This is a genomic window from Streptomyces sp. SP18BB07, assembly GCF_036322545.1.
GTDB classification, from domain to species: Bacteria; Actinomycetota; Actinomycetes; order Streptomycetales; family Streptomycetaceae; genus Streptomyces; species Streptomyces deccanensis.
The window spans coordinates 54,914-111,969 of sequence record NZ_JAQYWT010000244.1 but is presented as its reverse complement, the minus strand read 5'-3'; the positions used below and the strand labels follow the sequence as shown (position 1 = coordinate 111,969).

The 57,056-nt window shown below is 72.2% G+C and carries 53 protein-coding genes and 1 tRNA gene (2 of these 54 running past the window's edge); 27 read left to right on the top strand and 27 right to left on the bottom strand.

What is annotated here, in order from left to right:
• Positions 1-846, bottom strand: the 5' portion of a protein-coding gene (fahA, locus tag PUR53_RS08785; RefSeq protein ID WP_329907912.1) for a fumarylacetoacetase. 417 nt of this gene lie to the left of the window's left edge; only the first 846 of its 1,263 coding nucleotides appear in the window; the start codon lies at positions 844-846; the stop codon falls past the left edge of the window.
• Between the two features lie 211 nt (positions 847-1,057).
• On the opposite strand from fahA, the gene PUR53_RS08780 reads away from it, so the two are divergent.
• The 3 genes from PUR53_RS08780 to PUR53_RS08770 all read left to right on the top strand — a co-directional run bounded on the left by PUR53_RS08780 (position 1,058) and on the right by PUR53_RS08770 (position 4,666).
• A complete protein-coding gene (locus PUR53_RS08780) occupies positions 1,058-2,317 on the top strand; it encodes a carboxylate--amine ligase (protein ID WP_329907911.1) in 1,260 nt (419 codons plus the stop codon).
• Positions 2,318-2,380: 63 nt separating this feature from the next.
• Positions 2,381-3,583, top strand: coding sequence for an NAD(P)-binding domain-containing protein (locus tag PUR53_RS08775; RefSeq protein ID WP_329907910.1), 1,203 nt, complete (start codon positions 2,381-2,383; stop codon positions 3,581-3,583).
• A gap of 276 nt (positions 3,584-3,859) precedes the next feature.
• Positions 3,860-4,666 (top strand): HAD family hydrolase, encoded by an 807-nt coding sequence (locus PUR53_RS08770; RefSeq protein ID WP_329895680.1) that lies wholly within the window; start codon positions 3,860-3,862, stop codon positions 4,664-4,666.
• Between the two features lie 56 nt (positions 4,667-4,722).
• Here the strand turns inward: PUR53_RS08770 and PUR53_RS08765 are convergent, their stop codons facing one another.
• The gene (locus PUR53_RS08765; protein ID WP_329907909.1) at positions 4,723-5,469 is read right to left on the bottom strand and encodes a transglycosylase SLT domain-containing protein; all 747 of its coding nucleotides are present in this window, start codon (positions 5,467-5,469) and stop codon (positions 4,723-4,725) included.
• 731 nt (positions 5,470-6,200) lie between these two features.
• Here PUR53_RS08765 and PUR53_RS08760 point away from each other — a divergent pair.
• From PUR53_RS08760 to PUR53_RS08745, 4 genes are all read left to right on the top strand, one after another.
• The gene (locus PUR53_RS08760; protein WP_329895682.1) at positions 6,201-7,211 is read left to right on the top strand and encodes a polyprenyl synthetase family protein; all 1,011 of its coding nucleotides are present in this window, start codon (positions 6,201-6,203) and stop codon (positions 7,209-7,211) included.
• Between the two features lie 247 nt (positions 7,212-7,458).
• Positions 7,459-8,805 (top strand): LolA family protein, encoded by a 1,347-nt coding sequence (locus PUR53_RS08755; RefSeq protein ID WP_329907908.1) that lies wholly within the window; start codon positions 7,459-7,461, stop codon positions 8,803-8,805.
• Positions 8,806-9,039: 234 nt separating this feature from the next.
• Complete coding sequence (locus PUR53_RS08750) at positions 9,040-9,987, top strand: ABC transporter ATP-binding protein (protein WP_329895684.1); 948 nt, start codon at positions 9,040-9,042, stop codon at positions 9,985-9,987.
• The gene (locus PUR53_RS08745) at positions 9,974-10,951 is read left to right on the top strand and encodes an ABC transporter permease (protein WP_329907907.1); all 978 of its coding nucleotides are present in this window, start codon (positions 9,974-9,976) and stop codon (positions 10,949-10,951) included. Before PUR53_RS08750 ends, PUR53_RS08745 begins: the two co-directional genes overlap by 14 nt.
• 9 nt (positions 10,952-10,960) lie before the next feature.
• Here the strand turns inward: PUR53_RS08745 and PUR53_RS08740 are convergent, their stop codons facing one another.
• From PUR53_RS08740 to PUR53_RS08675, 14 genes are all read right to left on the bottom strand, one after another.
• Positions 10,961-11,557: a flavodoxin family protein gene (locus PUR53_RS08740; protein ID WP_329895686.1), complete on the bottom strand. Its 597-nt coding sequence runs from the start codon at positions 11,555-11,557 to the stop codon at positions 10,961-10,963.
• A gap of 105 nt (positions 11,558-11,662) precedes the next feature.
• Positions 11,663-12,232: an NUDIX domain-containing protein gene (locus PUR53_RS08735; RefSeq protein WP_329907906.1), complete on the bottom strand. Its 570-nt coding sequence runs from the start codon at positions 12,230-12,232 to the stop codon at positions 11,663-11,665.
• Positions 12,229-13,467: an amidase family protein gene (locus tag PUR53_RS08730; protein ID WP_329907905.1), complete on the bottom strand. Its 1,239-nt coding sequence runs from the start codon at positions 13,465-13,467 to the stop codon at positions 12,229-12,231. Before PUR53_RS08730 ends, PUR53_RS08735 begins: the two co-directional genes overlap by 4 nt.
• 198 nt (positions 13,468-13,665) lie before the next feature.
• On the bottom strand, positions 13,666-14,970 hold the full coding sequence (locus PUR53_RS08725) for a tetrahydrofolate dehydrogenase/cyclohydrolase catalytic domain-containing protein (RefSeq protein WP_329907904.1): 1,305 nt from the start codon (positions 14,968-14,970) through the stop codon (positions 13,666-13,668).
• Positions 14,971-14,977: 7 nt separating this feature from the next.
• Positions 14,978-15,436: a hypothetical protein gene (locus PUR53_RS08720; RefSeq protein ID WP_329895690.1), complete on the bottom strand. Its 459-nt coding sequence runs from the start codon at positions 15,434-15,436 to the stop codon at positions 14,978-14,980.
• Between the two features lie 155 nt (positions 15,437-15,591).
• Complete coding sequence (locus tag PUR53_RS08715; RefSeq protein ID WP_329895691.1) at positions 15,592-15,987, bottom strand: DUF4913 domain-containing protein; 396 nt, start codon at positions 15,985-15,987, stop codon at positions 15,592-15,594.
• Positions 15,984-17,735 (bottom strand): type IV secretory system conjugative DNA transfer family protein, encoded by a 1,752-nt coding sequence (locus PUR53_RS08710; protein WP_329907903.1) that lies wholly within the window; start codon positions 17,733-17,735, stop codon positions 15,984-15,986. The genes PUR53_RS08715 and PUR53_RS08710 overlap by 4 nt, the downstream gene beginning before the upstream one ends.
• A gap of 470 nt (positions 17,736-18,205) precedes the next feature.
• Complete coding sequence (locus tag PUR53_RS08705; protein ID WP_329895693.1) at positions 18,206-19,687, bottom strand: ATP/GTP-binding protein; 1,482 nt, start codon at positions 19,685-19,687, stop codon at positions 18,206-18,208.
• Positions 19,684-21,177, bottom strand: coding sequence for an SCO6880 family protein (locus PUR53_RS08700; RefSeq protein ID WP_329907902.1), 1,494 nt, complete (start codon positions 21,175-21,177; stop codon positions 19,684-19,686). The genes PUR53_RS08705 and PUR53_RS08700 overlap by 4 nt, the downstream gene beginning before the upstream one ends.
• A 168-nt stretch (positions 21,178-21,345) precedes the next feature.
• Entirely contained in the window at positions 21,346-22,527 is a 1,182-nt protein-coding gene (locus PUR53_RS08695) for a hypothetical protein (protein WP_329895695.1), read from the bottom strand.
• Position 22,528: 1 nt separating this feature from the next.
• Entirely contained in the window at positions 22,529-23,329 is an 801-nt protein-coding gene (locus tag PUR53_RS08690; protein ID WP_329907901.1) for a hypothetical protein, read from the bottom strand.
• Between the two features lie 31 nt (positions 23,330-23,360).
• Positions 23,361-23,657, bottom strand: coding sequence for a hypothetical protein (locus PUR53_RS08685; RefSeq protein WP_045559387.1), 297 nt, complete (start codon positions 23,655-23,657; stop codon positions 23,361-23,363).
• A gap of 470 nt (positions 23,658-24,127) precedes the next feature.
• Positions 24,128-24,388: a hypothetical protein gene (locus tag PUR53_RS08680; protein WP_329895697.1), complete on the bottom strand. Its 261-nt coding sequence runs from the start codon at positions 24,386-24,388 to the stop codon at positions 24,128-24,130.
• Positions 24,385-24,933, bottom strand: coding sequence for a DUF6668 family protein (locus tag PUR53_RS08675; RefSeq protein ID WP_329907925.1), 549 nt, complete (start codon positions 24,931-24,933; stop codon positions 24,385-24,387). Before PUR53_RS08675 ends, PUR53_RS08680 begins: the two co-directional genes overlap by 4 nt.
• Before the next feature lie 370 nt (positions 24,934-25,303).
• Between PUR53_RS08675 and PUR53_RS08670 the strand changes: the two genes are divergently transcribed.
• The 4 genes from PUR53_RS08670 (at position 25,304) to PUR53_RS08655 (ending at position 30,644) form a co-directional block, all read left to right on the top strand.
• Positions 25,304-26,338, top strand: coding sequence for a peptidoglycan DD-metalloendopeptidase family protein (locus PUR53_RS08670; RefSeq protein WP_329895698.1), 1,035 nt, complete (start codon positions 25,304-25,306; stop codon positions 26,336-26,338).
• Between the two features lie 104 nt (positions 26,339-26,442).
• Positions 26,443-27,336: a hypothetical protein gene (locus tag PUR53_RS08665; protein WP_329907900.1), complete on the top strand. Its 894-nt coding sequence runs from the start codon at positions 26,443-26,445 to the stop codon at positions 27,334-27,336.
• Between the two features lie 7 nt (positions 27,337-27,343).
• Positions 27,344-29,950: a hypothetical protein gene (locus PUR53_RS08660; protein WP_329907899.1), complete on the top strand. Its 2,607-nt coding sequence runs from the start codon at positions 27,344-27,346 to the stop codon at positions 29,948-29,950.
• A 109-nt stretch (positions 29,951-30,059) separates the two neighbouring features.
• Positions 30,060-30,644 (top strand): hypothetical protein, encoded by a 585-nt coding sequence (locus PUR53_RS08655; protein WP_329907898.1) that lies wholly within the window; start codon positions 30,060-30,062, stop codon positions 30,642-30,644.
• Between the two features lie 121 nt (positions 30,645-30,765).
• Here PUR53_RS08655 and PUR53_RS08650 read toward each other — a convergent pair whose 3' ends face one another.
• The 3 genes from PUR53_RS08650 to PUR53_RS08640 form a co-directional block, all read right to left on the bottom strand.
• Entirely contained in the window at positions 30,766-31,743 is a 978-nt protein-coding gene (locus PUR53_RS08650) for a M28 family metallopeptidase (RefSeq protein ID WP_329895702.1), read from the bottom strand.
• 119 nt (positions 31,744-31,862) lie between these two features.
• Positions 31,863-32,915 (bottom strand): EamA family transporter RarD, encoded by a 1,053-nt coding sequence (rarD, locus tag PUR53_RS08645; protein ID WP_329907897.1) that lies wholly within the window; start codon positions 32,913-32,915, stop codon positions 31,863-31,865.
• A gap of 226 nt (positions 32,916-33,141) precedes the next feature.
• Positions 33,142-33,996 (bottom strand): NAD(P)H-binding protein, encoded by an 855-nt coding sequence (locus tag PUR53_RS08640; protein ID WP_329907896.1) that lies wholly within the window; start codon positions 33,994-33,996, stop codon positions 33,142-33,144.
• A gap of 90 nt (positions 33,997-34,086) precedes the next feature.
• Here PUR53_RS08640 and PUR53_RS08635 point away from each other — a divergent pair, with 90 nt between their 5' ends.
• Complete coding sequence (locus tag PUR53_RS08635) at positions 34,087-34,482, top strand: winged helix-turn-helix transcriptional regulator (RefSeq protein WP_329895705.1); 396 nt, start codon at positions 34,087-34,089, stop codon at positions 34,480-34,482.
• An 88-nt stretch (positions 34,483-34,570) separates the two neighbouring features.
• Here the strand turns inward: PUR53_RS08635 and PUR53_RS08630 are convergent, their stop codons facing one another.
• From PUR53_RS08630 to PUR53_RS08610, 5 genes are all read right to left on the bottom strand, one after another.
• The gene (locus tag PUR53_RS08630; RefSeq protein ID WP_329895706.1) at positions 34,571-35,659 is read right to left on the bottom strand and encodes a 2-oxoacid:ferredoxin oxidoreductase subunit beta; all 1,089 of its coding nucleotides are present in this window, start codon (positions 35,657-35,659) and stop codon (positions 34,571-34,573) included.
• Positions 35,652-37,589: a 2-oxoacid:acceptor oxidoreductase subunit alpha gene (locus PUR53_RS08625; protein ID WP_329895707.1), complete on the bottom strand. Its 1,938-nt coding sequence runs from the start codon at positions 37,587-37,589 to the stop codon at positions 35,652-35,654. Before PUR53_RS08625 ends, PUR53_RS08630 begins: the two co-directional genes overlap by 8 nt.
• A gap of 172 nt (positions 37,590-37,761) precedes the next feature.
• Positions 37,762-38,421, bottom strand: coding sequence for a response regulator transcription factor (locus PUR53_RS08620; RefSeq protein ID WP_329895753.1), 660 nt, complete (start codon positions 38,419-38,421; stop codon positions 37,762-37,764).
• A 451-nt stretch (positions 38,422-38,872) separates the two neighbouring features.
• On the bottom strand, positions 38,873-40,201 hold the full coding sequence (locus PUR53_RS08615; RefSeq protein ID WP_329907895.1) for a sensor histidine kinase: 1,329 nt from the start codon (positions 40,199-40,201) through the stop codon (positions 38,873-38,875).
• A 273-nt stretch (positions 40,202-40,474) separates the two neighbouring features.
• Positions 40,475-41,701, bottom strand: a complete 1,227-nt coding sequence (locus PUR53_RS08610) for a sensor histidine kinase (protein WP_329907894.1) — start codon at positions 41,699-41,701, stop codon at positions 40,475-40,477.
• A 265-nt stretch (positions 41,702-41,966) separates the two neighbouring features.
• On the opposite strand from PUR53_RS08610, the gene PUR53_RS08605 reads away from it, so the two are divergent.
• From PUR53_RS08605 to PUR53_RS08550, 12 genes are all read left to right on the top strand, one after another.
• Positions 41,967-42,386: an NADH-quinone oxidoreductase subunit A gene (locus PUR53_RS08605; RefSeq protein ID WP_045559401.1), complete on the top strand. Its 420-nt coding sequence runs from the start codon at positions 41,967-41,969 to the stop codon at positions 42,384-42,386.
• Positions 42,377-43,009, top strand: a complete 633-nt coding sequence (locus PUR53_RS08600; RefSeq protein ID WP_329895710.1) for an NADH-quinone oxidoreductase subunit B — start codon at positions 42,377-42,379, stop codon at positions 43,007-43,009. Before PUR53_RS08605 ends, PUR53_RS08600 begins: the two co-directional genes overlap by 10 nt.
• Complete coding sequence (locus PUR53_RS08595; RefSeq protein WP_329907893.1) at positions 43,006-44,622, top strand: NADH-quinone oxidoreductase subunit C; 1,617 nt, start codon at positions 43,006-43,008, stop codon at positions 44,620-44,622. The genes PUR53_RS08600 and PUR53_RS08595 overlap by 4 nt, the downstream gene beginning before the upstream one ends.
• Positions 44,619-45,587, top strand: coding sequence for a complex I subunit 1/NuoH family protein (locus PUR53_RS08590; RefSeq protein ID WP_329895712.1), 969 nt, complete (start codon positions 44,619-44,621; stop codon positions 45,585-45,587). Before PUR53_RS08595 ends, PUR53_RS08590 begins: the two co-directional genes overlap by 4 nt.
• Before the next feature lie 2 nt (positions 45,588-45,589).
• Positions 45,590-46,156 (top strand): NuoI/complex I 23 kDa subunit family protein, encoded by a 567-nt coding sequence (locus PUR53_RS08585; RefSeq protein ID WP_329907892.1) that lies wholly within the window; start codon positions 45,590-45,592, stop codon positions 46,154-46,156.
• Positions 46,153-46,833: an NADH-quinone oxidoreductase subunit J family protein gene (locus PUR53_RS08580; protein ID WP_329895714.1), complete on the top strand. Its 681-nt coding sequence runs from the start codon at positions 46,153-46,155 to the stop codon at positions 46,831-46,833. Before PUR53_RS08585 ends, PUR53_RS08580 begins: the two co-directional genes overlap by 4 nt.
• Complete coding sequence (gene nuoK / locus PUR53_RS08575) at positions 46,833-47,255, top strand: NADH-quinone oxidoreductase subunit NuoK (RefSeq protein WP_329895715.1); 423 nt, start codon at positions 46,833-46,835, stop codon at positions 47,253-47,255. Before PUR53_RS08580 ends, nuoK begins: the two co-directional genes overlap by 1 nt.
• On the top strand, positions 47,252-49,261 hold the full coding sequence (locus PUR53_RS08570) for an NADH-quinone oxidoreductase subunit 5 family protein (protein ID WP_329907890.1): 2,010 nt from the start codon (positions 47,252-47,254) through the stop codon (positions 49,259-49,261). Before nuoK ends, PUR53_RS08570 begins: the two co-directional genes overlap by 4 nt.
• 6 nt (positions 49,262-49,267) lie before the next feature.
• Complete coding sequence (locus PUR53_RS08565; RefSeq protein ID WP_329895717.1) at positions 49,268-50,875, top strand: complex I subunit 4 family protein; 1,608 nt, start codon at positions 49,268-49,270, stop codon at positions 50,873-50,875.
• The gene (locus PUR53_RS08560; RefSeq protein ID WP_329907889.1) at positions 50,872-52,434 is read left to right on the top strand and encodes an NADH-quinone oxidoreductase subunit N; all 1,563 of its coding nucleotides are present in this window, start codon (positions 50,872-50,874) and stop codon (positions 52,432-52,434) included. The genes PUR53_RS08565 and PUR53_RS08560 overlap by 4 nt, the downstream gene beginning before the upstream one ends.
• A 213-nt stretch (positions 52,435-52,647) precedes the next feature.
• The gene (htpX, locus tag PUR53_RS08555; RefSeq protein ID WP_329895719.1) at positions 52,648-53,511 is read left to right on the top strand and encodes a zinc metalloprotease HtpX; all 864 of its coding nucleotides are present in this window, start codon (positions 52,648-52,650) and stop codon (positions 53,509-53,511) included.
• The gene (locus PUR53_RS08550) at positions 53,508-53,906 is read left to right on the top strand and encodes a YccF domain-containing protein (protein WP_329895720.1); all 399 of its coding nucleotides are present in this window, start codon (positions 53,508-53,510) and stop codon (positions 53,904-53,906) included. Before htpX ends, PUR53_RS08550 begins: the two co-directional genes overlap by 4 nt.
• Before the next feature lie 25 nt (positions 53,907-53,931).
• Here the strand turns inward: PUR53_RS08550 and PUR53_RS08545 are convergent, their stop codons facing one another.
• Entirely contained in the window at positions 53,932-55,173 is a 1,242-nt protein-coding gene (locus tag PUR53_RS08545; protein WP_329907888.1) for an APC family permease, read from the bottom strand.
• 185 nt (positions 55,174-55,358) lie between these two features.
• Between PUR53_RS08545 and PUR53_RS08540 the strand changes: the two genes are divergently transcribed.
• Positions 55,359-55,625 (top strand): GlsB/YeaQ/YmgE family stress response membrane protein, encoded by a 267-nt coding sequence (locus tag PUR53_RS08540; RefSeq protein ID WP_329895722.1) that lies wholly within the window; start codon positions 55,359-55,361, stop codon positions 55,623-55,625.
• 91 nt (positions 55,626-55,716) lie between these two features.
• On the opposite strand, the gene PUR53_RS08535 is transcribed toward PUR53_RS08540, so the two are convergent.
• Positions 55,717-56,205: a YajQ family cyclic di-GMP-binding protein gene (locus PUR53_RS08535; RefSeq protein WP_239756701.1), complete on the bottom strand. Its 489-nt coding sequence runs from the start codon at positions 56,203-56,205 to the stop codon at positions 55,717-55,719.
• 166 nt (positions 56,206-56,371) lie between these two features.
• Here PUR53_RS08535 and PUR53_RS08530 point away from each other — a divergent pair.
• Positions 56,372-56,453 (top strand) — tRNA-Tyr (locus PUR53_RS08530).
• A gap of 100 nt (positions 56,454-56,553) precedes the next feature.
• The gene (locus tag PUR53_RS08525; protein ID WP_329895723.1) at positions 56,554-56,760 is read left to right on the top strand and encodes a hypothetical protein; all 207 of its coding nucleotides are present in this window, start codon (positions 56,554-56,556) and stop codon (positions 56,758-56,760) included.
• A 16-nt stretch (positions 56,761-56,776) separates the two neighbouring features.
• Here PUR53_RS08525 and PUR53_RS08520 read toward each other — a convergent pair whose 3' ends face one another.
• On the bottom strand, positions 56,777-57,056 hold the 3' portion of the coding sequence (locus tag PUR53_RS08520; protein ID WP_329895724.1) for an SDR family oxidoreductase. It continues 377 nt past the right edge of the window; the window shows 280 of its 657 coding nt (coding positions 378-657); the start codon falls outside the window, past its right edge; its stop codon occupies positions 56,777-56,779.

Genomic DNA, 57,056 nt, shown 5'->3' with positions numbered 1-57,056 from the left:
CGGCGGTGCCACCCGCGCCTCCTCCAGCGCCTCCAACGGTGTGACCCAGGCCGAGACCGACGTCGCGAACGACTTCCCGAGGAACGGCCCGAGCGGAACGTACTCCCAGGCCTGCAGATCACGCGCCGACCAGTCGTTGAGGAGGCACACCCCGAAGACGTGGTCGCGGAAGTCCGCGAGCCCCACGGGCCGCCCCCGCTCGGACGGCACGCCGACCACGAAGCCGACCTCCGCCTCGATGTCCAGCCGCACGGACGGCCCGAACACGGGCACGGGATCGGTCGGCGCCTTGCGCTGCCCGGCCGGGCGTACCACCTCCGCGCCGGACACGACGACCGTGCCGGACCGTCCGTGGTAACCGATCGGCAGATGCTTCCAGTTGGGCGTCAGTGGATCCGGCGCGTCGGGACGGAAGATGCGGCCCACGTTCCGGGCGTGGTTCTCGGAGGCGTAGAAGTCGACGTAGTCGGCCACCTCGAAGGGCAGGTGCGGGGTCACCGAGGACAGCGGGTGGAAGTACGGCGCGATCGTCTCCCGGTGCGAGGGCACCGTCAGCCACGCCGTCAGGGCCCGCCGCAGGTCGGACCAGGCCGTGCGGCCCGCCGCCAGCAGGGGGTTCAGCGTGGGGTGCGCCAGCAGCGCGGCGTAGGGGGAGCCGAGGGCGTGCGCCGCCGCGGCGGCGTCGAGGACGTGATCGCCGAGACGGACCCCGACGGTGCGAGGGGCTCCGGACGCGCCGAGGGAGAAGACGCCGTAGGGGAGGTTGTGCGGACCGAAGGGGTGGCCCTCGGGGACGTCGAAGGGGTGACCCTCGGGGACATCATCGGGGACATCGAAGGGGGGCATCGGGTGGTGCCTCGCTCTCGTGCGTTCCGTCGTACCTCTGGTCGCGGCTCACGTTACGGGGCGGTGCGAAGATCGGGGAGTGTCTAAAGAGTTCGCAATGTCCTGATAGGGGAGGGTCGGAAGGAAAGGTTCCGGCTTAGCGTCCTCTGGGGGACTACGGACGGGGTCGGTCCGGGTCCGGTAGGGGGGACACGTGGGGGGACCCGTGGCCATGGGTACTTGGGGTGCGCCGGTACAGGCGGACCGAGGCGTTCCGGGGCTCGTCGTGAAGCTCGGCGACTATCCGCTGCACCACGGCGGCGTCGGAGCCGTCCGCAGCCTGGGCCGGCTGGGCGTGCCGATGTACGCGATCACGGAGGACCGGTACACACCGGCCGCCGCCTCGCGCTATCTGCGGCGCGCGTTCGTGTGGCCGACCACCGGGACGGAGGAGCCCGAGTGGCTGGTGGACGGACTGCTGCGCATCGGCCGGCGGATAGGACGGCCCACCGTGCTCATCCCCACCGACGAGGAGGCCGCGGTGCTCATCGCCGAGCACCAGGAGGAGCTCGCGACCCGCTTCCTCTTCCCCCGCGTCGACGCGAAGCTCCCCCGCCGCCTCGCCAGCAAACAGGGGCTGCACGAACTCTGCGTGGAGCACGGCATCGAGAGCCCCGCCAGCGCGTTCCCGCAGTCGTACGCGGACGTGGAACGGTTCGCGGAGACCGCCCGCTTCCCCGTCGTGGCCAAGAACCGGGAGGCGTTCGAGCGGCGCAGGCAGCCCGCGGTGAACGGGACGACCCGCATCGCCGACCGGCACTGCCTGCTGCGGCTGGCCCGCGGCTGGGGCGAACGGCCCGGGGTGATCCTCCAGGAGTACCTGCCCCGCGAGGACGCCGAGGACTGGATCGTGCACGCCTGCTTCGACGCGGACTCGACCCCGCTCGCGATGTTCACCGGCGTGAAGGTGCGGTCGTGGCCGCCGCACGCGGGGATGACGGCGAACGCGTACGTCGTCGACAACCCCGAACTCGCCGACATCGCCGCCCGGTTCATCAAGCAGATCGGGTTCACGGGGGTCATCGACCTCGATCTGCGGTTCGACCGGCGGGACGGCCGGTACAAGCTGCTGGACTTCAACCCACGGATGGGCGCGCAGTTCCGGCTCTTCGAGAACGAGGCCGGGATCGACGTCGTACGCGCCATGCACCTCGATCTGACCGGACGCCCGGTGCCGGAGGGGGAACAACTTGCCGGGCGGCGGTACATCGTGGAGAACATCGATCTGCCGGCGCTGCTCGCCTACCGGCGCAGCGGCTACACCACCCCGCACGCGCCGCCGCGCGCGAGCGGTACGGAGCTGGCGTGGCTCGCGGGTGACGACCCGCTGCCGTTCCTCACGATGCTCGCACGCTTCGTACGGCCGGGTGCGAAGCATCTCTACCAGCTGTGGCGGGACAACCGCCTCGGCAACGCCCATGTGCGCCCCTAGCCCCTAGGGCCGCCGGCGCACGACCACACGAAGTAGGCATGAAGCGTCCTGGGGAGGGACTTCGTGATTCAACCGGTAGCAGTCATCGGTGCCGGGCCGTTCGGTCTGTCCACCGCCGCGCATCTGCGCGCGCACGGCATCCCGGTCCGTGTCTTCGGCGAACCCATGGTGAGCTGGCGGGACAACATGCCCGCCGGGATGCTGCTGAAGTCGACGCCGGTGGCGTCGAACATCGACGCGCCGCAGCACGGCCACACCCTCGCCGACTACTGCGACGCGGCGGGCATCCGACCGCTGGTGACGGACGAGGACATCATCCCCGTCGAGACCTTCATCTCCTACGGCGAGTGGTTCCAGCAGCGGCTCGTGCCCGACCTGGAACGGGTGCGCGTGGTCTCGGTGGACCGCGGCAAGGGCGGCGGCTTCGAACTGAAGCTGGACTCGGGCGAGTTGTTCACGGCACGGGCGGTCGTCGTGGCGAGCGGGCTGTTCGGGCTGGCGCACCTGCCGGCCGAGCTGGCGGGCGCGGCCGTGGACGGCCCCACCCCCATGGGGCCCGTCTCGCACAGCTCCCAGCACGCCGACCTGAGCCGCTTCGAGGACAGGGACCTGATCGTCGTGGGCGCGGGGCAGTCCGCCCTGGAGACGGCGGTGCTGGCGGCCGAGGCCGGCGCGCGGGTGCGGGTCGCCGCGCGCGGGCGGGGGGCCGTGGCCTTCGGCGCGCCCCCGTGGAAGCAGCCGAGGCTGCGCCCCGAGTCGCCGTTCGGACGGGCCTGGTCGCTGTGGGCGCTCAGCTACTACCCGCACCCCTACCGGTATCTGCCCGCCGCCACCCGGCACCACCTGGTCCGCCGGGTGCTGGGGCCGCTGGGGGCGTGGTGGCTGCGGGACCGGTTCGAGGGGCGTGTGGAGGTGCGGGAGGTGGACCGGGTCGTGCGGTCCGGCGTCATCGACGGACGTCCGGTCCTCGTGGTGCGCGAGCACGACAGCCGTACGGTCGAGATGGGCGCCGATCATGTCATCGCGGCGACGGGGTACCGGGTGGACCTCGGGGCGATGGGGTTCCTCGGGCACGAACTCCGTACGGAGCTGGGGACGAGCCGGGGGACGCCGGTGCTGGGGGCGGGGTTCCGGTCGTCGATCCCGGGGCTGTACTTCACGGGGTTGCCGGCGGCGGCGTCGTACGGGCCGGTGATGCGGTTCGTGTGCGGGACGGAATTCGCTTCGCCGCGGTTGGCTCGGCATCTGGCTGCGGCGCACGGGTGAGGGTTCCGGGATGAGCTCGGGTGGGGGCGGTGCGTCGCGGGGTGCGGGTGGGTGGGGGTTGCTCGCGCAGTTCCCCGCGCCCCTTTCGAGGCCTGCGGCCGTCTCGAGGAGCGGTGCCGTGGGCTCGGCATGCGCACCGGCCCCGCCTCCGTGAACCTCCGTTCGGACACAGGGAGTTGACAGCAGGGGCCTCAAGGCGCCCCGAGGCGGTCGGGGTGCCGGACGTCGTCCGGTTCGGGTCGAACCGATGGGGCGTGGCATCCGTATTCTCTGATCATGGCCGCTCCCACCGCATATTCACTCATCGCCACTGACCTGGACGGAACGCTCCTGCGCAGTGACGACACGCTCTCCGACCGGTCCCTCGCCGCGCTGGCGCGGGCCACGGAGGCCGGTGCCCAGCACCTCGTGGTGACGGGACGGCCGGCACCGAGAGTGCGCCCCCTCTTCGACGACCTCGGCAGCAGGGGGCTCGCGGTGTGCGGACAGGGCGCGCAGTTGTACGACCCCGGCGCGGACCGGCTGCTCTGGTCGGTCACCCTGGACAGGGAACTCGCCGAGACCGCGCTCGGGAAGATCGAGGCGGAGGTCGGACAGGTGTACGCGGCCGTCGACCAGGACGGCGTCGACGGCCTCACCCTGATCGAGCCCGGCTACCTCATGCCGCACCCCACCCTGCCCGCCCTGCGGGTGCCGCGCCGGGACGACCTGTGGTGCGAGCCGATCAGCAAGGTGCTGCTGCGCCATCCCTATCTGTCGGACGACGAGCTGGCCTCGGCGGCGCGGATGGCGGTCGGTTCGCTGGCGACGGTCACCATGTCGGGGCCCGGTACCGTCGAACTCCAGCCATGCGGCATCACCAAGGCGACGGGTCTCGCGCTGGCCGCCGACCACCTCGGGCTGACCCCTGACGAGACCATCGCCTTCGGGGACATGCCCAACGACATCCCGATGTTCGACTGGGCCGCGCACGGTGTTGCCATGGCCAACGCCCACCCCGAGCTCAAGGCCGTCGCCGACGAGGTGACCCTCTCCAACGAGGACGACGGGATCGCGGTGGTGCTGGACCGGCTGTTCCGCTGAAACGAGCGTTCCCCTGGGCCCGCCGACCCAGGGGAACGAGTGCGGAGCGGGTGGGCTCAGTACGGACCGAACACGTTGTCGATCGAGCCGTACCGGTCGGCGGCGTAGTTGCAGGCCGCCGTGATGTTCGCGACCGGGTCGTACGGGTCGTACGGGGTGCCGGAGACGTGGTAAGCGGCGAACGTCGGGTCGATGACCTGCAGCAGGCCCTTCGACGGGGTGCCCGCGGCCGCGTTGGAGTCCCAGTTGTTGATCGCCAGCGGGTTGCCCGACGACTCGCGCATGATGTTGCGGTGGATCCCGTTGTACGACCCGGGAATTCCCTTTTGCGCCATGATGTCCAGCGACTCGCGGATCCAGCCGTCGAGGTTGTTCGGGTACGTCTTGACCGAGGCCTGGGTGGCCGTGGAGGCCTTCGGCTTCGTCGACGTCTTCTGTGCGGGCGCCTTCGTGCCGGTCACCTTCAGCTTCAGGCCCGGACGGATCAGGGCCGGGTTGTCGCCGACGGCGGTGCGGTTGTCCTTGTAGAGCCGCTGCCAGCCGCCCTTGGTGCCGTGCTTGCGGGCGATGGAGGAGAGCGTGTCGCCGGAGACCACGGTGTAGTTCGTGGACTTGGGCAGCGTCGCGGCCGGCGCGGACTGCGGGGCCGACTGGACGGAGCCGACGGCCTGGGCCGGGGTGGCGGCGCTCGCGGTCGTGGCGACCGTGAGCGGGAGGGCCAGGGCGGCCCCGCCCGTTCCGGCGGCGAGCATGCCACGGGTGAACGCGTTGCTTCTGGGACGGCGGTGTTTGCCTGCGGGCATGGCGGATTCCTCTCCGTCGCCTGCGGGGTGAGCTGTCGGGTTCGGGCTGGAGATGCCCGGCCGTGCGCGTCGTCCCGGCGGCCGCTGTGCGTGCCGCGTCCGCCGGTCGTGCCGCGCGTGGCCTCACCCCTAGCCGGTCCGATGGGGGAAATGTCGGACCGGCGCTTACCTGGGTCCCCCGCTCCTGCCGTGCGTGGATGAGTGGTGATGGGTGGGGAGTCCGGGCGGCGGCAGGATTTGGCGGTCCGTCCGGACGGGGTGTGAACGTATGCGAGAGCACACGATCGGGACAAGTCCCGGTTTGGCCGGTAGGTCTAGTTGACCTTGACTTTGGTGTGATTCGGCGGCAATTTCCGATGCGTCTTCCGGGTTCAACTTGCCTACCGCAAAGGGAAAGTCGACGCGATGATGGGGGTTTGTGCCGCCAGGTCCGGGTGACTCAACTCACGGGAGGAGTCGGGTGAAGCTCTGGTATGCGGCAAATCGGTCAACTCGGGCCGGGTGTGCGCGGTCGTCCCCGCGGGCGCCCGGGGGCCTTCGAGGCGCCTCGCGCGGGTGCCGTACGCGCGTCGACCCGTGGGCGCTCGTGGTGATCGAAAGGTGACCGGATACGCTGACTCGGGTGATGGCAGCGACAGATCGACAAACTATGTCATCGACCGTGAGAGCGACCCAGACCGACCGTGTGACCGTGTGACCGTCAGTAGACGTCAGCAGACAGGAGAACCCTCGTGACCGTCGTCGAGCCGTTTGGGCTGAGCGCGCGGGACCAGGCTCTCGAAGCCGATGTCCAGGCCGGAATGGCGGCCGTCGAGGAGGGTCTGCTGGAGGCGACCAAGAGCTCGGTCCCCTTCATCCAGGAGGCCGCCCAGCATCTGCTGCGCGCGGGGGGCAAGCGGTTCCGCCCGCTGCTGGTGATGCTCGCGGCGCAGTTCGGCGACCCGTACGCGCCGGGTGTCGTGCCCTCGGCGGTCGTGGTCGAGCTGACCCATCTGGCCACGCTGTACCACGACGACGTGATGGACGAGGCCGAGGTGCGCCGGGGCGTGCCGAGCGCCAACGCCCGCTGGGACAACTCCCTCGCCGTCCTCACTGGCGACTTCCTCTTCGCCCGTGCCTCCCACGTCCTCGCCGACCTCGGCCCCGACGCCGTCCGCATCCAGGCCGAGGCCTTCGAACGGCTGGTCACCGGACAGATCCTGGAGACCGCCGGGCCGCGCGACGGACGCGACCCGATCGAGCACTACCTCGACGTGCTCGGCGGCAAGACCGGCTCGCTGGTCGCGGTCGCCGGACGGCTCGGCGCGCTGATGGCCGGGGCCGACGAGACCGTGGTCGACGTGCTGACCCAGTACGGCGAGCGGCTCGGTGTCGCCTTCCAACTCGCCGACGACGTCCTCGACATCGCCTCCGACTCGCACGAGTCCGGCAAGACCCCCGGCACGGACCTCCGCGAGGGTGTGCCGACCATGCCGGTGCTGCGGCTGCGCGAGCGGGCGGGCCGGCTGGGGCTGCCGGACGACATCGCCCTGTGCGAACTGCTCGACTCCGACCTCACCGACGACGCCCGCCACGCCGAGGCCCTGGCCCGGCTCCGCGTCCACCCCGCCCTGGAGCAGGCCCGCCGCGACACCATCCGCTACGCGGAGGAGGCCCGCGCCGTCCTGGCCCCCCTCCCGGACTGCGACGCGAAGGCGGCGCTGGTGGAGCTGTGCGACGCCGTGGTGCACCGCGCCGGATAGCCACCGGAGAAGTCACCAGGGACCGGTCGTCGGCGGCGTCCCCTACGGGTCGTGGGGAGGCGCCGCCTCGTCATGTCATCCCTGACGGGTCGCCATGTCATCCCGTAGCAGTACGTGGAGTTGAGTCCCGAGTCTGACGATTCCTTCCGGCCGATTTGGTCAGATGGGTATCACCACTCCTCACCGATTCGGGTGAGAATGGCGGCTCCGACCAGACGCCGCCGCCGACGACGGAGGTAAGGCACACATGGCACCGTACGAAACCGACGACAGCGCCCGGTCCGGCGACGCGGCCGCGCTCGCGGCCGAGGCCGAGGAGGCGCGCTCGGCACGGCGACGCAAGGCCGCGCGGTACGTCGTCCCGGTCACCGTGCTGGGCGTGGCCGCCGCGACCATCGGGCTCGTCCCGGCCTTCGCCGGCTCCGGCGACCCCGATCTGCCGAAGATCAGCGCACAGGAACTCATCGAGAAGATCGCCGCGTCGGACGTCCAGCAGGTGTCCGGCACGGTGAAGATCACCACGGACCTGGGCCTGCCCGACCTGGGCGGCCTGGCGGACAGCCTGGGATCGCAGGGCGCTCCCGGCGGCGACGGCGGTTCCTCCGCGGACCCCTCCTCCAAGCTTCTCGAACTCGCCACCGGCACCCACACGTTGCGGATCGCCGCCGACGGCCCCGACAAGCAGAAGCTGTCGCTGCTGGACGAGGCGGCCGAGTACAGCGTCATCCACAACGGCGACGACCTGTGGGCGTACGACAGCGCCTCGAACGAGGTCTACCACGCGACCGACGCCGGCCCGGAGGGCGAGGGGAAGGACGGCGCGGGCAAGGGCGGCGAGGACGCCCCCGACACCGCCGAGGACGTGCCCGCCACGCCCCAGCAGCTCGCCGAGGAGGCCCTGAAGGCCGTCGACGACACCACGTCCGTGACCGTGGACGGGACCGCGCAGGTCGCCGGGCGGGACGCGTACAAGCTGGTCGTCAAGCCGAAGCAGTCCGGTTCGACGGTCGGGGCGATCTCGATCGCCGTCGACGCGAAGACGGGGCTGCCGCTGAAGTTCACGCTCACCCCGGCGAGCGGTGGCGCGGCCGTCGTGGACGCGGGCTTCACGAAGGTCGACTTCGGTAAGCCGAGCGCGTCGACGTTCGACTTCACCCCGCCGAAGGGCGCGAAGGTCACCGAGGCCGACGAGGCCGAGAAGTCGGGCAGCCACGAGTCCGGCTCCGGCGACTCCGTGTTCGAGGGGCCCGGCAAGAACGGGGAGTTCAAGGACGGCAAGGGTCCGAAGGGCTCCGAGGAGGAGTTCGCGAGCGGGCTCGACGGGCTGAAGATGATCGGCGAGGGCTGGAGCACGATCGCCGTGATCGACGGCGGGTCCGAGGCCGGCATGCCCACCGGTGGCGGCGAATCGTCCGGCGACGCCCGGGTCGACGGCTTCCTGAACTCCCTCGGCGACCAGGTCAAGGGCGACTTCGGCTCGGGTACCGTCTTCAAGACCCGGCTGATCAACGTCCTCTTCACCGACGACGGCAAGGTCTACGCGGGCGCCGTCACCAAGGACGCCCTGGTGAAGGCGGCCGACGCGGCGAAGTAGAGCCGCCGGTTCGGCGGACCGGGTGGTGAGCCTGTGATGCCTGGTTGACCGGCCGGGGCGGTGGAGTGGTGACGCCGGTTCGGCGGACCGAAGCGGCGGAGCGGTGACGCCGATCCGGTGGGCCACGGCGGTGACGCCGATCCGGTCCGCCGGGGCGGTGAAGTACGACGTCCGGTCGTGGGCCGGGACGGCTGATCCGCCGTCCCGGCCCATCGGCCGTACCCGAGGGGAGCCATGAGCGACGCAGCCATCCACACCCAGGGGCTGACCAAGACCTTCCGCGGCGGTCAGGTGGCCGTGGACCACCTGGAACTGACGGTTCCCAGCGGCAGCGTCTTCGGCTTCCTCGGCCCGAACGGCTCGGGCAAGACCACCACCATCCGCATGCTGATGGGCCTGATCGAGCCCACCTCGGGCACGGCCCAGGTCCTGGGCCGGCCCATGCCGCGCTCCACACGGACCGTCCTCCCGCACGTCGGCGCCCTCATCGAGGGCCCCGCCCTGTACGGCTTCCTCTCCGGCCGCGACAACCTCCTCCGCTACGACTCCGCCGACCCGACCGCCGACCCGCGCACCCGGCGTACGCGGGTCGCGGCCGCCCTCGACCGGGTCGGGCTCGCGGCCGCCGCCGGCAAGAAGGCCAAGGCGTACTCGCTGGGCATGAAACAGCGGCTGGGCCTCGCGGCGGCCTTGCTGCAGCCGCGCCGCCTCCTCGTCCTCGACGAGCCGACGAACGGGCTGGACCCGCAGGGCATGCGTGAGATCCGCACCCTGGTACGGGAGTTGGCGTCCGACGGCACCACCGTCTTCCTCTCCTCCCACCTCCTCGACGAGATCGAGCAGGTGTGCACCCACGCCGCCGTCATGGCCCGGGGCCGGCTCATCACCCAGGGCCCGGTGACCGAACTGGCCGCCGGCGCACGCGGCCGCCTGGTCGTCAGCACCCCGGACACGGCGGACGCGGCCCGGGTGCTCAAGGAGCAGGGAGTCGCCGACGTGATCGTGGACGAGTCGGGAGGCCGGGTGACGGCGGAACCGCCGCCACCCGACCGCGACCTCGCCGAACTGAACGCCGCACTGGTCACCGCGGGCGTCCGCGTCCGCGGCTTCGCCCTCGAACGCGCCTCCCTGGAGGACGCGTTCGTGGCACTCACGGGGGAGGGTTTCGATGTCGCGGGCTGACACATCCGGGGCGCAGTCCCCGCCGGAGGCCGCCGCGCCGGACGCCGCCCAGCCGCAGGCCGCCGCGCAGGTCCCCCCTGGGCCGACCGCCCCCACCCGTACCCCCAGCCTCCTCTGGACCTTCGGGCTGTTTGGCAGCGAGTTGCTGACGACCTTCCGGCGCTGGCGGACGATCGCGCTGCTGGGTGTGCTCGCGGCGGTGCCGATCCTCGTCGGGATCGCGGTGCGGATCGAGACGGGTGACGGGTCGTCGATGGGCGGCGGACCGGACGGAGGGGGCGGCGGCGGTGGCGGGCCCGCGTTCATCGCGCAGATCACCAACAACGGCCTGTTCCTGGTGTTCACGGCGCTGGCCGCGACGCTCCCCTTCTTCCTGCCGATGGCCGTCGGCGTGATCGCCGGGGACGCGATCGCGGGCGAGGCGAACGCGGGCACCCTGCGCTATCTCCTGGTCTCACCCGCCGGCCGGACCCGGCTGCTGCTCACCAAGTACGCGACGACCATGACGTTCTGCCTGGTCGCGACCCTCGTCGTGGCGGCGTCGGCGCTGGCGGTCGGGGCGCTGCTGTTCCCACTCGGGGACCTGACGACGATCTCCGGCACCCGGATCAGCTTCGCCGAGGGCCTGCTGCGGGCCCTGCTGATCGCGCTGGCGGTGGCCGCGTCACTGATCGGGGTGGCGGCCCTCGGGCTGTTCATCTCCACCCTCACCAACAGCGGGATCGCCGCGATGGCCACCACGGTCGGGCTGCTCATCACCGTCCAGATCCTCGACCAGATCCCCCAGCTCGACGCCCTCCACCCGTACTTCTTCTCCCACTACTGGCTCTCCTTCGCCGACCTCATGCGCGAGCCGGTCTACTGGGACGACCTCCAGCGCAACCTCGGCCTCCAGGCCGTGTACGCGGCGGTGTTCGGCTCGGCGGCGTGGGCGAGGTTCACGGCGAAGGACATCACCGCCTGACGCGACCGCTCAGACGGCCGCCTCCCGCGTGTCGTACGGGAAGCGGGCGAACGGGGGCTCTGTGGTGAGGAAGGTCTTCGCGCGGGTCAGGGCGGCGGTGTCCCGGAGCACGTCGCCGGGCTTGCTGCCGTTGCCCAGCAGCACGCCGCCGAAGCGCATGCCCAGGTACGCGGCGGAGTGGTTGAGCGTGCCGACGAGGGGCTCGGCGACCTCCTCCTCTTCGTGGGCGAGCGCGGTGACGCCCCAGAGGGTGCGGCCGGCCATGTTCTTCTTGAAGTCGAGGCCGGGGGTGCGCAGCCAGCCCGACCAGTGGTCGAGGTAGCGCTTGACGTGGGCGGACACGGAGTACCAGTACAGCGGCGACGCGATCACGATGTCCGTGGCCGCGAGCGTGGCGTCCAGCAGCAGCGCCCTGTTGTCGCCCTCGGGCCGCACGTGGTCGCTGTCGTGCCGCAGGTCCTCGAAGTCGGGCAGCGGGTGCCGGGCCAGATCGATCCACACCTGCTCGACATCGTCCGGCAACTGCTCCGCCGCCGCACGGGCCAGCATCTCGGTGTTACCACCGGACCGGCTGCTGCCGAGCACGAACAGGAAACGGCGGGTCATGGGGTCCCCCTGGGTCAGTGGCATGCGCGCACGGCCATACAGGGCGTGCGGCGATTACATGCGCTAACAATAAATGCATGTGCATGAGAATGCCAGGGGGGAGAGTCAAGGGGAGGTCGCGGCGGGTGCGCTGTCGCGGGAGGCGGGCGCCGGCGGCTCCAGAAGCAGAGCCATCACCCCGACGAGGGTCGCGCTGCTGACGATCTCCCGGCGGGCGATCATGCCGGGGATCCCGGTCAGGGGGATCCACTCCACCCGGTCGGACTCGTTGAGCTCCGTCGGCGCGCCGATCCGCCGGGCGTCGTCCGTACGGAAGACGAAGTGCTGGGTGTCGGTGATGCCGGCCGCCGGCTGTGCGTACACCAGCTCCCGCAGCGACCCCGGGCGCCACCCCGTCTCCTCCTCCAGCTCCCGCGCCGCCGCCGCCTCGGGCGACTCCCCGTCCTCGACCAGGCCCATGGGCAGCTCCCACGCCCAGGTGTCCGTGACGAAGCGGTGGCGCCACATCATCAGGATCCGGCGCCGGTCGTCGACCGCCGCCGTGACCGCGAGGTCCCGCAGCCGGACGACGTGGTGGTCGCCGCGCGTCCCGTCGGGCCGCTCGACGTCCAGCGACCGCAGCCGCACCCACGGGGTGTCGTGGATCGTGCGTTCACCGTGGACGGTCCATCTCATGCCGGGTTCTCCCTCTCTCGTTCGGGGTACGTCCGGGCGGCCTCGGCGGCGGATGCGGTACGCAGGAGCATCTCCTCCTCGCCGCGCCGGGCCACCATCTGCAGGCCGACCGGGCAGCCGTCGGCGTCGAAGCCGGCCCGGATGCTCAGCGCCGGGTGGCCGCTGAGGTTGAACGCCCAGGTGAGCGCCGTGGAGTAACGGTCGCCCGGCCCGTCGTGGCCGTGCGGGGCGTTGGGCGTGGTGGGGGTGAGGATCAGGTCGGCCTCGCGGAAAAGGGCGGCGAGGCGCCGGTCGTTCTCGGCGCGGAGTTCCTGGGCGGCCCGCACGGCCGCCGGGTCGTCGTGCGGTGCCCCGCGCAGGGTGAGCCAGGCCGGTGCCGGGTCCTCCAGGCGTACGGGGTCGTCCTGGGGCCGGTGCCGTACGAGCCGTACGAGCCCGGTCTGTTCGAGGCGGAGCGCGGCCGCGTGGGCGATCGAGGCGGGCTCTGCGTCGGTGTCGGCGAAACCGAGGTCGGCCGACCAGACAGCGGTGAGGGGAGGGCACGCACCCTCGCCTGCCTCGCCTGCCTCGCCTGCCTCGCCTGCCTCGCCTGCCTCGCCCGTCACGCCCGTCACGCCCGTCACGCCCGCCTCGCCCGTCACGCACCGCCAGTACGCTGCCGCGTCCGCGGCATGGCGGGTGAGGACGCCGGCCGCCGCGAGGCCCGTGCGGTCGGCGGAAGGCAGCCGCCCGTTCGTGGTCTTCAGGCCGATGACGCCGCACCACGCCGCCGGGATCCGCACCGACCCGGCGCCGTCCGTCCCGGTCGCCAGTGGTACGAGGCCCGCCGCCACCGCCGCCGCGGACCCGGCGGAGGAGCCGCCCGGCGTGCGGTCGGCCCGCCAGGGGTTGACGGTGCGGCCGCCGGACCCGAGGCCCCAGGTCTGCCAGGGGGTGCCGCGGCCGGGCACCGAGGTCGCGCCCACGGGGACGCACCCGGCGGCGACCAGCGCGCGTGCCGCCGCCGTACGGAGTCCGGTCCGCCCCTTCACCCCGATCGGCACCCCGGCCAACGGCAACCACACCCCTGCCGCGACCTGCGCATCCACCTCCCCGGCCCGCCGCAGGGCCTCTTCCGCCCACACCTCCACGAACGCGCACAGCGTCGGCTCCGCCCACTCGATGCGGGCGAGCACGGCCGCGACGACATCGACCGCCCGCACCTCACCCGCACGCACCCCGGCGGCGATCCGCACGGCGGAGAGGGAGGGGAGACCGCCGGGCGGGAGGGGCGTCGCGGGGAGGGGGGTGGGGGTTAGGGCATCGGGTGGCGGTGGTGAGTCAGGGCGTGGTGATGGATCGGGGCGCGGTGAGGTGTGCGATTCCATGGTCTTCCGGGGGTTTACGGCCCTGTCTGCGGGCTGCTGAGGTCTCTCGGTCGTCCCCACGATCCCTCAGCGGCCCGGTCCGCCCGGCGTGGGCGGCATGGGCGGCTTCGGCGGCGCGGGGACCTGGGGGCGGGTCGGCGCGGACGGACCCGGTGTGGGCCCTGCCGTACCGGGCGAGACCCCGCCGGCACCGCCGACCCCACCAACCCCTCCGCTCATCCCGCCGGTACGGCGCTTGGCCGCGTCCGCGACCGGATTGCCGGTGGCCTGCCCCTGCTGCCCCTGTTGACCCGGCATCCCGGGGCTGGTCGACGACCGCTGCCCGGCCGCTGCCTGAAGACTCGCCGTCCCCTGCCCGGGCCCGGGGCCCGGGTGCCGCCCCGTCTCCCGGACGCGCCCGTCGTCGGCCGTCGGTGCCGTCGGTGCCGTCGACGCGGCCCGCGTCGACGCCATCGCGGCCCGCGCCCCCTCCGGGGCCTGCTGGGCGGCGAGTTGTTCCTTCGTCAGGTAGGGGCGGGGCTCGACGTGCCAGGACGGCGCGTTCGGGTCCACCTCGCGGCGGACGACGCGCTCCATGAGCGTGGCCATCTCGACCGGGCCGATGCCGCCGGGCACCGGCGTGAGGTGCTGTGGGATGTCGTACGCCGCCCGCTGCACGTCACCCTTCACGGTGCCGTCCGCCTGCGGTACGAACCCGGAGTCGACGACGAGCCGGTGATGGGGACGGAGGTGGTCGGGGCCGAGGATGCCGGGGTTGCCGGTGACGGAGACGACGATGTCGGCGTCGTGTACCCGCCGCAGGTCGTCCCCGGCGTCGAGCTCCATCAGCCGGTGGCCCTGCTCGCGCAGGGTGCTGACGACGCCCTGCCCGACGAACCCCTTGCTGCCGACGACCGCGATCACCGGGTCGTCCTGGGCGAAGGGTTCCACCACCCGGCAGATCCCCTCGGCCGTGGCGCACGCGGTGTATGGTGAACGGCCCTTGGTGAGCGCGTCGATGTCCTTGGCGGGATCCATGCGCTGCACGAGCGGCTGGAGCTGGGCCGGCGGCGGGAACTGCACGATGATCGCCCGGGTCGCGGGATCCTGGTTGGCGCGCTCCAGCGTCTCGGTGAACTGCGCACGCGTGGTGCCCGGCGGCATCACCACATGGTCCGCCTGGAAGCCCAGGTGTTCGAAGCTCTTCACCTTCTGCTCGGCGGAGACCTTCGACGCCTCCAGCTTCACCTTCCACTCCGGCGGATCGTTCTCCGCGGGCTGGAAGCGGATGATCGTCACCCGCTGTCCCGTCGGCGCCACGGCGTCCCGGTAGGGGGCGTACAACTCCTTGGCCTGGCGCAGTACGTCACGCCCCGACACCTGCTCGGTCATCGTCGGCTCACCCCCGTGTCGCTTCGTGGTCGATCCGGGCGAGCACCTGGGGGACGGGTTCGAGTCCGTGGCCCAGGAGTTCCTCGACGTCCCGCGCGGTGAACGTCCGGTCGCCCGCGAGGTCGTCGGTGTGCCCGTCGGGACCCGCCGTGAGCGTGATCAGGGTGAAGGACTCCGGGCCGGTCGGGTCGTGGTACGAGAACGCCCCGAAGTGGGCGATCCAGAAGACCTCGACCGGCTCCGCGCCGAACGCCCGCCGCAGCGCGGGCAGTACGGCGTCCGCGACGCTGCCGAAGTCGTCGGTGATGCCCCGGTCGTCGGGGTTGCTCGCCAGCTCCGACACCACCGCGACGACGCGGCCGGTGACGGTGGAGCGCATGGCCCGGACGAGCGTGTGCGCGCGTCCCGCCCGGCGGTGGCGCCAGTCGACGACGTCCTCGAAGTACTGCAGGGTCGAGTTGTCCATGGTTGTCTCTCCCGTCGGCCGCGGACGCCGACCGCTTTCGGTCCGTTTCCGCTGGTGGCCGCCTTGTGATCGGCTGAGCGTCGGTTCAGGGTATGAGGGCTCGCCCCGGGGCGGGCCCCCGCCCGCGATCGGCCCAGGGCGTCCGCCGCCCCCGCTCAGTTCTCCGTCCCGTACGGCTCCACGGTCGGTGGTTGTTTCGGGCGGTGGGCGCCCGCCTTGCAGCCCGCGAACGGGCCGCCGGGGGAGCGGAGTTCGGCCATGACGGGCCCGAGGTGGTCGCGGTGCCACAGTGCCGGACCCGACGGGCCCGCCGTCGGGTCGGTGAGCTCCTGCCAGGCCAGCCACAGGCCGTGCAGTCGGGCCACCGCCTCCAGGTGCTCCCACCAGCGCGGGCACCAGGGCTGCTGCGAGGTGACCTCACGGCCGTAGACCGGGAGCAGCAGGTCCCCGACCCAGACGGCCAGGCCGTGCATCTCCTCGGCGTACTCGGCGCCGTCGAGGTAGAGGATGAACGGCGGGGCGGCGGTGAACTGTTCGACCGTGGTGGTCATCGGCAGATCCTTTCCGTGGCCCTCGCCGTGATGGCCTTGACCTCGGCCTGGGCCGCCAGCGCGATGCGGTCGGCGCCGGGTTCGGCGTACCAGGGGCGCAGGCGGACGAGGGCGGGCTTGACGCCGGTGGCGAGGAGGAGGGCGGTGCCCTTGGGGAGGGCGCGGATGCGGTCGGCGGGCAGGATGCGTTCGAGGCGGTACGAGGTGGAGCGGGACCGTCCGTCCTTGCCGCGGGAGTAGCTCACCGTGGACACGTCGTGCTCGCCGACCAGCCGCGAGACCTTCTCGACGAAGTCCGCGTCGTCGAGGCCCGCGCCGAGCAGCTTGATGGTCGCGGCGCCCCACAGCGCGTCCATCCCGGCCTCGCCCCACACCCGGGTGCCCTGGCGGTAACTCTGCAGCAGGGTCACGACGTTGATGCCGCGCGAGCCGAAGTGGGAGTAGAGGTCGGGGAGGTCGGAGATCCGGCAGACGTTGGCGGCCTCGTCCAGGACCGCCGTCATCGGCGGGTCCAGCCGGCCGCCCATCCGCTCCGCCGCCACCACTCCCGCGCGCAGGACGGAGTCGGCGCACGCGGCGATGACACCGGCCGCCGAGCCGCCGCCGTCCTTGGAGAGGAGGTAGAGCGTGTCGGAGGACAGCACATGCCGGTCGGGCAGGAACTGCGGCAGCTCGGGGTCCGGGCTCACCCAGGCCGCGATCGTCGGGTCGAGCAGGCACGCCACGCACTGGCGGGCCGTCTCGTAGATGCCGTCGCGGGTCTCCACCGCGCCCTGGACGGTGCCCTGGAGCTGGTCGGCGAGGGCCGCCATGCCCGCGTCGCGGAGCAGGTCGACGGGGGTGCGGTCGGCCGGGTCCGCGAGCCAGGACAGCACCTCGCCCACCTGCCGCCCGCCCCGGTTGGCGGCGTGGAAGAGGGCGGTGAGGGTGTTCTGGGCCGCCGAGATCCAGAAGTCCCGCTTGGAGGCGTCGTCGTTGACCGCGCCGACGAAGTGGCCGGCCAGGCGGCGGGCGCCCTCGATGGTGGCCGCGTCGGCGAGCATGTCCCACCACAGGCCGCGCGGGGTGTGTGCGATGCCCTGCGGGTCGAACGTCCAGACGGTGCCGGCGCGTTCGCGTTCCGCGCGGGTCACGCTGTAGACGTCCGCCTTGTTCGACGTCAGGAGCACGCTGCCGCGGGCGCGCAGCACGCGGGGGACGGCGATGCCGGTGGACTTGCCGGCCCTCGGTGCCATCAGGTCCAGCTCGACGTCCTCGTAGCTGCTGCGGAGTTCGGGGCCGACGGGTTCCAGGTTGCCGAGGAGGTTGCCGGTGTCGTCCGGGGGGAGTTTGCCGGACCGGGGGAGGGACGGGCGGAGCTGGCGGGCGCGGGCGGCGGCGCCCTTCGGGAGGAGGGTGGACAGTTCCCGGCGGCCGGCCAGGCCGCCGGGGTTCCTGCCCCGGCGGCGGACGAGGACGACGGGGGTCACGAGCAGGGCGATTGCGGCGCCGAGGAGTGTGCCCACGCCGGCGGTGAGGGCGGCGGTGGAGGTCGTCGGCCATACGGCCGTGGGGCCGTCCGTGACGAGGGTCTTCATCGTGGTGAGGGTGAAGGGGGGTGGGTCCCAGCCGGCGCCGGTGAGCGCGGCGGCGAGGGTGCCGCCGAGCCAGGCGGTGAGGAAGAGGGTGCCGACGAGCAGGGCGACGCCGGGGATGACCCAGGGAAGGAGGTCGTCGGTACTGGTGTGCTGCGGCTTGCGTGTCGCCATCTGTTTCCCCCGGTGAGTTGACTGGGCTTTCGTGCGATGCGGTGCGGTGCGGTGCGGTGCGTTGTCGGGCGCGGGCCCGGCGGGGCTTCTCGCGCAGTTCCCCGCGCCCCTAAAAACCCAGGCCCTACGGGCCCGGGAAAGCGACGGCGCTGCGGGCCGGAAAGCCCAAGGGCCTGCGGTCTTGGAAAGCGGCGGGGCGGCGGGCCGGAAAGACCACGGTCCTGCGGGTCTGGAAAGCCACGGGGCGGCGGGCCGGAAAGCGCACGGTCCTGCGGGCTTGGAAAGCGGCGGGGCTGCGGGCCGGAAAGCCCAAGGGCCTGCGGGCTTGGAAAGCGGCGGGGCGGCGGGGGGAAAAGCACGGGGCGCAGCCCCTGCTTTTCAGGGGCGCGGGGAACTGCGCGAGCAACCCCCACGCACCCGCACCCGCCATCGCACCCGCACCCCCGAGCTCATAGGCGCCCGGCCCGAACTCACCCGCGCCCCGGCTTCACAAGCGACGGCGTCCACCGCGTGTTCGTGTTGTGCAGCTCCCGCTCCGTGTCCGTGATCGACACCTTGATCGGAATCCCGGGCCGCCCCCCGACCTTGATCAGGAACCGCCCACGCCCCGGCGGCTCCTCGTTCCCCCCGGTGCTCGCCCAGCCCGGCGGCGACGACCACGACGACACGAGGTCGATCTCGCGCTCCGACAGGCCGACGATCTCGCCGAGTTCCCTCATCTCCGTACGGGGAAGGCCCGCGCACACCACCATCCCGGCCCGCTCCACGAACCCGCGCGCCTTCGCCCGGTCCGCCTCGCTGCCCAGCGCCTCCGCGTCCTTCAGCGTGTGCGTGATCTTCGCGTCGCCGAGCCCGAGGGACCGGTTCAGACGGGTGAGCGCGTCGATGCGCTCGACGATGCCGGAGGCGGCCCGCAGAGGACGCCACAGCTCGTCGAGGACCGTGAAGAACCAGCGCTGCGGCGCGAGCCCCGCGTCGGCGAGCGCGTGCGCCGCCGCGACCGTGCCGAGGCCGTCCGACCACGCCGCCAGCATCGCCGCCGCCGTGAGCTGCGTGTCCGCCTCGCCGATCCGGGAGATGTCGACGCAGACGGCGGGCGAGGCCGGGTCGATACGGGTGGAGGTCTCGGAGGCGAAGGTGTCGCCGAGCGGGCCGTCCAGCACGCCGAGCAGGGAGCGGTGCAGCGGGTCCACGGCTTCCTGGTAGCGCGCCACGTCCCCCCGGTCGAGGGTCACCGCGCGCACCCGGTCCGGGCCTTCGTCCAGCACCTTGAGCAGGTCGGGCAGGAGCGGGGCCCGCCCCGGCTTCGTACGTTCCGTCAGATGGTGCAGGCACGCCGACAGCACCGACTGTTCGTGGTCGTCCATCGGGCGGCCCCGGACGATGGTGATGAGCGCCGCGACCATGTTCAGCACCCGGCCGTGGGCCTCCGCCGCCAGGATCCGGCCCCGTTCGCCGCCGATCCGCAGCGCCGCCTCGCCCATCGCGCCCGGGTCGAGGACGTTGATGCCGCCGACCCCGCGCCCGATGGAGATCACCTGGCCGCCGAGCGCCCGGACGGTGTCGGCGTAGTCGGGCTTGAGGTCGCCGAGGACCAGCGGGGTGATGCCCGTGGCCGCCATGCCGATGAGCATGCGGTTGACCAGCGTGGACTTGCCGAGGCCCGGCATACCCAGCATGAACAGGGACGGGTTGGAGATGTAACGGGCGCGGGTGAACCAGGAGATGGGGTCCCCGCAGACCGTGGCGCCCGTGTGCAGGTGCTGGCCGAGCGGCACACCCGTCATGGGGGCGCCGGAGCCCGCCGCGAAGGGCCACAGGCCGCACGCCTGGACCGTCGTGGCCCGCCACAGCGCGGGCGGGTCGACATGCCCGACCTGCCCGCCGCCGGGGCCGAACCACCCACGCGGGGGCGCGGTCTGAGGTCGTACTGCAGCAGCGCGCTTGCTCACAGCGCCTCCCGGATCTGGTACGGAACGAGGGTGTGCTCCCACGGCAGCAGGCCGACAGGGAGCGTGCAGGTGAACGCGGAGGCCTGCATACGGTCGGCGGGACGCATCAGGATGCGCGAGGACGCCTGGAGGTTGCGTACGGTGATCGCCGCGTCCGGCAGCTGCTCCTCGCTGTCCACGGTGACCGTCACCATCAGCGAGAACTCCACGAGCCCGGCACCCGCCGCCTCCTCGGCCGCCGTCTGCTCGGCCGCCTGCATCTCCGAACTGGCCCGCGCCTGGACCAGACCCCGCTTGGAGCCCGCCATGAAGTGCGCGGCCCGCCGGTCGGCCTCGACGATGCGGGCGGAGGTCGCCGGGTCGATCGGGCGGTAGACCAGCGAGACCCGCTTGCGGCGGGTGCCCGACGCGGGCTCCAGCAGGCCACGCAGCACACTGGAGCGGACCGTGCCGCGCGGCGCCAGCGTCAGCATCCACGTCCGCGAGACACCCGAGTCGTGCTTGTACGCCTGCACCGACTCCACGGCCGCCGCCGGGCCCGCGTCCGACCAGTCGAGGCCCGTGGTCGTCTGCTCGGCGCGGGCGCTCAGCACATCGGGGGCGACGGCGGGGTCGTAGGCCACCCGGACGATCTCCGCGATCCGGTCGGCGGAGAGCGGGTACGCGGAGCCGCCGCCGGCCGCGACCAGGCCCGACAGCAGGCCGGGCAGCCGCATGGACAGGTCGGTGATGACGTCCTCGACCTCCCGCTTGGGGCCGCCGGTGGGGCCGTAGGTGAGCGCGATGTAGGTGTGCATCTCGGAGGAGGCGGACGGGTAGCGCGCGACGACCTCCGCCATCACGGCGCGGGCCGCCGCCGGCGCGTCCGGCGAGATGCGCGGCAGCACCTCGGCCGCCAGCCGCGTCCCGGTGTCCGGCGCGGTCTCCACGACGACCTGGGCGCCGCGCAGGCCCGGCTCGTGCGAGAGCCGGGAGAGCCAGTCGCCCCAGGACGCCACCCAGATGTCGACCTGCTCGGGGTCGACCAGCGAACCGCCGTCCGGCTCGCAGGCCAGGACCACCGTGCAGAGGTTGCGGCCGGGGTGGTGGAGCACGCCGAAGGAGCGGTTGTAGGCGTCGCGGCCCTCGTACATCTTGGTGCGGGCCAGCAGGCCCGGCGGCTGGTAGCGGCCGCCCGGGCGCTTGGAGAGCGGGCCGGAGACGTACGTCGTGGAGCCGTTCGCCTTGCGCCTGAGCCAACCGATTCGCACCGCGACCACCTGGTAGATGTTGCGGCCGTCGACCGTGCGCAGCGCGAGCGGCGCGAGGAAGAGGCCGAGGGGGATGAGGACGAGGATCGCGGCCAGCAGCGAGACCAGCGAGGCGAGCAGTGCGACCAGGAGTCCGCCGAAGGCCACGACGGTGCCGAGGAGGCCGAGGGGGCCGAGGCCGGGGCGGCGGGGGCGGCGCCAGTTTCCGTAGGTGGGACGCGTGAGGGCGTCGGTGGACATGGGGTTCCTTCTTCCGGCTGAGGTCGCTGGGATCGAGTGCCTACGAACTCGGGGCGCTGGGGTCGGACGGCGGCTGCAGGTGGTGCGTGGTTGCTCGCGCAGTTCCCCGCGCCCCTGAAAAGGCAGGGGGCCTGCGGCCCCTGCTTTCCATGGGGCGCGGGGGTACCGCTACTGGTTGTGGCCCTTCATGCCGTCGTTGTCGTCCAGGGAGCCCGCGACCTCCGAGGCCGCCTGCATGCCGGTCTGGACGACGACCGCGGCGGCCTGGACCGCGACGGCCGCGCCGGCCGTGGCCGCTCCCGCGGCGGCGGTACCGGCCGCCGCGCCGGCGCCTCCGGCACCGCCCGCCGAGGAGCCCGCGCCCGAGGAGGGCGAACCCTGGGGGCCCGCGGAGCCGCCGCCCCCGCCGCCGCCCGACTGGCCGGCCGCGCCGACGGCACTGCCGGCGATGCTGACCGCGCCGGAGGCCATGTTGTTGGCCGCGCCCAGGGCGACCGTGCCGCCCGACGTGCCGCCGAGCGCGGCCGTGGCCGGGACGATCAGCTTGAGCAGGGCGGGCAGCGCGAACACCGCCAGGATCAGCATGCCCATGCCTGCGATGACCTGGTCCAGGTTCTTGGTGTCCTGGGTCATCGAGGTGGCCGAGTAGATGATCAGGGCCGCCGCCGGCTTGTACAGCAGCCAGGCCGCGAGCCAGCCGATGTGCTTCTTCCACCAGCCCTCGCCCCACCCGGTCATCGAGGAGGCGGCGGCCAGCGGCAGCGTGCCGACCAGCATGATCAGCACACCGATGCGGATGTACATCAGCACGATCTGCACGAAGCTCGACAGCATCACCAGCAGACCGAAGATCAGCACCAGACCGGGCTGGTTGAGCGTCAGCACGCCCAGCATCTCGTTGGCCTTGTCACCGAGGTTCGATCGCGCGTACACGTCCTTGGCGTACGCGTCCGACGCCTTCATCAGGGCGGTGACCACGGGTACGGAGGCCGCGCCGACGAGGATGACCTTCCACATCCCCATGAACGCCTGTCGCATCGACTGGCCTTTTCGGTCCACGGCCATCCGGATCGCGGCCAGCAGCAACGAGGCCACCGCCACATAGGCGACGATCCAGTCGACCTCCGCCATGATCTTTCCGATCGCGCTGCCCGCGGCCGCCTGGCCGTGGCCTCCGCCGTTCCCCGCCGGGTCCTCCACGTCGACGCTCAGCCAGACGCCGTTGAGCGCCTTGAGCACCTCCGCCGCGCCGTCGCCGATCGCCTTGGCGAAGACGACCACGGCACCCTCGGTGAACTGCTTGCCGCCCTCTTCGATGACACAGTCGTAGAGCTTCCAGGAGCAGGCCATCTCACGCCTCCCAGGTGACGAAGCCGTCGGTGCCGCTGACCTGCGACACTCCGCTGTAGACCGTGCCGTCCGGGTCCGGCGAGAGCTTCCAGTCGCCGTCCCGCCAGCGCACCGTGACCGAGGCGGCGCCGAAGCCGCCGTCCCCCATGCCGCGCACCAGGACCATCACGGTCGCCTGTGTCTCGTCGTACGACAGGACCGTGAACCCGGCGTAGCCACCGGCGTCCGGCGATCCCGTGGTGGACTTGTCCGCCTCCTGGGAGCGGCTCGCGATCAGCGCGTCGCGGCCCGTGCCCGGCACGACCTGCTGGTCGACGACCTCGCGCCAGCCGTCGTAGCTGAGGTGGTCGGTGATGGAGTGGACCGCCATGACGGCGCCCAGCGGGGTGTGCGCGAAGCAGGACCAGACCGGGCCGTCGTACGTGCGCGGGCCCGCCGCCTTGGAGACCGGGACCAGGCCGGTGCCGTTGGCCTTCCAGTGGAAGTCGCGCGGCGCCTCGGTCGGCTCGGCCTGGTCGCGGTCGTCGGTGTGGCAGCCGGCGGGCCGCTTGTCCGCACCGCCGTCCCCGCCACCGGAGCCCGAGCCCTTGTCCGAGCCCGTGTCGGAGGTGGAGGTGGGCGCCGGGTCCGGATCGCCGGCCGCGCCGGTCGACCCCTCGCCGCCGTTGCCCGTCACCGCGAAGAGCACGGCGAGGACGAGCAGGACCGCCAGGAACCCGGCCGACAGGATCCAGCCCCGCTGCTGCCAGAACGGCTGCTCCCACTCTCCGCTGCCCCCGTGGGCCCGGCCGGAGTTCAGCATCGTCGCTCCCCCTTTCGACGTGCTCGGACGACTAGAAGACGAAGTTCACGAGCGGGCCGGCGGTGGCGACCAGGACACAGCCGCCGAGGACCATGCCGAGTCGGCCCATGTGCTCCGAGCCCTCGCCGCGGCGCATGGAGATCGCCATCATGGCGCCGCAGATCAGCACCCCCGCGACGCCGGCGGCGGTGCCGGCCCAGGCGACGATGCCGAGCACGGTGTCGACCTTGCCGGTGAGTTCGGCGGGGGCGTCGCGGTTGGGGTTGGGGACCGTGCCGTCGGCCAGGAGGACGGACTGATGAGCCTTGGCGGCTATCGCGTGCAGCATGTGGTTTCTCCCCGTGGTCTCGGCCGTCCCGCCGTGGGCGGCGGGCCGGCGTCGACCGGTGTGAGCGGATGGGACATTGGGTCGCTTCCGGGGCCGGCGTGACGTGCCCGGGTTCCCGGTCGCCCTGTGAGCTTGGCGACTGCTGTGAGCCGAAACCAAGCGATGTAGTGATCCAGCACCTGTCGGTGACGTGCTCGTGACAGACGGGAACTCCTCGTCATGTCCGGGACAGTGACACCACGTCAGAAACGCCCGGACCTGCGGCTGAGCGGAAGATCTCGTACCGGTGTGCGACGGGAAGTCGCCAGGGTGGGGCGGCAGATGCCGTCCGGGTGGGGTGGCGGATGCCGTCCGGGTGGGGCGGTCGGACGTGCCCGGATGGGGCGGTCGGACGTGCCCGGCGGCACGACGACGGCCCGCCGGTTCACGAGGAACCGGCGGGCCGTCGTGCCGCTCTGCCGAGCGTCTCCCTACAGCACGAACCCCACGATCGGCCCGGCCGTCGCGCCGATGATGCAGGCGCCCATGACCACCGCGAACTGGCTGAGGTGCTCGTCCCCCTCCCCGGACCGCAGCGAGATGGCCATCCGCGTGCCCACGATCATCAGCCCGCACACACCGGCCGCCGTGACCAGCCAGGCCAGGATGTTCAGCACGTAGTTGAGCTCGTTGGTGACCACGGCCGGAGGCGCGGCCAGTGTCGAGGCGGCGGCGTACAGGGTGCTGCTCATGGGGTCCTCCCGGTCAGACGGGCCAGTGCCGCGCTCTCCCGGGGCGGCGGGCCGGTGAGATCGCCGGTGCGCCAGGCGGGCACCCAGGGCACGCGGTAGACGTCTATGACGGAACCGATCACCTTCACGCGCTGCACCAGCTGCCGGGGCAGCCGGCCGGGCGCGTCCGCGACCAGCACGATCGCGTCGAGGTCGAGCCCCGGCGGCGCGTCGCCCCGCCGGAAGATGTCCAGGGTGTGCGAGACCGCGTCGAGCCCGGCGGCGTGCGTGCGCCCCACCAGGAGCACCGACCCCGGCTCGCCCTGGTCGGGACGCGGCCAGTTGCGGCCCGCGTCATGGCCGCCGAAGACCGTCGCGAGGGTGGTGGACCCGGCGCCGCCGTGCGTGGCGACCCAGGAGAACCGTCGCGTGCTCGCCGCCGCCAGGGGCTCCGGATCCGGCGGCCGCGCCTCCGGCTCCGTCACCGGACCCCGCACCCAGATCTCCGGCCCGGCCGCCGCCTGTCCCGTCTCCGGCCGCATCACCGCATCACCGCTCTCCACCACTCCCCGTTTCCACCGCTGATCGCGGATCCACCGCTGACCGCGGATCCCACGACTGATCGCGGCGGACCGCTCGACGCGGTCCGCTCGTCGCAGTCTTCCTGAGCCCGTGGCGCCCGTCGCACCCGGCGGGGTGGCCGCCACCCGTTCCGTGCCCGGCGCGGCGCCCACCCCCCGATCTTCACGGCGCACGGGCGGCTTGGGAATCGGGACGTGAGTTCCTGCGACGAGCCTGTGACGCACCGGTGACGCGGGGAGCGGGGGTGAGCGGAGAGACTCGTCTGACTGGACCCAAGTGGCAGGAACATGACGGATCGGCGTCACTGTGTTTCGTCTGTCCGTCGGCCCGCCACTTCGACGCTGAGGGGAGCAGATGTCCAACGGGGGAGGGTCCGTCACGACCTGGGTCGTCGGCGGCTGTGTGGCGGCCGTGCTGATGCCGGTGGTCATGATGGTCGCGGTGAGCGGCGGAGGCGACGCCGAGGCCGAGGAGCAGGGCGTCGGGGGCGGCCTCAAGTCGGGCCAGGTACCGGCCGAGTACGTGCCGTGGGTGCTCAAGGCGGGCGCCATGTGCGACGTCATCAAACCGGCGGTGATCGCCGCGCAGATCGAGGCCGAGTCGGGCTGGAACCCGAACGCCAAGTCCCCGGTCGGCGCCGAGGGGTTGAGCCAGTTCATGCCCGGCACCTGGCCGAGCTGGGGCAAGGACGACGACGGCAACGGCCGTGTCTCCCCGTACGACCCCGGCGACGCGATCATGGCCCAGGGCCGCTACGACTGCGCCCTCGCCAAGCAGGTCCAGGGCTACAAGGACAGCGGCCAGGCGAGCGGCGAGACCCTCGACCTGGCGCTCGCCGCGTACAACGCCGGTCCGGGCGCCGTGCAGAAGTACGGCGGCATCCCGCCCTACACCGAGACCCAGAACTACGTCGCCCGCATCAAGTCCCTGATCTCCAAGTACGAGTCGGTCGACGACCCGCCCGGCAAGCTCCCGGCCGGCCGGCAGATGGCGATGCCGCTCTCCGGCAACCCGCCCGTGACCTCCCCGTACGGCTGGCGCATGCACCCCACGCTCGGGGTCCGCAAGCTCCACACCGGCATCGACTTCGGCGCCGGCTCCGGCACGCCGGTCCTCGCCGCCCGCGACGGTGTGGTCACCTTCGCCGGGTGGAGCAACGGCTACGGCAACCGTGTCGTCATCTCCCACGGCACCATCGACGGCGACACCATCTCCACCACCTACAACCACATGCTGTCCGGTCTCAGCGTGGGCGTCGGCGACAAGGTCAAGGTCGGTCAACGCGTCGGCCTCGTCGGCTCGACCGGCTACTCGACGGGCGCCCACCTCCACTTCGAGGTGCAGCAGAACGGGGCGTACGTGAATCCGGCGCCGTGGCTGGGGCTGTAGTGATGGCGAGGAGCAAGTGGGCGGCACGGGCGCGTCGTTCGACGTGGACGACCGGTTCGGCGGGGCAGAACACTGAGGTGAGGAGGGGAACGAGGGTGAACACGATGCGCGATGCGCGGGGCGGGCGTGCGGAAGGTGACGCACGCGGGGGAGCGCGGGTACCGGGCGCACCGCACGCGCCCGGTGGGCCGTCCGGGCGGTACGGGCAGTACGGGCAGTACGGGCAGTACGGGCAGTACGGGCAGTACGGAGCCGGTGGCGAGCTGGCCCGGCGTGCGGGTCTGGTCCGGCGTGCGGGTGTGGTCCGGCGTGCGGGCATGGTCCTGCTCGCGACGGTGACCGGTGTCGCGGTCCTCACCGCCTGCGGTCTGCAGGACCACCGCGAGTCGGCGGGCGGCTCCGCGGCCACCTCCGAACCGCCCTTCACCCCCAAGGCCCCCCTCCCCTCCGGGAAGTCGCTCGGCCCGGACGCCCACGTCCCGAACCCCACCGGCGTCGACGAGACGGACGCGACCGCCGTCGCCGAGGCCTGGACCGAGGTCGCGTACGGCTACGACACCAAGTACGACACCGGCCCGCACGACGCCGTACTGCGCTCCGCGCGCTGGTTCACCGCCGCCAAGGCGAAGGCCGAGCGCTCGTACCGCCCCGCGAGCGGCGCCGGCGACCAGTGGAACTCCTGGGCCGCGCACGAGGCGTGGACCACGGTCGAGGTGGAACCGGACGACGACGGGGACGCGCCCGCCGACTCGGCCAGGGACGCCTACCGCGCCCTCTTCGTCGACGGCACGGCACACGGCCGCGACGGCTGGACGGGGACCGGTCCTCAGGCCACGGTGTACGTGAAGCTGGTGCGGTCGGGCAAGGGGGAGCCGTGGCGGGTGGACGAGGTGCGTACGGTGGAGGCAGCGATACCGACGACCGACCCGTCCAGCCAGGCCTCGGCCGCCACCCCCACCACGCCTCTTTCTCCTTCTCCTTCTGCCCGACCCGAGTGAGGGAACGATGACTCGACTCAGCCGCGAACAGAAGCGGGAACTCAAGCGCGCCGGACGTGTGCCGGCCGGGCTCACCCCGATCGACGTACGGGTCTCGGCCGAGGCCGGCGCGACGGTCGGCGGCATGCCGGTACCGCCGGCCGCCGGGGAGTCCCTCCAGGCCGCCGCGTTGGACTACCTCCACCGCCTGGCCCTCGCCACCGGTCACCCCGTCCTCGCGACGGTCCACGACGAACGCATCGGCTACGTCGTCCCGCTCCAGATCCACGTCGACGGCTCCAGCCACTACGCGGGCGAGCCGGTACGGGTGAGCGAGCCGAAGGGGTTCGCGGCACGGACGGGCAGCGGGGGAGGCCCCGGGGCGGCGGTCGCGCCGGACACGGCCGCGCCGGCTCACCTGGGCGAGGGCACGGCCGCGTGGACAGCGCCGGAGCCGCCCACGTCGGCCCCCGCACCGGCCCCGGCCCCGCGCCGAGACAGGTCGACGCACGTCCTGCGCGCGGTACCGGAGTCGGCGATCATGGGCCAACTCCCGCAGGAACAGGGCGACTCGCACGGCACGCACCCGCACGAACAGGGCAGCGCGCACCCCGCACACCCGCATGCTCACCCCCCGGCACACCATCGCCAGGACCCGAACTGGCAGCCACGCCTCGAACGGCACGCGCAGGCCGAGCCTGGACGGGAGCCGCAGACGGACGCTGAGCGCCGCTCTCCGGCCGAGTGGCAGCCTCAGGGCGGGGGAGAGCCGCGGTCTCGCACCGGCTGGCAGCAGCAGCGCGAGGCCGGGCTGGAGCCGCAGGGTCGGCCTGGGCGGGATCCGCAGGTGGACGATGAGCTGCGGGCCCGGTCGGCCGAGTGGCAGCCGCAGTCGACCGGGCAGGCCCCGCCCCCATCCCAGGCCCAGGCCCAGGCCCAAATTCCGTCCCAGGCCGAGGCTCAGCCGCAGTGGCAGCCTCAGGCGGGGCTGGAGGGATCCGCACACCCCGAGCCGCATCGACCGCAGCCGCAGCATCGCCCCCAGCCCCAGCCCCAGCCGCAGTCGGCCGTGCGGCCTGATGCGCTGCCGGACGCGCGGCCGGAGTCGCCGTCGCACCCTCAGGCGCAGGCGAAGCGGGAACCGAGCACGATGCGGTTGGCGGCGAGCGACCCGGCACTCTCGGCGGAGCCTGTCGCCGCCACCCCGGAGCCCGAGCGCCCGAAGCGGGAGCCCAGCACCCTTCCGCTGACGGCGGCGAAGCCCGCGCCCGCTCCCTTCGCCGAGCCGACGCCCGCGCCCGCCCCCACCCACGCGCCCTCTTCCGAGCCCGCGTACGACCCGCACCCCGCGCCCATCGACGCCGCTGCACCCGCGCACGCCCGCGCACAGGTCACCGAACCCGCCGCACTCGCCCCCAACCAGCCCACACCCGATTCGGCCGCGACTCCCCCCTCGCCGTCGGCGGGCCAGCCCGTGAAGCGGGAGCCGCGGACCATGCCCCTCACGGCGGCGAAGGAGAAGCAGGGCGAACGAGGCGAGCAGGGCGACGCGTCGCAGCCGCCGTCGCGCGGGGTCGTCCCGTCGACGTTCGTGCTGCGCGCGGTGCCGGAACCGAAGGACGGACCCTTGGCGCAGCCTCCGCGCACCCCGGGCCTCCCCCTCACCCTGCCGGGCATCCCGACGGACTCGGACGCCCGACCCGCGACACCCGGGCCCGCCCAGGACACCGCCCCGCCCGTCGGCACCGTCTCGCCCCCGACCGGCGAGTTCGGCCCGCTCACGGACCCCGACCTGTCCCCGACCGGGGCGGTCTCCCCGGCCTGGCCCCCGGCCCCGACCGACGCCCCCACCCCGGAGCCGACCTACGCTCCGTCCTCGGGGCCCGCCCCGGAGTCAGGGCCCCTCTCGCTGGAGCCCCAGCCCTGGCCCCCGACCCCGGCCCCGATGCCGATCCCCACGCCGCCCACCGCCCCCACCCCGGAACCCGCGCCCCCCACCACCCTGGCCCCTCCGGAGGAGTCCGCGTCCGACGCCTACTCCGCCCCCGAGTGGAAGGTGCTGGAGGAGGACACCGCGCCGAAACCCCCGCCTGTACGGGAGTTCGACGCGGTGGCCGAGGCCGTGCTGGACCCGGCGGAGGAGGACGGCGGCACCCCGTCGCCGTTCGCGGAGCCCGTCTCCCGCATCAACGAGGCCGTGAAACTGGGCCGGATCCAGGAGGCCGCCGAGATGGCCGAGCAGACGGTCGCCCAGGCGACGGCGGCGCTCGGACCCCAGCACCCCGAGGTGCTGAAACTCCGTGAACTCACCGCATACATCGCCTACTTGGCCGGTGACGCCCTCCGCTCGTTCCACCTCTCCCTCGACCTCGCCGGCCTCCGCCACCGCATGCGCGACCAGCGTGCCGCGTACGGCAACATCCAGAGCGCGGCGGCCGCCTGGCGGGCGGTGCGCGACCCGTTGCAGGGCCTGCACCTGGGCCGCGACCTGATCGCCGTCTGGACCGACCTCGCCGCGGACGCCGGCCCCGCCGCCGACGACCTGGAGCAACTGGAGAAGGCCCGCACCCGCATGACCCGCCTCACGGACCGGGCCCGCGCCCTCGACTCCGCCCCCTACGCCCATGGCCAGTGACCCCACCCGACGCCACCCACACCACCCGGCCGCCACACCAGCCGGCCCCGACGTCACACGCAACCGCCCCGACCCCACACCCGACCGCCCCACCACCGACCGATCCCACGTGGCCCGTCACCGGTCCCCCTCCCCGACGTCCCCCGAACCCCGCCCCGCGCCCCGCCCCCGGGTCGAGGTCACCGTCAACGAGCTGACCGGCACCGTGAGTTGGCGCACTCTCTCCCGACTCCCACACACGCCGGCCGCCCGGCACGGCACCCCCGGCGCGCCCGGCACCCCTCACCGCCGTACGACAGCGCCCGCGCCCACACCGGCGCTCGCGCCCGTGACGGCCGCCCCCTGGAGCGCCCGCGCCGCAGCCCTCCGCTCCGCCGGACTCGACCCTTCCCGCGCCCCCGCGAAGGGCGCCGCCCCCATCCCGACGCACCCAGGGGCCGTACGGGCCGCGCTGGGCGTCGACGTCGGCGCGCTCACCCCGGAACGTCGGAGCGGTCAGCTGGCCCGGCTCGGCGCGCTCCGCTCGGCCGTGGCCGCCGACCTCGCCCACGGCACCGGCATGCCCACCTCGGTCGCGTCCCGCCTCAGGTCGAGGACCGCGACCCCGGCACACACCCACGTCCTCACGGCCCACCACACCACGACCGTGACCGGCCCGCCGACCCCCGTCCCCACCCACCGCCGGTCACGCTGACCCGCCCGCACTCACCCCCACGCCCTCAGGCCCCAGGCTCCCGCGCCCCCAACGCACTCCGGGGCCGACCGCGGCGCTCCCCACCGCCGGCCGACCCCGGAACCGGGCCGTCGCCGTCACCTCACTCCGACAGCTCCCACACCGCGTACGCCAGCGCGTCCCCGTTCCGGTCGAGCGCCGTGTCGTTGATGTTGGCCGTGGTGTCGCAGGAGGAGTGGTAGCAGCGGTCGAAGGCCTGGCCGGACGTACCGCCCCACTTGGCGACCTGCGCGGCGGTCTTCGTCCGGCTCGCCCCCGTGAAGAGCCCGCCGACGGGAACGCCGGCGCTCTTGAACGGCGCGTGGTCGGAGCGGCCGTCGCCCTCGGTCTCGATCTCGGTCGGGACGCCGATCCCCGTGAAGTAGTCCTTGAAGGTCTGCTCGATGACGGGGTTGTCGTCGTAGACGAAGTAGCCGGGGTTCGGCGAGCCGATCATGTCGAAGTTGAGGTAGCCGCTGATGCGGGCCCGGTTCGCGGCGGACAGGTTGTTGACGTAGTAGCGGGAGCCGACGAGGCCCAGCTCCTCCGCGCCCCACCAGGCGAACCGCAGATGCTTCGTGGGCTGGTAGTTCGTGCGGGACACGGCCAGCGCGGCCTCCAGCACGGCGGCGGACCCGCTCCCGTTGTCGTTGATGCCCGCGCCCGAGGAGACACTGTCCAGGTGTGAACCGGCCATGACAACCTGGTTCGTGTCGCCGCCCGGCCAGTCCGCGATCAGGTTGTAGCCGGTGCGCCCGCCGGACGTGAAGGACTGCACGGTCGTGGTGAAGCCCGCCGCGTCGAGCTTGCCCTTCACGTAGTTCAGTGACGCGAGGTAGCCGGCCCGGCCGTGGGCTCTGTTGCCGCCGTTGGCGGTGGCGATGGACTGAAACTGGGCCAGGTGGGCCTTGACGTTGGCCACGGGCAGGTCGGGCGCCGCGGCGATCGTCGTGGCGGGAGCGGCGGCCGCCCGGTCGGGGGCGGGGGCCGCCCCCGCTATGGAACCGGTGGTGAAGAGCGTGGCCACCGTGACGGCGGTGGCGACGGCGGCGCGTCCCGTGACTGGAACAGAGAGCTTCATAGTGGGGGGCTCCGAATTCCATGGGTCCGCCCCGGACGACACTGTTGATGTGTCCATGGCGAACCCGGTGAATGAGGTGCCTGGATGGTGCGGGCGGGACTGACTCTCCGTCAAGAGTGCTATTTGGCCAGCGGAGTTCGCGCCTCGACGGCCTTCGCACCGACGCCCTCCACCCCAGCCGCCGCCCCGACATCGATGGCATCCGCACCCACGGCATCCGCACCCACGGCATCCGCACCGACGATCTCCGTGGCGACGCCCAACTCCTCCAGTCGCCTCCGCGACACCCGCGCCGTCCGCAGCGCGTCCCACGTCAGCAGGGACAGCGCCAGCCACACCAGCGCGAAGCCCGCCCACCGCTCGGGCGGCATGGCCTCACCGAAGTAGAGGACGCCCAGCAGGAACTGGAACACCGGCGCCAGATACTGCAGCAGCCCCAGCGTGGACAGCGGCACCCGGATCGCGGCCGCCCCGAAGCACACCAGCGGCAGGGCGGTCACCAGTCCGGTCGCGGCCAGCAGCAGCGCGTGTCCCGTCCCCTCGGGGCCGAAGGTGGCCTCCCCGCGCGAGCCCAGCCACAGCAGATAGGCCAGCGCGGGCAGGAACTGGATCGCGGTCTCGGCGGCGAGCGACTCGACGCCGCCCAGGTTGACCTTCTTCTTCACCAGCCCGTACGTGGCGAAGGAGAAGGCGAGACAGAGGGAGATCCACGGCGGCCGCCCGTAGCCGATGGTGAGGACGAGGACGGCCGCGAAGCCGACGCCGACCGCCGTCCACTGGACGGGCCGCAGCCGTTCCTTCAGCAGCAGGACGCCGATGGCGATGGTGACGAGCGGGTTGATGAAGTACCCGAGGGACGCCTCGACCACCTGGTGGGTGTTGACGGCCCAGATGTAGACGCCCCAGTTGACGGTGATCGTGGCCGCCGCGACCGTGATCAGGACGAGCTTGCGCGGCTGCCGCAGCAGCTCGCCGGCCCAGGACAAGCGCCGCAGCACCAGCAGTACGACACCGACGACCCCGAGGGACCAGACCATGCGGTGGGCGAGGATCTCCACCGCGCCGGAGGGCTTCAGCAGGGGCCAGAAGAGCGGGACGAGCCCCCACATCCCGTACGCGGCGATGCCGTTCAGCAATCCTGTCCGGTGTTCGCCCCTCGACTGCGCCGCCACGGCCCCTCCTCCTTGCCCGGCCGCGCCGCCGCGACCCCGAACCCTAAGCCCTCCCGACGGTAACGCCGAGCACCCCCGGCCGTCATGCCCGTATCGGGATACGGTCATGACAGCCGGGGGTGGGCGCCCCGAGGGGGAGTCCGGGGCGCCGTCCGGGGCGCGCGGCCCCGGGTTGCGCGACCCCGGGGTGCACGGCTGTGGCGTGCGCGGGCTCAGCCCCGGCGGGTCACGCCTTCAGCGCCGCCGTGATCGACTCCTCGATCGGCGTGGTCGGGCGGCCGATGAGGCGGGAGAGGTCGCCGGAGGAGACGACCAGCTCGCCCTTGGCGACGGACGCGTCGACGCCCGCGAGGATCTCGGCGAGGAACGCGGGGAGCCCGGCGCCGGTCAGGATGCCGGTGAGCGCCTCGACGGAGACGGGGTTGTTCGCTATCTCCTTGCCGGTCTGCTTGCTCAGCTCGGCCGCGTACTCGGCGAAGCTCCACGCGGTGTCGCCGCCCAGCTCGTAGGTCTGGTACTCGTGGCCCTCGCCGGTCAGTACGGCGACGGCGGCGGCCGCGTAGTCCGCGCGGGCCGCGGAGGAGACCCGGCCCTCGCCGGCGGCGTGGGTGACGGCGTTGTACTCCAGCACCGGTGCGAGCTGCTCGGTGTAGTTCTCGTTGTACCAGCCGTTGCGCAGCAGGGTGTACGGCAGTCCGGAGGCGAGCAGCGCCTTCTCGGTGGCCTTGTGGTCGTCGGCGAGCGCGGCCGTCAGGGTGCCCGGCGCGCTGGTGTACGCGAGGAGCGCCGCGCCCGCGGCCTTGGCGGCGTCGATCACGACCTTGTGCTGGCCCACCCGGTCCGCGCCGACCTCGCTGCCGGAGATCAGCAGCACCTTGTCACCGGCGGCGAACAGGCCGTCGAAGGTCTCGGGGGCGCTGTAGTCGGCCACGGCGATCTTCACGCCGCGCGCCGCGAATCCGGCGGCCTTCTCCGCGCTGCGGACGACGGCCGTGATCTGCTCGGCCGGTACCTTCTCCAACAGGCCCTCGATGACGAACTTGCCGAGGTGGCCGGTGGCTCCGGTGACGACGATGCTCATGGTGGAACTCCTCCAGGGGGGCGGGTACGCACTCACCCTAGGGGGTGCACTAACTCTTCGAAAGTACCCACTTTGAAGTAAGGTACTGGCATGGCCGTAAGCAAGGTGTCGCCGCAGCCCGCGAACAACTACGACATGGGCGCCGAGGGCATGTGCCCGCACCGCCTCGTCCTGGAGCACGTCACCAGCCGCTGGGGCGTCCTCGTCCTGATCGAGCTGCTGGAGCGGCCGTACCGCTTCAGTGAGCTGCGCCGGGCCATCGGCCGGGTCAGCGAGAAGATGCTCACGCAGACCCTGCAGACCCTGGAGCGCGACGGCCTCGTCCACCGCGACGCCAAGCCCGTCATCCCGCCCCGTGTCGACTACTCCCTCACCGACCTCGGCCGCGAGGCCGCCGAACAGGTGCGCGCCCTGGCGGGCTGGACGAAGGACCGCATGGACGAGGTGGAGCGGGCCCGGCGGGCGTACGACGAAGCCCGAGGCTGAACCGCCCCGGGCCTCGCCGCTCGATCGTCCTCCGCGGTCCTTCGCCGTCCTCCGCCGGTCGGCCGTGGCCGCCGTCGTCGGCCGTGGCTCAGCCGACCACCGTCCAGGTGTCGCCGCCGGCCAGCAGCGCCGAGAGGTCGCCCTTGCCGAGCCGGTCGACGGCGGTGTCGATCTGGTCGGCCATCTGCGTGTCGTAGACGGGCCGTTCGACGGAGCGCAGGACACCGATCGGGGTGTGGTGCAGGGTGTCCGGATCGGCCAGCCGCGACAGCGCGAACGCCGTGGTCGGCGACGCGGCGTGCGCGTCGTGGACCAGGATCCGGGACTCGTTCTCCGCGGTCACGGTGACCACCCTCAGATCACCGGTCGCCTCGTCCCGTACGACGCCACGCCCTCCGTCAGCCCCGAACCGGATCGGCTGCCCGTGCTCCAGCCGGATCACGGCCTCCTCGGCCTGCTGCCGGTCCTTGAGGACCTCGAACGCGCCGTCGTTGAAGATGTTGCAGTTCTGGTAGATCTCCACCAGCGCCGTGCCCGGGTGGGCGGCGGCCTGCCGCAGCACCTCCGTCAGGTGCTTGCGGTCGGAGTCCACGGTCCGCGCCACGAACGACGCCTCCGCCCCGATCGCCAGAGACACCGGGTTGAAGGGCGCGTCCAGCGACCCCATCGGCGTCGACTTGGTGATCTTCCCGACCTCGGAGGTGGGGGAGTACTGCCCCTTCGTCAGCCCGTAGATGCGGTTGTTGAAGAGCAGGATCTTCAGGTTCACATTGCGCCGCAGGGCGTGGATCAGATGGTTGCCGCCGATGGACAGCGCGTCCCCGTCGCCGGTGACCACCCAGACGGACAGATCGCGCCGCGAGGTGGCGAGCCCGGTCGCGATCGCCGGCGCACGCCCGTGGATGGAGTGCATCCCGTAGGTGTCCATGTAGTACGGGAAGCGGGACGAGCAGCCGATGCCCGAGACGAAGACGATGTTCTCCCTGGCCAGCCCCAGTTCGGGCATGAAGCCCTGGACGGCGGCCAGGATCGCGTAGTCACCGCAGCCGGGGCACCAGCGCACTTCCTGATCCGACTTGAAGTCCTTCATGGACTGCCGGGCCGTGGCCTTGGGCACGAGGGAGAGCGCCTCGATCGTGCCGCCCGCACCCGCGGTCTCCGTGGACCTCTCAGCCATCGATGGCCTCCTTGAGAGCCGTGGCGAGCTGCTCCGCCTTGAACGGCATGCCGTTCACCTGGTTGTACGAGTGGGCGTCCACCAGGTACTTCGCCCGGACGAGCATGGCGAGCTGCCCGAGGTTCATCTCGGGGATCACCACCTTGTCGTAACGCGCCAGCACCGTACCGAGATTCCGCGGGAAGGGGTTGAGGTGCCGCAGATGGGCCTGCGCGATGGACTCCCCGGCCGTACGCAGCCGCCGTACCGCCGCCGTGATCGGCCCGTACGTCGAGCCCCAGCCCAGCACCAGCGTGCGCGCCCCGTGCGGATCGTCGACCTCGACGTCCGGCACGTCGATCCCGTCGATCTTGGCCTGCCGGGTGCGCACCATGAAGTCGTGGTTGGCGGGGTCGTAGGAGATGTTGCCGGTGCCGTCCTGCTTCTCGATGCCGCCGATGCGGTGTTCCAGCCCCGGCGTCCCCGGCACGGCCCACGGCCGGGCCAGGGTCTGCGGGTCGCGCTTGTAGGGCCAGAAGACCTCGGTGCCGTCGTCGAGCGTGTGGTTGGGACCCTGGGCGAACTGCACCGTCAGATCGGGCAGTTCGTCGATCTCGGGGATGCGCCAGGGCTCGCTGCCGTTGGCCAGGTAGCCGTCGGAGAGGAGGAAGACGGGCGTCCGGTACGTCAGGGCGATCCGCGCCGCCTCCACGGCCGCGTCGAAACAGTCGGCCGGGGTGCGCGGCGCGACCACCGGCACCGGGGCCTCGCCGTTGCGCCCGTACATGGCCTGGAGCAGATCGGCCTGCTCGGTCTTGGTCGGCAGCCCGGTCGACGGACCGCCGCGCTGGATGTCGACGACGAGCAGCGGCAGTTCCAGCGAGACGGCGAGCCCGATGGTCTCCGACTTCAGCGCCACACCCGGCCCGGAGGTCGTCGTGACCGCGAGGGACCCCCCGAAAGCGGCCCCCAGCGCGGCCCCGATGCCCGCGATCTCGTCCTCCGCCTGGAAGGTCCGCACACCGAAGTTCTTGTGCCGGCTCAGCTCGTGCAGGATGTCCGAGGCCGGGGTGATCGGGTACGAGCCCAGGTAGAGCGGCAGATCCGCCTGGCGCGAGGCCGCGATCAGCCCGTACGACAGGGCCAGGTTCCCGGAGATGTTCCGGTACGTCCCCACCGGGAAGGCCTGGGTCGCCGGGGCGATCTCGTAACTGACCGCGAAGTCCTCGGTGGTCTCCCCGAAGTTCCAGCCCGCGCGGAAGGCGGCGAGGTTGGCGGCCGCGATGTCCGGCTTCTTGGCGAACTTGGTCGCCAGGAACTTCTCCGTGCCCTCGGTCGGCCGGTGGTACATCCACGACAGGAGGCCGAGCGCGAACATGTTCTTGCTGCGCTCGGCCTCCTTGCGACTGAGGTCGAATTCCTTGAGTGCCTCGACGGTGAGGGTGGTCAGCGGCACCGGATGGAGGCTGTATCCGTCCAGCGACCCGTCCTCCAGCGGGCTGGTCGTGTACCCGACCTTCTGCATCGCCCGTTTGGTGAACTCGTCCGTGTTGACGATGACCTCCGCGCCCCGTGGCACGTCCCCGATGTTCGCCTTGAGCGCGGCCGGGTTCATCGCGACGAGCACGTTGGGCGCGTCGCCCGGGGTGAGGATGTCGTGGTCGGCGAAGTGCAGCTGGAAGCTGGAGACGCCCGGCAGGGTGCCGGCGGGGGCGCGGATCTCGGCGGGGAAGTTCGGCAGGGTGGAGAGGTCGTTGCCGAAGGTGGCGGTCTCGGAGGTGAAGCGGTCGCCGGTGAGCTGCATACCGTCACCGGAGTCCCCGGCGAACCGGATGATCACCCGATCGAGTCGGCGGACGTCCTTCGGCCCGGCCGGATGGCGCTGTTCCCTCAGTTCTCCCAGAGCGGACTCGTCGGCCTGCTCCGCTGGGCTGCTGACCTGGCTGGTCACTGAACTGGACCTCCCTTGAGGCGGCTGTCCGGGAACGGCCGACCCGCCGGCCCTCCCAAGACCAACCCTACGTCGGCGGGGCCGGCGAACGCCCCGACTTGTCCACCTGGAGGGCGGACGGGACGGCGGACGCGGAGGGCTCGGGAGCCCTGTCTGACACGGTGTCAGACAATCATGAATTCAGGTAGGTGAGCACGGCCAGCACCCGCCGGTGGTCCCCGTCGCTCGGCGACAGCCCGAGCTTCAGGAAGATGTTGCTGACGTGCTTCTCGACGGCCCCGTCGCTGACGACCAGCTGCCGGGCGATCGCCGAGTTGGTCCGCCCCTCCGCCATCAGCCCCAGCACCTCACGCTCCCGAGGGGTGAGCCCCGCGAGCACGTCCTGCTTCCGGCTTCGCCCGAGCAGCTGCGCGACCACCTCGGGGTCCAGCGCCGTACCGCCCCGCGCGACCCGCACCACGGCGTCCACGAACTCCCGTACCTCGGCCACCCGGTCCTTCAGCAGATAGCCCACGCCACGGCTGGACCCGGCGAGCAGCTCGGTGGCGTACCGCTCCTCCACGTACTGCGACAGCACGAGCACGCCCAGCTCCGGATGCGACTTCCGCAGCTGTACGGCGGCCCGCACGCCCTCGTCGGTGTGGGTCGGCGGCATCCGCACATCGGCGACGACCACGTCCGGCAGGTCCCCCTGCTCCGCGAACTCGGTGATCGTCTTGATCAGGGCGTTCCCGTCCCCGACCCCCGCGACGACATCGTGCCCCCGGTCGGTCAGCAGCCGCGTCAGCCCCTCCCGCAACAGCACCGAATCCTCGGCGATGACCACCCGCACCCTGTCCTCCACGCCCGTTCCCCCCACTGCACCCCGTACCGCGACAGCCTCCAGCATTCCAGCATCGGAACACCCGTGACCCGCGCCAACGAGAAAACAGGGACAGGAACCGCCCATGAACTGGCCGAATGCCGCCGCTGACATCGTGCGAGCACCGGATCTCACCCGCCCCTGAAGAGCACGGGGCGCAGCCCCGGCTCTTCAGGGGCGCGGGGAACGGCGCGGGAAGCCCCACGCACCTGCACTCGCCCATGGTGATTAGCCATCCACGGCGGCAGGGGCGCGGGGAACGGCGCGGGAAGCCCCACGCACCTGCACTCGCCCATGGTGATTAGCCATCCACGGCGGCAGGGGCGCGGGGAACGGCGCGGGAAGCCCCTCCGGACCCGCACCCGCCCACGGCGACAATCCACCCACGGCGACAAGGCGCCCAAGCCCCGCAGGGCCCCGCTCAGGCCGCCCGCCAGGGCAACTCCGCCGTCACCCGAGTCGGCCCCCCACCCGGCGAGTCGACGACGAGAATCCCGTCGACCGCACCGATCCGCTCGGCGAGCCCCGCCAGCCCGGACCCGGCCCCGGCGTCCGCCCCGCCCACCCCATCGTCGATGACCTGCAGCATCAGCCGGTCCTCGACCTTCCACACATCCACGGTCGCCCGCGACGCCCCCGCGTGCTTGCTGACGTTCTGTAGCAGCTCGGACACGGTGAAGTACGCGATGCCCTCGATCGCCGGCACCGGCCGTGCCGGCAGGTCCACCTCCACCACCACCGGCACCGCGCACCGCGAGGCGACCGCCGACAGCGCCGCGTCGAGCCCCCGGTCCGTCAGCACCGCCGGATGGATCCCCCGCGCCAGATCCCGCAGCTCCTGCAGCGCCGTCTTGACCTCCCCATGGGCGGAGTCGACCATCACCGCCGCCGCCCGGGGGTCCTCCGCCAGCTTCTCCTTCGCCAGCCCCAGATCCATCGCCAGCGCCACCAGCCGCGCCTGCGCCCCGTCGTGCAGATCCCGCTCGATCCGCCGCAGATCGGCCGCCGCCGTGTCGACCACGACCCCCCGGTCCGACTCCAGCTCGACGACCCGCGCCCCCAGCCGCGACGGCCCCAGCAGCGTGATCACCATGCCCCGGTCGACCATGGTCAGCCCCCGCACGATCCACGGCGTGGCCATCGTGAAGAGCAGCCCCACCAGCGCGGTCACGGTCACCTCGAACGGGTTGTCCAGATACACGGAGTGCGTCTCGTCCCCGTAGAGCTGCAACCCGTCCTGCCCGACCCACACGGGGAACACCCAGAACCACAGCGGATACGTCAGCGCTGCCCACCCGTACGTCCAGAAGGTCACCGCCACCACGAACGAGAACACCGACCAGGGGAACTGCGCGACCGCGTACAGCAACTGCCGCCACGACGCCCCGCTGCGCAGCACGGCGCCCATCCACGCCATCGCCCCGCGCCCCCTCGGCCGGAGCGGCTCGGGCGCGGCCACCTCCACCCCGAGCAACGCCCGCGCCCGCGCCCGCTCCAGCGCGCCGAACGCACGGCACCCGGCCAGCCCCGCCGCCAGCACGGGCACCCCGAGGAACGTGATCAGCAGCCCCGCACCGACCGACACCATCGTGATGGCGTACGTGAACAGCAGGATCCCGATCGGCAGCCCCAGCAGCACGTACCCGAGCTCCCGCCAGCTGCGCGCCTCGAACGGCGCCCGCAACCCGGCCGGCACCCGCCGCCGCTCCTCGCCCCAACTCCCGTACCCGTCCTGGTACTCCGTGGCCATCACCGTCGCCCGCCTCCGCTGATCCCGCACTCCCGATGTCGTACTCCCACCTTGCTGTCCCCGCCCGCCGGGAACCATGGAGCGGGTCGGCGTCTCGAGAGGGGGGTTTTCCCCACCCCCGGGCCCCGAAGCAGCGGGCCGAAAAAGCAGGGGCGCAGCCCCGCTTCTCCAGGGGCGCGGGGAACTGCGCGAGCAACCACGACGCACCCGCACCCGCCCACGCAGAAGGGGCACCCACAACGAGTAGGCGCCCCTCACACCCCCGCAGTGGACCTACCGCCCACGCCAGGGCAACTCCGCCGTCACCGTCGTAGGCCCCCCCACCGGCGACTCGATCACGAACAAGCCGTCCACCGCGTCCAACCGCTCCGCCAGCCCGGCGATCCCGCTGCCCCCGTCGAGCCGCGCACCCCCTCGCCCGTCGTCCCACACCTGGATCAGCAACCGGTCGTCGGACCGCCACACATCCACCGACGCGGCCTTCGCCCCACTGTGCTTGCTGATGTTCTGCAGCAACTCGGACACCGTGAAATAGGCGATCCCCTCGATCGCGGCGGCCGGCCGCGTCACGAGATCCACGGTCACTTTCACCGGCGCCGTACACCGCGAGGCCACCGCGGACAACGCGGCATCCAGCCCCCGGTCCGTCAGCACCGCCGGATGGATCCCCCGCGCCAGATCCCGCAACTCCTGCAGCGCCAGTTTCACCTCACCGTGCGCCTCCTCCACCATCGTGGCGGCCGCGTCGGGATCCTCCAGCAGCTTCTCCTTCGCGAGCCCGAGCCCCATCGCCAGATTCACCAGCCGCGCCTGCGCCCCGTCGTGCAGATCCCGCTCGATCCGCCGCATATCCGCCGCGGCCGTATCGACGACGACCCCCCGGTCGGACTCCAGTTCGGCGATCCGCCGCTCCAACTCATCGGACGGCGACAACAGCGACCGCACCATCACCCGGTCCACGTTCGTCAGCCCCCGCACGATGTACGGCAGCACCGGCCACGCCACGAACAACCCCGTCAGAGTGATGACGAACGTCGTGACGGCCCACGGCATCCGGATCAGCTCGTACAGCATCGAACGCCAGCCGACCGGATCCTTCACGCTCATCCACACCTGCGCGAAGAACCCCTCGTCCGCCCGCCGCCCGCTCCCACGGAACGGCAGCGGACTCGGCTCGTCCACCCGCACCCGCAGCAACGCCCGCGCCCGCATCCGCTCCAGCCGCCCCAGCTGCCTCGCCCCCATCAGCGCGGCGGCGAGCAGCGGAAAACCGATCACCGTCAACGTCAGGAAAGCGCTGGTGAACAGCACCGTCGTCACATACACGAACCCGAGCAGCGCGAACGGCAGATTGGCCAGCAGATGCGCGATCTCCCGCCAGGTCTGCCCCCCGAACGCGAACCGCGCGGGCGGCAACGGATCGGAGGGCGTGTGACTGGACGGCAGCGGCCGGCCGTACGGCCGCCCGGAGCCGGTCTGAGAGGAGAGGGGTTCGGTCATGCCCACCAGCCTGCCCGCCCGCTCGCGCCCCGCGCCATGAGGCGGACCGCCCCGGCCACCCTGGGGAAAACCCCACCCCGTTCCATACCTCCCCCTTCCGACCCGATCACGACGGCACCCGGGCGTGCCGACCTGTGACGGGCTGCTTACGCTCTCTTTAGCAGGGCCTAGACTCCCGTGCGTACAGATCGTCGAACAGCGACGCACGTACGGCGTCCCGCATCCCGTACGTACGTATCGCCAGGCCAGGGAGCGAGGGACGGACGTGCCGGAACCGACCGTCGCCGTAGCGGCGCAGACGGGCGTCGCCGTAGCGGCGGACTACTTCCAGTCCTACTCGGTGGTCGGACTGCTCGCCGCCGTGGGCGTGCTCTTCGTCGCCGTCGCCTTCGGCGCGGGACGCCTGCTGCGCCCCGAGGTCCCCACCCGGGAGAAGCTCCTGACGTACGAGTGCGGCGTCGACCCCGTCGGCGAGGGCTGGGCCCACACCCAGGTCCGCTACTACGTCTACGCCTTCCTCTACGTCATCTTCGCCATCGACTCGATCTTCCTCTTCCCCTGGGCGACGGTCTTCGCCGACCCCGGCTACGGCGCGACCACCCTCGTCGAGATGTTCGTCTTCCTCGGATTCCTCGCCGTGGGCCTGCTCTACGCCTACAAGAAGGGCGTCCTGGCATGGACGTGACGCCAGAAGTGAACCCCCCGGAGCCGGGCGCCGCGCAGCCGGTCCTCCTCCCGGAGCCGAAGCGGCTGGGCGCGCTCGCCCGTCTCGCCCCCGAGCCGATGAAGGTGATCCTGAACTGGGGCCGCCGCTACTCGCTCTGGGTCTTCAACTTCGGCCTCGCCTGCTGCGCGATCGAGTTCATCGCCGCGTCCATGGCCCGCCACGACTTCATCCGCCTCGGTGTCATCCCGTTCGCGCCCGGCCCCCGGCAGGCGGACCTCATGGTCGTCTCGGGCACGGTGACGGACAAGATGGCCCCGGCCGTGAAGCGCCTGTACGAGCAGATGCCCGAGCCGAAGTACGTCATCTCCTTCGGCGCGTGCAGCAACTGCGGCGGCCCGTACTGGGACTCCTACTCCGTCACCAAGGGCGTCGACCAGATCATCCCGGTCGACGTCTACGTCCCCGGCTGCCCGCCCCGCCCCGAGGCGCTCCTCCAGGGCATCCTGAAACTCCAGGAGAAGATCGCCCGGGAATCCCTGGGCGAGCGCTACGCCACCGACCCCCGCCCGTCGACGACGGCGCTGCAGAGCGCGCTGGTGAAGCCGCCGACGACGACCGAGACCGAAGCGGGGGACACGTGACCGGCTGGCTGCCCGCCCCCGTCGAGGAGCTCTTCGGCCCCGAGGCCACGGCCGAGGAGTCCTACGACGTCCTCACCGTGGACGTCCCGTCCGCGTCCTGGACCGAGGCGCTGCGCACGGCCCGCTCCACCCTGGGCTGCACGTACTTCGACTGGTTGAGCGCGGTGGACGAGCCCGGCACGGGCTTCCGCGTCTCGGCCCACGTAGTGGCCCTCTCCCCGGTCCGCCGCCTCCTGGTGCGCACCACGGTCCCGCACGCCTCCCCGCTCCTGCCGACCGCCGTCGACGTCTACGCCGGCGCGGCCTGGCACGAACGCGAGACCCACGAAATGTTCGGCGTCCGCTTCGAGGGCCACCCCGGCCTGGACCACCTCCTCCTCCCGGAGAACTTCGAGGGCCACCCCCTCCGCAAGGACTTCGTCCTGGCCGCCCGGGTGGCCAAGGCATGGCCCGGGGCGAAGGAGCCGGGGGAGTCCGCGGCACACGGCGCCCCGAAGCGCCGCCAGATGCTCCCGCCCGGCGTCCCCGACCCCAACGAATGGGGCCCCCTCAAGGGCCAACTCCCCCCACCCCCGACCCGCACCCCAGCCGACCGCCCAGCACGCCGCACCCGCTCGGCGACAGCCGGCTCGGCAAGCCGGCCGACACCGGCGACGCCTCCGAACACCCCACCGGGCCCGCCACACCGCACCCACTCGGCAGCGGAGGGCTCGTCGAGCCAGACCGCGCCCACCGAGGCATCGGACAGCCCCACGGCCAGGCCCCCGCGCCGCACCCGCTCGGCGGCGGAAGGCTCGGCGAGCCAGACGGCAACCGGCCCGGCCCCCGATGCTCCGACCAGCCCTCCGCCCACGCCCCCGCGCCGCACCCGCTCGGCAGCGGAGGGCTCGGCGAGCGAGTCGACACCGGCTCCGGAGGCCCCCACCAGCCCCCCGCGCCGCACCCGCTCGGCAGCGGAAGGCTCGGCGAGCCAGTCCGCGCCCACCGAGGCATCGGACGGCCCCACGGCCAGGCCCCCGCGCCGCTCCCGCTCGGCGGCGGAAGGCTCGGCGAGCCAGACGGCAACCGGCCCGGCCTCCGACACACCTGGCACCCCAACGCCTCCGCGCCGCGCCCGCACCGCGTCGGGAGGCTCGGCCAGCCAGCGCGCCACCTCCGCCCCCTCGCCCCAGCCGCGCCGCACCGCGGGCAGCCCGGACGCCCCCTGGCACCACGCCCGCCCGGCTTTCGACACCCCGCAGACCGAGCCGGAGCCGAAGCCTGATCCGCAGCCGACGCCCGAGCCGGCGCCGAAGCCGGAGGCCGAGCCGAGGCCGAAGCCCGAGGCGGCGCCGAAGCCCGAGCCGAAGGCCGAGCAGGAAGCGGCGCCGCAGCCGACGCCCGAGCCCGCGCCGGAGGCAGGTGCGGAGCCCGAAGCCGCGTCCACGCCGCCCAGCGACCCCGACGACAACGGGAGCCCCGACGACAACGGGAGCCCCGACGACAACGGGACCCCCGCCGACCCCGACAGGACCACGGCCGAGCCCGCCTCCGAAGGCACACCCGCCTCCGAAGGCGCCCCCGGCCCCGACGGCACCGACGACTCCGAACCCCCCACAGGAGGCACGCAGTGAACGACGCTCTGGACGTCGCCCTGCGACTCCTCATCGTCTTCGTCGTCTTCCTGACCTTCCCCTTGATCATCGGCCAGACCGAGCACAAGGTGATGGCCCACATGCAGGGCCGCCTGGGCCCCATGTACGCCGGCGGCTTCCACGGCTGGGCCCAACTCGTCGCGGACGGCGTCAAGTTCGCCCAGAAGGAAGACATCGTCCCGGCCGGCGCCGACCGCCGAGTCTTCCAACTCGCCCCCGCCGTCGCCCTCCTCCCCTACCTCCTCGTCCTCCTCGCCATCCCGATCGGCCCGGGCGAGGGCGCCGTCGGCGAGGTCATCGACGCGGGCGTCTTCTTCGTCCTCGCCGTGATGGGCGTGGGTGTCCTCGGCTCACTCATGGCCGGCTGGGCCTCCGCCAACAAGTTCTCCCTCCTCGGCGGCCTGCGCACCGCCGCCCAGCTCCTCGCCTACGAACTCCCGATGCTCCTCACGGCGGCCTCCGTGGCGATGGCGGCCGGCACCGTCTCCCTCGTCGGCATCGTCGACGCCTTCGAGTGGTGGTGGCTCCCCTGGCAGATCGTCGGCGCGATCGTCTTCTTCGTCGCCGGCCTCGCCGAACTCCAGCGCCCGCCCTTCGACATGCCCGTCGCCGACTCGGAGATCATCTTCGGTGCCTACACCGAGTACACCGGCCTCCGCTTCGCCCTGTTCCTCCTCGCCGAGTACGCCGGCATCGTCGTCCTGTGCGGTCTGACCACCGTCCTCTTCCTCGGTGGCTGGCACGGCCCCTGGGGCGCCGACGGCCTCGGCTGGGTCTGGACCCTCCTGAAGACCGCCGCCCTCGCCTTCCTCGTCATCTGGCTCCGCGTGACCTACCCCCGCCTGCGCGAGGACCAGCTCCAGAAGCTCTCCTGGACCCTCCTCGTCCCCCTCTCCCTCGCCCAGATCGCCCTCACCGGCACCGTCAAGGTGGTGATCCAGTAGCCATGGCCCCCATTCCTGGTTCCGGCCTCGCCAAGGGCCTGGCCGTCACCCTCCGCACGATGACGCGCAAAACCGTCACCGAGCAGTACCCGGACGTCCAGCCGGAGCTGCCGCCCCGCACCCGCGGCGTCATCGGCCTCTTCGAGGAGAACTGCACGGTCTGCATGCTGTGCGCCCGCGAGTGCCCGGACTGGTGCATCTACATCGACTCCCACAAGGAGACGGTCCCGCCCGCCGTCCCCGGCGGCCGCGAGCGCAGCCGCAACGTCCTGGACCGCTTCGCCATCGACTTCGCCCTCTGCATGTACTGCGGTATCTGCATCGAGGTCTGCCCCTTCGACGCCCTCTTCTGGTCCCCGGAGTTCGAGTACGCGGAGACCGACATCCACGAACTCACCCACGAGCGCGACAAGCTCCGCGAGTGGATGTGGACCGTCCCCTCGCCACCGGCCCTCGACCCCGCCGCCGAGGAGCCCAAGGAACTGGCCGCCGCCCGCAAGACCGCCGAGAAACTCGCGGCGTCCCAGGCCGAGCCGAAGCCGGACACCCCCGAGGGAGCGGACTCATGACCCTCGCCCAGGCGTCCCACGACGCCCTCGCCCAGGCCCCCCAAGGCTTTCTCTCCCCGACCGGTGTCGAGATCGCCTTCCTCCTCGTCGGCCTCGTCACCCTCGGCGCCGCGCTCGTCACCGTCACCACCCGGCAGCTGGTGCACGCCGCCCTGTGGCTGGTGGTGGCGCTCGGCGGCCTCGCCGTCGAGTACCTCCTGCTCACCGCCGAGTTCATCGCCTGGGTGCAGGTCCTCATCTACGTCGGTTCCGTCGTCGTCCTCCTCCTCTTCGGACTGATGCTCACCAAGGCCCCCATCGGCCGCTCCCCGGACGCCGACTCCGGCAACCGCTGGGCCGCCCTCACGGTGGCCGTCGCCTCGGCCGCCACCCTCGTCTGGGTCGTCGTCGACGCCTTCCGCGCCACCTGGATCGACCTCGACGGCCCCGCCGCCGGCTCCACGAAGGCCACCGGCGAGAGCCTCTTCCAGAACTGGGTCCTCCCCTTCGAGGCCCTCTCCGTCCTCCTCCTCGCCGCCCTGGTCGGCGCGATCGTCCTCTCCCGCAAGGCGAAGGCGGACGCGCCCCCCACCGACGCGAAGACCACCCGCGCGCCCGAGGCCCCCGCCGACCCCACGGCCCTCACCGGCCCCACAGGCCCCGAATCAGCCGAGTCAGCCAGGGGAGGCGCACGCTGATGCACCTCGCCTATCCCGTCGTGCTCTCCGCCCTCCTCTTCTGCACAGGCCTCTACGGCGTCCTCGCCCGCCGCAACGCGATCCTCGTCCTGATGTCCGTCGAACTGATGCTCAACGCGGTCAACCTCAACCTCGTCGCCTTCGACGTCTGGCTCAGCAGGACCGCCGAGGAGACCCTGCACTCCGGCCAGGCCCTGACCCTGTTCACGATCACCATCGCCGCCGCCGAGATCGGCATCGGCCTGGCGATCGTCCTCGCGGTCCACCGCAACCGAGGCACCGCCGACATCGACAAGCTCCGCGACACCGCCGAGGGCCACGAGACCGACGGCCCCGAGAGCCACGACGGCCCCGAAGACCCCGCCGAAGCCGAGCAACCCGGCCGACCCGAGCGGAGCGAGAAGGCTGAGGCCACCGCGTGACCACGACCACCCTCGCCGTCCTCGTCCCCCTCCTCCCGTTCCTCGGCGCCGCCGCCGGCCTGCTCCTCGGCCGCACCGCCCCCGGCTTCGTCCGCCCCCTCGCGGTACTGCCCACCCTGACGGCCTTCGCCCTGGCCGTCCTGGTAGCCGTACGCCAGGGCGGTGACAAGACCCTGGACGCGGCCACCCGGCTCACCCCGACCGGCTCGGTCCCGATCGACCTCGCCCTGCACATCGACGGCTTCGCCGCCCTCGTCGCCGTCCTGGTCGGCCTGGTGGCCACCTGTGTGCAGCTCTACTCGACCGGCTACCTCCGCGACGACCCCCGCTACCCCTCCTACGCCGCCCTCGTCTCCCTCTTCACCTCCGCGATGCTCCTCGTCGTCTACTCCGGCGACCTGATGATGCTCCTGGTCGGCTGGGAGATCATGGGCATCTGCTCGTACTTCCTGGTCGGCCACTACTGGGAGACCCCGGAGGCCCGCGCCGCCTCCCTGAAGGCCTTCCTGGTCACCAAGCTCGGCGACGTCCCCTTCCTGATCGGTCTGTTCGCCCTCGCCACGGACGCCGGGTCGTTCCGCATCACGCGGATCCTCGCCACCGTCGCCGACGGCGGCCTCGACCACCCCACCCTCGTCGCCCTCCTGCTCCTCGCCGGAGTGGCCGGCAAGTCGGCCCAGTTCCCCCTCCACACCTGGCTCCCCGACGCGATGGCGGGCCCCACGCCCGTCTCCGCGCTGATCCACGCCGCGACGATGGTCGCCGCCGGCGTCTACTTCGTCGCCCGTCTCCTCCCGGTCTTCGCCGCCTCCTCGGCGGCCCTGGTCGTCCTCGCCGTCATGGCCGCGCTCACCATGGCGGGCTCGGGCCTCGCTGCTCTGGCCCAGGACGACATCAAGCGCGTCCTCGCCTACTCGACGATCGGCCAGCTCGGCTACATGACCGGCGCCCTCGCCGTCGGCGACCGCGGTGCCGCCGTCTTCCACCTCCTCTCGCACGGCGCCTTCAAGGCCCTGCTGTTCCTCGCGGCCGGCGTGATCATCCACGCGTCCGGCACCAACTCCCTGGCCGCCATGTCCCGCATGAGCCACCTCCGCGCCCGCGTCCCCGACGCCTTCTGGACCATGACCGTGGCGCTGCTCGCCCTCGCGGCGATCCCGCCCTTCAGCGGCTTCTTCTCCAAGGAGTCCGTCCTCGGAGCCGCCGAGCACGCGGCCACCGGCCACACCCTCACCGGCCCCGTCGCGCACGTCTCGGCCGCCGCAGGCTGGACCGTCCTGGTCGCCGGTGTCCTCACCGCCCTGCTCACAGCCGCGTACGCCGCCCGCCTGTGGCTGCTCGCCTTCCGCGGCGAGGGCACCGAGGCCCCCGACCACGGCCGCCAGCCGCTCACCATGACAGTCGTCCTCTGGGTGCTCGCCGTCCCCTCCCTCGCCCTCGGCGGCCTCGCCTACGGCAGGCTCCCCGACTGGTTCGACGGCGACGACCTGGCGCCCACCCTCACCACGTCCGTCCTCGGTACGGGCGCCGCCCTGATCGGCGCGCTGGCGACGTACGCGGCCTGGCGCTCCGCCAGGGCCCGGGCGGCGCGCGCACCGCTGGGCGCGGTCGCGGCCCACCCCGAGGCGGACGCCGCCACCGTCGAGGCGGAGGCCATCGCCAGCCACACCCCCGCCTACGGGGACGTGGCCTCGGCACCCGACCCGGCGGACCCGGGCCGCCTCCTGCTCGGCCCGCTGCACCGCCACGCCGCCGTCGGCTTCCACCTCGACGCCGTGTACTCGGCGCTCTTCGTCCGCCCGGTCCGGGCCGGCGCGCGTCTCGTCCGGTTCCTCGACCGCGAGGTCGTCGACACCTATGTGAGCGGCGCGGGCGCCCTGCCCCGCCTGCTGGGCGCGGCCGTACGCAAGGCCCAGACCGGCAACGTCCAGACCTATGTGAGCGCGCTGCTCGCCGGCACCGTCGTCCTGGTGGTCGCCGCCCTTCTCGTCGCCACGGGAGCGTGAGCAGGCGTGATCGATATCAACGAGTCCGTGATGCAGGTCCTTCTGGCGTTGATCGTCGTCGGCCCGCTCCTCGGCGCCGTCGCCGCTCTCCTGCCGGCCCCGCCCGGACTGAAGGGGAAGTCACCCGAGCAGGCCGTGCTGCGCCACGGGATCACCGTGACCGGCGCGGTCCTCATCGCCGCGATCGTCCTCGCGCTCGGCTTCGACCACGACCAGCCGTCGAAGATGCAGGCCAGCACGGACATCAGCTGGATCCCGGCACTCGACGTGCGCATCCACCTAGGCATCGACGGCATCTCCCTCCCCCTTCTGGTCCTGACCGCGCTGCTGACCTTCCTCTGCGCGCTCTACTCCTACTTCAAGATGCCCCCGGGCCCGTCCCCGAAGGCTTTCGTCGCCCTGCTGCTCGTCCTGGAGTCCGGCACCCTCGCGACCTTCGCCGTCCTCGATCTGCTGCTGTTCTTCCTCGCGTTCGAGATGGTGCTCATCCCGATGTACTTCCTCATCGCCCGCTGGGGCGGTGAGGAACGCACGCGGGCCGCTTGGAAGTTCATCCTCTACACCCTGCTCGGTTCCGTGGTCATGCTGCTGGGCCTGCTCCTGATCGGAATCAAGGCGGGCACATTCGACATGGTGGCACTCGCCACTGACAATCACCCTTCGCTGACCACATCCGTGCAGGTCATCGCCGTTCTGTCGATCGGGATCGGGCTCGCGGTCAAGACCCCGATGTGGCCGCTGCACAGCTGGCTCCCGGACGCCCACACCGCCGCCCCGACCGTCGGCTCGGTCCTGCTGGCCGGTGTCCTGCTGAAGATGGGCACCTACGGTTTCGTGCGCATCCTGCTGCCGATCACGCCGGACGGCTTCCGCACCTTCGCGCCCTACCTCGCGGCCTTCGCGGTCGTCGGCATCATCTACGGCTCCCTCGCCTGCCTCGCGCTCGCCAGGCAGGGCGCGAAGGGCGACCTCAAGCGCCTGATCGCGTACTCCTCCGTCGGCCACATGGGCTTCGTGCTCCTCGGCATCGCCACCATGACCCCGACCGGAGTGAACGGCGCGCTCTTCGCCAACATCGCCCACGGCCTCATCACCGGACTGCTGTTCTTCCTGGTCGGCGCCCTGAAGGACCGCACCGGAACCACCGACCTCGACACCCTCGCGCAGGAGACCGGCGCCGCCCTCTACGGCAGGGCCCCGCGCCTCGGCGGCCTCCTCGCCTTCGCCGCCGTCGCCTCCCTCGGCCTGCCCGGACTCGCCGGATTCTGGGGCGAGATGCTGGCCCTGTTCGGCGCGTTCGAACCCGCCGAGGGCCTCAGCCGCCCGGCCTTCCTCACCTTCATGACGATCGCCGCGTTCGGCACGCTCCTCACCGCCGCGTACCTGCTGATCGTGGTCCGCCGCGTTTGCATGGGAGCCGTCCCGAAGGAACCGCAGGAGGGGCCGGGCCGTACGGGCGAACAGACGTACGCCCTCGCGGACGTACAGACGTATGAGTTCGCGGCCTGGACCCCGCTCGTCGCCCTCACCGTCCTCGCCGGCCTCTGGCCCGCGGCCCTCCTCGGCCTGTCCGACCCGGCCGTGCAGCAGCTCCTCGCAGGAGGCACCCGTTGAGCCCCGTGGCCCAGCCGCCGCTCCAGGCCGAGACCGTCGCCCAATCGGTCGTCCAGTCCGTCGACTGGCTCGCGATCGCGCCGCCCACCCTCGCCGCGATCGTCGCCCTCGCCGTGCTCGTCGCCGACCTCTTCGTGAGCGACGCGAGGAAGGCCCTGCTCGGCTGGACCTCCGTCGCGGGCCTCACCGCCTCCCTCCTGACCCTCCTGCCCCTCCTGGACGCCGACCGCGCCACCTTCTGCCTGACCGGCGACCCGGACGTATGCAGCTACACCGCCGACCGGTTCACCCTCGTCGTCCAGTTCCTCGTCCTCGGCGGCGCCCTCCTCGCCGCCCTGCTGTCCATGACGGCCCTCAAGGACGACCGGAAGAACCTCCCCGAGGGGGAGTTCTGGTTCCTGCTGCTGTCGTCCGCGGCGGGAGCCGCGCTCCTGCCCGCCTCCCGCGACCTCGCGACCCTCGTCGTCGCCCTGGAGGTCGCCTCCCTGCCCGCCTTCGCCCTCGTCGGCATCCGGCACGGCGACCGGCGGTCCTCCGAGGCGGCCCTGAAGTTCTTCCTGTCGTCCGTCACCGCGACCGCCGTCAGCCTCCTGGGCATCAGCTTCGTCTACGCCACGACAGGCACCCTCTACCTCACCGAGATCGCCGACCGCGTCCAGCACGTCGACGGCCAACTGCACACCCTCACCCAGGCCGGAGTCGTCCTCACCCTCATCGGCTTCGCCTTCAAGACGGCCGCCGTCCCCTTCCACTTCTGGGTCCCCGACACCTACGTGGGCGCCCCCCTGCCCGTCGCCGCCTACCTCTCCGTGGTCGGCAAGGCGGTCGGCTTCTCCGGCCTGATCCTCGTCACCGTCGTCGCCCTCCCGTCGTACGCCGACGTCTGGGGCCCCGCCCTCGCCGTGCTGGCCGCCCTCACGATGACCGTCGGCAATGTCGGCGCGCTCGTACAGCGCTCCACGCGCGCGTACAGCGCGGTCCGGCTGCTCGCCTGGTCCTCCGTCGGCCAGGCCGGCTACCTCCTCGTACCGATCGCGGCGGCGGCCTACGCCGACGACACCGCCGACGCCGAGAAGGCCGTCGGCTCCACCGTCGCCTACGCCCTGATGTACGCCGCCGTGAACCTCGGCGCCTTCGCCGTGGCCGCGCTCGTCGGCCGTACGAAGTCCCTGAACCGGCTCGGCGACTACCGGGGCCTCTACGCGTCGAGCCCCCTGTCCGCCCTGCTCCTGGCCTTCTTCCTGCTCTGCCTCGCCGGACTGCCGCCAGGGATCATCGGCCTGTTCGCCAAGGTCACCGTCTTCTCGGCGGCCGTGGACGCGGGCCTCGGCTGGCTCGCCGTCGTGATGGCCGTCAACGTGGTGATCGCCCTCTTCTACTACCTCCAGTGGACGGCGCTGCTGTTCCGCGCCCCCGACGGCGACACCGCCGGCGCCCCCGCACCGCACCGCGTCCCCGCCCCGCTCACCCTGGCCCTCGCCCTCACCGGAGTCGTCGCGGTAGCCCTGTCCGGCGCCCCGCAGCTCGTGCTGCGCTTCGCCGACATCGGCCTCTTCTGACGCACGGCGGCCCCTCCTTCCCCCGCACGGCCCCTGCCCTCACCCGAGCGGACCCCCGCCCTCACCCGCGCGGCCCCCCGGCCGGGCCGCGCGCACCAGGGAACTCGCGCTCCCCGCCTGGCGTTGACCAGTACGGGAGGGTCCACTGAGAAGTGGAGTCAACAGCTACAGCGAGCAATGGGTTCCCCTGCCGCACGACCTGGAGGGCGTACCGTGCACCGCCGGCACAACGGGCTCAGGACCGCCGTTCTCCTCGGGGGACTGTCCGCACTCATCATCGTCATCGGAAGCCTCTTCGGCCGTACAGGCCTGATCATCGCGGTCGTCATCGCCCTCGGCACGAACGCGTACGCGTACTGGAACAGCGACAAGCTGGCTCTACGCGCGATGCGCGCACGCCCGGTCAGCGAGTTCGAGGCACCGGCGCTCTACCGCATGGTCCGCGAGCTCTCCATGCAGGCCCGCCAGCCGATGCCGCGCCTGTACATCTCGCCGACGGACGCCCCGAACGCGTTCGCGACCGGCCGCAACCCGCGCAACGCGGCCGTGTGCTGCACCGACGGCATCCTCCGCCTGCTCGACGAGCGCGAGCTGCGCGGTGTCATCGGCCATGAGCTGAGCCATGTCTACAACCGGGACATCCTCATCTCGTCGGTCGCCGGCGCCCTCGCCTCCGTGATCATGTTTCTGGTGAACTTCGCCTGGCTGATCCCCATCGGCCGCTCGGACGACGACGAGGGCCCCGGCCTCCTCGGCATGCTGCTGATCATGATCCTGGGCCCCCTCGCGGCGTCCCTCATCCAGCTCGCGATCAGCCGCTCCCGGGAGTACGAGGCGGACGCCTCAGGCGCCCAGCTCACCGGTGATCCACTTGCTCTCGCCAGTGCCCTTCGCAAACTGGAAACGGGTACGAAGCAGCTTCCGCTGCCCCCCGAACCCCGGATCGAGACCGCGAGCCACATGATGATCGCGAACCCCTTCCGGCCGGGCCGGGGATTCTCCAAGATGTTCTCGACACACCCGCCGATGGCGGAACGCATCGCCCGACTCGAGAAGATGGCAGGTCCCCCGCAGTGAAGACCGTACTGAACATCATCTGGCTGATCCTCAGCGGCTTCTGGCTCTTCCTCGGCTATCTGTTCGCAGGGTTGCTTCTGTGCATCACGATCATCGGCATCCCGTTCGGCATCGCGTCGTTCCGCATCGGGATCTACGCCCTGTGGCCCTTCGGGTACAGCGCCGTCGAGCGCCGTGACGCGGGTGCGCCCTCCTGCCTGGGCAACGTCCTGTGGCTGGTCCTGGCGGGCTGGTGGCTGGCGCTGACCCACATCTTCACCGGCCTCGTCCTGTGCGTCACGATCATCGGCATCCCGTTCGGCGTCGCCAACTTCAAGCTCGTGCCGGTCTCGCTGATGCCCCTGGGCCGCGAGATCATCCGCTCCGACCAGCCCTTCGCCCAGCAGCGCTGGTAGCGCGTCGGGCGGCCGTACGCACGCCTCAGCGGCGCCGCCGTACGGCGTACACGGCCGCGCCCACGCCCAGTACGGCCGCGCCCACGCCCACCGACGACGAGGGCAGCGAGAACGCGAGGACCGCGCACCCGACGAGCCCGACCACCGGCACCACCCGGGCGGCGGGCGCCGAACTCAGCGTCCAGGCGGACGCGTTGGCGACCGCGTAGTACGCGAGGACCCCGAACGACGAGAACCCGATCGCGCCCCGCACGTCGACCGTGGCGGCCAGCACGGCCACCACGGCCCCGACGGCCAGCTCGGCCCGGTGCGGCACCTGGAACCGGGGGTGTACGGCGGCGAGCGCACCGGGCAGGTGCCGGTCCCGGGCCATCGCGAGGGTCGTGCGCGAGACACCCAGGATGAGCGCCAGCAGCGACCCGAGCGCGGCCACGGCGGCCCCCACCCGCACCACGGGCACCATCCCGGGCACCCCGGCCGCCCGTACGGCGTCGGCCAGCGGCGCCGAGGCCGCCCCCAGCCCACCGGACCCCAGCACGGCGAGCGCGGCCACCGCCACGGCCGCGTACACGACCAGCGCGATACCGAGCGCGAGCGGGATCGCGCGCGGGATGGTGCGCGCCGGATCCCGTACCTCCTCACCCAGGGTCGCGATCCGCGCGTACCCGGCGAACGCGAAGAACAGCAGCCCGGCCGCCTGCAACACCCCGCCCACGCCGCCGGACGTCCCGATGTCCAGCCGCCCGGCGTCGGCCTCGCCGGATCCCAGGCACACCACCACGACGGCGGCGAGGACCGCCAGCACGACGGCCACGATCGCCCGCGTCAGCCAGGCCGACTTCTGCACACCGCCGTAGTTCACGGCCGTCAGCGCCACCACGGCCGCCACCGCGACGGCGTGCGCCTGCCCCGGCCACAGGTACGCCCCCACGGTCAGCGCCATCGCCGCGCACGAGGCCGTCTTGCCGACGACGAACGACCAGCCGGCCAGATACCCCCAGAACTCCCCGAGCCGCTCGCGCCCGTACACATACGTGCCGCCCGATGCCGGATACACCGCCGCCAGCCGCGCCGACGACATCGCGTTGCAGTACGCGACGACGGCCGCGATCCCGAGCCCGAGGAGCAGCCCCGACCCGGCGGCGCGCGCCGCCGGGCCCAACGCCGCGAAGATCCCCGCGCCGACCATCGCCCCGAGCCCGACGACCACCGCGTCCCCGACGCCGAGCGTGCGGCGCAGCTCAGCGCCCGATCCGGCTTGTGTCATGTGCCGCACCCTACTGATCAGTGCAACCGGCCGATGTCACGCAGACGTCTTCCCGGACAACAAGGGCAGAAGTCACGACAGTCACGACAGACGACACGACAGACACGGCCGGGCACACGGCCGCTGTGGGGGGAAACACAGCACGGGTACCGCACGGGTACGGCACGAAAGGGCAGGTGCACGGCATGAGCATCATCGGCTGGATCGTTCTGGGGCTGTTGGCCGGGGCCATCGCCAAGTTCCTGCTGCCGGGCCGGGACCCGGGCGGCTTCATCGGCACGACCCTCATCGGCGTCGCGGGCGCCTTCATCGGCGGCTGGATCTCCGCCCGCTGGCTGGACCACCCGATCTCCGAGCACTTCTACGACGGCGCCACCTGGGCGGCCGCGATCGGCGGTTCCCTGGTCCTGCTGATCGCCTACCGCATCCTGTTCGGCCACTCCCGCCGCTGACCGCGAGCATCACGCACGCACACGAGGGGTGGGCACCACGGCAACGGCCGTGGTGCCCACCCCTCGTCGTACAGGCTCTACCTGCCGTTCGTCACCGGTAGTTGACGAACTGCACCGCGAAGTCGAAGTCCTTGCCCTTGAGCAGGGCGATCACGGTCTGCAGGTCGTCGCGGCTCTTGGAGCTGACGCGGAGCTCGTCACCCTGGACCTGGGCCTTGACGCCCTTGGGACCCTCGTCGCGAATGATCTTCGCCACCTTCTTGGCGTTCTCCTGGGAGATGCCCTCCTCGATCGAGGCGAAGATCTTGTACTCCTTGCCGGACAGCTGGGGCTCACCCGCGTCCAGCGACTTCAGGGAGATCCCACGCTTGATCAGCTTGGACTGGAAGACGTCGAGGATGGCCTTCACCCGGTCCTCGGAATTCGCCTCCATGAGGATCTTCTCGCCGGACCACGAGATCGAGGCGCCGACGCCCTTGAAGTCGTAGCGCTGGGAGATCTCCTTGGCGGCCTGGTTGAGGGCGTTGTCGACCTCCTGCCGCTCGACCTTCGAGACGATGTCGAAACTGGAGTCGGCCATGTCCTGTGGCTCCTTGTATCGGTGTATCGGGAGGCGACAAGCCTAGCCACCCCACCCCCGCGCGCACTGATCAATCAGGTGGCGAAGCACCCCCGAGCATCAGGTATCGTTTACGACGTCGCCACGGAGCGCCGCCGAAAAGCGGTTCGAAGGACGACAAATCCCAGGCGGTGTGCCCGAGTGGCCAATGGGAGCGGACTGTAAATCCGTCGGCTTAGCCTACCCAGGTTCGAATCCTGGCGCCGCCACGTGGAGGGAAGCCCCTTCCGGACTGTGAGAGCAGTTCGGGAGGGGCTTCTTCGTATGCGGATTCGGTCGTGGGTTCCGGCGGCCGGGCACACTGACCGCATGTCATCGCGTCGCAGGAACTGCCCCGAGTGTCGTCGTGAGATCGCCGTGGTGGCGGGGCGGTTCGCGCGGCACGATCCGCCGGGGACGAGCGGGGAACTGGTGTCGTGCCCCGGGTCGCGCAGACCGGCCCAGATCGGGGCGGCCCAGCCCGCGCTCGACGGTTTCGTGGTCCCCGAGTTCCCCGGTCAGCTGCCCCTGTTCTGACCGGGGCCCGCACCTGTCAGTTGCCCGCCACCGATTTCACCGCCACCGACACCGGCGTCGAGCCGCTGATCAGCTCCAGGGTCAGGCCGGCGGTGGCGGGGGTGTCGAGGAGTTCGACGAGCGTCGCCGCCACGTCGTCGCGGGGGATCGGACCGCGTCCGGTGGACGCCTCCAGACGTACCAGGCCCGTACCCGCGTCGTCGGTCAGCATGCCGGGCCGCAGGATCGTCCAGTCCAGGGCGTCCAGGCCCCGCACATACGCGTCGGCCTGGCCCTTCGCCCGCTGGTACACGTCG

Coding starts and splice junctions, on each gene's coding strand:
- PUR53_RS08660 (WP_329907899.1), top strand. CDS start 27,344: ATGACTCGACTCAGCCGCGAACAGAAGCGGGAACTCAAGCGCGCCGGA.
- PUR53_RS08715 (WP_329895691.1), bottom strand. CDS start 15,987: ATGACCACCACGGTCGAACAGTTCACCGCCGCCCCGCCGTTCATCCTC.
- PUR53_RS08630 (WP_329895706.1), bottom strand. CDS start 35,659: ATGGCTGAGAGGTCCACGGAGACCGCGGGTGCGGGCGGCACGATCGAG.
- PUR53_RS08545 (WP_329907888.1), bottom strand. CDS start 55,173: ATGACACAAGCCGGATCGGGCGCTGAGCTGCGCCGCACGCTCGGCGTC.
- PUR53_RS08635 (WP_329895705.1), top strand. CDS start 34,087: ATGGCCGTAAGCAAGGTGTCGCCGCAGCCCGCGAACAACTACGACATG.
- PUR53_RS08755 (WP_329907908.1), top strand. CDS start 7,459: ATGGCACCGTACGAAACCGACGACAGCGCCCGGTCCGGCGACGCGGCC.
- PUR53_RS08745 (WP_329907907.1), top strand. CDS start 9,974: ATGTCGCGGGCTGACACATCCGGGGCGCAGTCCCCGCCGGAGGCCGCC.
- PUR53_RS08750 (WP_329895684.1), top strand. CDS start 9,040: ATGAGCGACGCAGCCATCCACACCCAGGGGCTGACCAAGACCTTCCGC.
- PUR53_RS08740 (WP_329895686.1), bottom strand. CDS start 11,557: ATGACCCGCCGTTTCCTGTTCGTGCTCGGCAGCAGCCGGTCCGGTGGT.
- PUR53_RS08710 (WP_329907903.1), bottom strand. CDS start 17,735: ATGGCGACACGCAAGCCGCAGCACACCAGTACCGACGACCTCCTTCCC.
- PUR53_RS08700 (WP_329907902.1), bottom strand. CDS start 21,177: ATGTCCACCGACGCCCTCACGCGTCCCACCTACGGAAACTGGCGCCGC.
- PUR53_RS08540 (WP_329895722.1), top strand. CDS start 55,359: ATGAGCATCATCGGCTGGATCGTTCTGGGGCTGTTGGCCGGGGCCATC.
- PUR53_RS08600 (WP_329895710.1), top strand. CDS start 42,377: ATGGACGTGACGCCAGAAGTGAACCCCCCGGAGCCGGGCGCCGCGCAG.
- PUR53_RS08685 (WP_045559387.1), bottom strand. CDS start 23,657: ATGCTGCACGCGATAGCCGCCAAGGCTCATCAGTCCGTCCTCCTGGCC.
- PUR53_RS08535 (WP_239756701.1), bottom strand. CDS start 56,205: ATGGCCGACTCCAGTTTCGACATCGTCTCGAAGGTCGAGCGGCAGGAG.
- PUR53_RS08640 (WP_329907896.1), bottom strand. CDS start 33,996: ATGAGCATCGTCGTCACCGGAGCCACCGGCCACCTCGGCAAGTTCGTC.
- PUR53_RS08665 (WP_329907900.1), top strand. CDS start 26,443: ATGCGCGATGCGCGGGGCGGGCGTGCGGAAGGTGACGCACGCGGGGGA.
- PUR53_RS08770 (WP_329895680.1), top strand. CDS start 3,860: ATGGCCGCTCCCACCGCATATTCACTCATCGCCACTGACCTGGACGGA.
- PUR53_RS08670 (WP_329895698.1), top strand. CDS start 25,304: ATGTCCAACGGGGGAGGGTCCGTCACGACCTGGGTCGTCGGCGGCTGT.
- PUR53_RS08525 (WP_329895723.1), top strand. CDS start 56,554: ATGTCATCGCGTCGCAGGAACTGCCCCGAGTGTCGTCGTGAGATCGCC.
- PUR53_RS08780 (WP_329907911.1), top strand. CDS start 1,058: ATGGGTACTTGGGGTGCGCCGGTACAGGCGGACCGAGGCGTTCCGGGG.
- PUR53_RS08585 (WP_329907892.1), top strand. CDS start 45,590: ATGGCCCCCATTCCTGGTTCCGGCCTCGCCAAGGGCCTGGCCGTCACC.
- PUR53_RS08720 (WP_329895690.1), bottom strand. CDS start 15,436: ATGGACAACTCGACCCTGCAGTACTTCGAGGACGTCGTCGACTGGCGC.
- PUR53_RS08725 (WP_329907904.1), bottom strand. CDS start 14,970: ATGACCGAGCAGGTGTCGGGGCGTGACGTACTGCGCCAGGCCAAGGAG.
- PUR53_RS08680 (WP_329895697.1), bottom strand. CDS start 24,388: ATGAGCAGCACCCTGTACGCCGCCGCCTCGACACTGGCCGCGCCTCCG.
- PUR53_RS08580 (WP_329895714.1), top strand. CDS start 46,153: ATGACCCTCGCCCAGGCGTCCCACGACGCCCTCGCCCAGGCCCCCCAA.
- PUR53_RS08615 (WP_329907895.1), bottom strand. CDS start 40,201: ATGGCCACGGAGTACCAGGACGGGTACGGGAGTTGGGGCGAGGAGCGG.
- PUR53_RS08695 (WP_329895695.1), bottom strand. CDS start 22,527: ATGGCCTGCTCCTGGAAGCTCTACGACTGTGTCATCGAAGAGGGCGGC.
- nuoK (WP_329895715.1), top strand. CDS start 46,833: ATGCACCTCGCCTATCCCGTCGTGCTCTCCGCCCTCCTCTTCTGCACA.
- PUR53_RS08735 (WP_329907906.1), bottom strand. CDS start 12,232: ATGAGATGGACCGTCCACGGTGAACGCACGATCCACGACACCCCGTGG.
- PUR53_RS08690 (WP_329907901.1), bottom strand. CDS start 23,329: ATGCTGAACTCCGGCCGGGCCCACGGGGGCAGCGGAGAGTGGGAGCAG.
- PUR53_RS08610 (WP_329907894.1), bottom strand. CDS start 41,701: ATGACCGAACCCCTCTCCTCTCAGACCGGCTCCGGGCGGCCGTACGGC.
- PUR53_RS08765 (WP_329907909.1), bottom strand. CDS start 5,469: ATGCCCGCAGGCAAACACCGCCGTCCCAGAAGCAACGCGTTCACCCGT.
- PUR53_RS08650 (WP_329895702.1), bottom strand. CDS start 31,743: ATGAAGCTCTCTGTTCCAGTCACGGGACGCGCCGCCGTCGCCACCGCC.